The 51,757-nt window shown below is 69.6% G+C and carries 48 protein-coding genes and 4 pseudogenes (1 of these 52 running past the window's edge); 28 read left to right on the top strand and 24 right to left on the bottom strand.

Annotation, left to right across the window (positions count from 1 at the left end; genetic code table 11):
* Positions 1-261: 261 nt before the first annotated feature.
* On the bottom strand, positions 262-1,740 hold the full coding sequence (locus tag ACIBQX_RS48790; RefSeq protein ID WP_397017316.1) for an MFS transporter: 1,479 nt from the start codon (positions 1,738-1,740) through the stop codon (positions 262-264).
* A gap of 64 nt (positions 1,741-1,804) precedes the next feature.
* Between ACIBQX_RS48790 and ACIBQX_RS48785 the strand changes: the two genes are divergently transcribed.
* On the top strand, positions 1,805-2,809 hold the full coding sequence (locus ACIBQX_RS48785) for a helix-turn-helix transcriptional regulator (RefSeq protein WP_397017314.1): 1,005 nt from the start codon (positions 1,805-1,807) through the stop codon (positions 2,807-2,809).
* 119 nt (positions 2,810-2,928) lie between these two features.
* Positions 2,929-3,057: a hypothetical protein gene (locus tag ACIBQX_RS48780; protein ID WP_397017312.1), complete on the top strand. Its 129-nt coding sequence runs from the start codon at positions 2,929-2,931 to the stop codon at positions 3,055-3,057.
* A 193-nt stretch (positions 3,058-3,250) separates the two neighbouring features.
* Here ACIBQX_RS48780 and ACIBQX_RS48775 read toward each other — a convergent pair whose 3' ends face one another.
* Entirely contained in the window at positions 3,251-4,447 is a 1,197-nt protein-coding gene (locus ACIBQX_RS48775) for a LysR family transcriptional regulator (protein ID WP_397017310.1), read from the bottom strand.
* Between the two features lie 155 nt (positions 4,448-4,602).
* Positions 4,603-5,775 carry a DUF418 domain-containing protein gene (locus ACIBQX_RS48770; protein WP_397017308.1) on the bottom strand — a complete coding sequence of 391 codons (1,173 nt, stop codon included), beginning with the start codon at positions 5,773-5,775 and terminating at the stop codon, positions 4,603-4,605.
* A gap of 212 nt (positions 5,776-5,987) precedes the next feature.
* On the opposite strand from ACIBQX_RS48770, the gene ACIBQX_RS48765 reads away from it, so the two are divergent.
* From ACIBQX_RS48765 to ACIBQX_RS48755, 3 genes are all read left to right on the top strand, one after another.
* A complete protein-coding gene (locus tag ACIBQX_RS48765) occupies positions 5,988-7,466 on the top strand; it encodes a hypothetical protein (RefSeq protein WP_397017306.1) in 1,479 nt (492 codons plus the stop codon).
* A gap of 96 nt (positions 7,467-7,562) precedes the next feature.
* On the top strand, positions 7,563-8,183 hold the full coding sequence (locus ACIBQX_RS48760) for a TetR/AcrR family transcriptional regulator C-terminal ligand-binding domain-containing protein (protein ID WP_397017304.1): 621 nt from the start codon (positions 7,563-7,565) through the stop codon (positions 8,181-8,183).
* Between the two features lie 34 nt (positions 8,184-8,217).
* Complete coding sequence (locus ACIBQX_RS48755; protein WP_397017327.1) at positions 8,218-8,736, top strand: serine hydrolase; 519 nt, start codon at positions 8,218-8,220, stop codon at positions 8,734-8,736.
* Positions 8,737-9,304: 568 nt separating this feature from the next.
* Here ACIBQX_RS48755 and ACIBQX_RS48750 read toward each other — a convergent pair.
* The 4 genes and pseudogenes from ACIBQX_RS48750 to ACIBQX_RS48735 form a co-directional block, all read right to left on the bottom strand.
* Positions 9,305-9,703 carry a hypothetical protein gene (locus tag ACIBQX_RS48750; RefSeq protein ID WP_397017302.1) on the bottom strand — a complete coding sequence of 133 codons (399 nt, stop codon included), beginning with the start codon at positions 9,701-9,703 and terminating at the stop codon, positions 9,305-9,307.
* Positions 9,704-9,873: 170 nt separating this feature from the next.
* Positions 9,874-10,854, bottom strand: a complete 981-nt coding sequence (locus ACIBQX_RS48745) for a helix-turn-helix domain-containing protein (RefSeq protein WP_397017300.1) — start codon at positions 10,852-10,854, stop codon at positions 9,874-9,876.
* A gap of 203 nt (positions 10,855-11,057) precedes the next feature.
* A pseudogene (locus tag ACIBQX_RS48740) lies at positions 11,058-11,744 on the bottom strand (transposase).
* Between the two features lie 236 nt (positions 11,745-11,980).
* On the bottom strand, positions 11,981-12,988 hold the full coding sequence (locus ACIBQX_RS48735) for a sigma-70 family RNA polymerase sigma factor (protein WP_397017298.1): 1,008 nt from the start codon (positions 12,986-12,988) through the stop codon (positions 11,981-11,983).
* Positions 12,989-13,166: 178 nt separating this feature from the next.
* Here ACIBQX_RS48735 and ACIBQX_RS48730 point away from each other — a divergent pair, with 178 nt between their 5' ends.
* Complete coding sequence (locus ACIBQX_RS48730) at positions 13,167-13,892, top strand: SDR family NAD(P)-dependent oxidoreductase (RefSeq protein WP_397017296.1); 726 nt, start codon at positions 13,167-13,169, stop codon at positions 13,890-13,892.
* 534 nt (positions 13,893-14,426) lie between these two features.
* Entirely contained in the window at positions 14,427-15,218 is a 792-nt protein-coding gene (locus ACIBQX_RS48725; protein ID WP_397017294.1) for an SDR family NAD(P)-dependent oxidoreductase, read from the top strand.
* A gap of 406 nt (positions 15,219-15,624) precedes the next feature.
* Here the strand turns inward: ACIBQX_RS48725 and ACIBQX_RS48720 are convergent, their stop codons facing one another.
* Positions 15,625-15,894 (bottom strand): hypothetical protein, encoded by a 270-nt coding sequence (locus ACIBQX_RS48720; protein WP_397017292.1) that lies wholly within the window; start codon positions 15,892-15,894, stop codon positions 15,625-15,627.
* Here ACIBQX_RS48720 and ACIBQX_RS48715 point away from each other — a divergent pair.
* Positions 15,880-16,005, top strand: a pseudogene (locus ACIBQX_RS48715) (hypothetical protein); the annotation flags it as partial. The gene ACIBQX_RS48720 and the pseudogene ACIBQX_RS48715 overlap by 15 nt on opposite strands.
* A gap of 261 nt (positions 16,006-16,266) precedes the next feature.
* Here ACIBQX_RS48715 and ACIBQX_RS48710 read toward each other — a convergent pair.
* Positions 16,267-16,767, bottom strand: a complete 501-nt coding sequence (locus ACIBQX_RS48710) for a nuclear transport factor 2 family protein (protein WP_397017290.1) — start codon at positions 16,765-16,767, stop codon at positions 16,267-16,269.
* Between the two features lie 901 nt (positions 16,768-17,668).
* Between ACIBQX_RS48710 and ACIBQX_RS48705 the strand changes: the two genes are divergently transcribed.
* Both ACIBQX_RS48705 and ACIBQX_RS48700 read left to right on the top strand, forming a co-directional pair.
* The gene (locus ACIBQX_RS48705) at positions 17,669-18,154 is read left to right on the top strand and encodes a hypothetical protein (protein ID WP_397017288.1); all 486 of its coding nucleotides are present in this window, start codon (positions 17,669-17,671) and stop codon (positions 18,152-18,154) included.
* 50 nt (positions 18,155-18,204) lie between these two features.
* A pseudogene (locus ACIBQX_RS48700) lies at positions 18,205-18,489 on the top strand (UBP-type zinc finger domain-containing protein); the annotation flags it as partial.
* Between the two features lie 38 nt (positions 18,490-18,527).
* On the opposite strand, the gene ACIBQX_RS48695 reads toward ACIBQX_RS48700, so the two are convergent.
* The 3 genes from ACIBQX_RS48695 to ACIBQX_RS48685 form a co-directional block, all read right to left on the bottom strand.
* Positions 18,528-21,335 (bottom strand): AAA family ATPase, encoded by a 2,808-nt coding sequence (locus tag ACIBQX_RS48695; RefSeq protein WP_397017286.1) that lies wholly within the window; start codon positions 21,333-21,335, stop codon positions 18,528-18,530.
* Positions 21,336-21,396: 61 nt separating this feature from the next.
* Positions 21,397-22,200 (bottom strand): SDR family NAD(P)-dependent oxidoreductase, encoded by an 804-nt coding sequence (locus ACIBQX_RS48690; RefSeq protein WP_397017284.1) that lies wholly within the window; start codon positions 22,198-22,200, stop codon positions 21,397-21,399.
* Between the two features lie 108 nt (positions 22,201-22,308).
* Positions 22,309-24,603, bottom strand: a complete 2,295-nt coding sequence (locus ACIBQX_RS48685) for an ATP-binding protein (protein WP_397017282.1) — start codon at positions 24,601-24,603, stop codon at positions 22,309-22,311.
* Positions 24,604-24,861: 258 nt separating this feature from the next.
* Between ACIBQX_RS48685 and ACIBQX_RS48680 the strand changes: the two genes are divergently transcribed.
* Together ACIBQX_RS48680 and ACIBQX_RS48675 are read left to right on the top strand one after the other, a co-directional pair.
* Entirely contained in the window at positions 24,862-27,696 is a 2,835-nt protein-coding gene (locus tag ACIBQX_RS48680) for a helix-turn-helix transcriptional regulator (protein WP_397017280.1), read from the top strand.
* A gap of 34 nt (positions 27,697-27,730) precedes the next feature.
* Positions 27,731-28,555 carry an alpha/beta fold hydrolase gene (locus tag ACIBQX_RS48675; protein ID WP_397017278.1) on the top strand — a complete coding sequence of 275 codons (825 nt, stop codon included), beginning with the start codon at positions 27,731-27,733 and terminating at the stop codon, positions 28,553-28,555.
* A 7-nt stretch (positions 28,556-28,562) separates the two neighbouring features.
* Here the strand turns inward: ACIBQX_RS48675 and ACIBQX_RS48670 are convergent, their stop codons facing one another.
* Both ACIBQX_RS48670 and ACIBQX_RS48665 read right to left on the bottom strand, forming a co-directional pair.
* Positions 28,563-28,766 (bottom strand): SDR family NAD(P)-dependent oxidoreductase, encoded by a 204-nt coding sequence (locus tag ACIBQX_RS48670; protein ID WP_397017325.1) that lies wholly within the window; start codon positions 28,764-28,766, stop codon positions 28,563-28,565.
* A gap of 16 nt (positions 28,767-28,782) precedes the next feature.
* Entirely contained in the window at positions 28,783-29,418 is a 636-nt protein-coding gene (locus ACIBQX_RS48665; protein ID WP_397017276.1) for a sigma-70 family RNA polymerase sigma factor, read from the bottom strand.
* 288 nt (positions 29,419-29,706) lie between these two features.
* On the opposite strand from ACIBQX_RS48665, the gene ACIBQX_RS48660 reads away from it, so the two are divergent.
* The 3 genes from ACIBQX_RS48660 to ACIBQX_RS48650 are packed head-to-tail and all read left to right on the top strand — an operon-like array spanning position 29,707 to position 31,709.
* Positions 29,707-30,513 carry an alpha/beta fold hydrolase gene (locus ACIBQX_RS48660; protein WP_397017274.1) on the top strand — a complete coding sequence of 269 codons (807 nt, stop codon included), beginning with the start codon at positions 29,707-29,709 and terminating at the stop codon, positions 30,511-30,513.
* 48 nt (positions 30,514-30,561) lie between these two features.
* A complete protein-coding gene (locus ACIBQX_RS48655) occupies positions 30,562-30,864 on the top strand; it encodes a WhiB family transcriptional regulator (protein ID WP_397017272.1) in 303 nt (100 codons plus the stop codon).
* Positions 30,865-30,896: 32 nt separating this feature from the next.
* Complete coding sequence (locus tag ACIBQX_RS48650) at positions 30,897-31,709, top strand: alpha/beta fold hydrolase (RefSeq protein WP_397017270.1); 813 nt, start codon at positions 30,897-30,899, stop codon at positions 31,707-31,709.
* A gap of 93 nt (positions 31,710-31,802) precedes the next feature.
* On the opposite strand, the gene ACIBQX_RS48645 is transcribed toward ACIBQX_RS48650, so the two are convergent.
* Positions 31,803-32,030 carry a hypothetical protein gene (locus ACIBQX_RS48645; protein WP_397017269.1) on the bottom strand — a complete coding sequence of 76 codons (228 nt, stop codon included), beginning with the start codon at positions 32,028-32,030 and terminating at the stop codon, positions 31,803-31,805.
* The gene (locus ACIBQX_RS48640; RefSeq protein WP_397017267.1) at positions 32,014-32,271 is read right to left on the bottom strand and encodes a hypothetical protein; all 258 of its coding nucleotides are present in this window, start codon (positions 32,269-32,271) and stop codon (positions 32,014-32,016) included. Before ACIBQX_RS48640 ends, ACIBQX_RS48645 begins: the two co-directional genes overlap by 17 nt.
* Positions 32,272-32,568: 297 nt before the next feature.
* On the opposite strand from ACIBQX_RS48640, the gene ACIBQX_RS48635 reads away from it, so the two are divergent.
* Genes ACIBQX_RS48635 through ACIBQX_RS48620 form a run of 4 tightly spaced genes read left to right on the top strand, consistent with a single transcriptional unit; the run spans position 32,569 to position 35,975 of the window.
* Complete coding sequence (locus ACIBQX_RS48635) at positions 32,569-32,991, top strand: NAD-dependent epimerase/dehydratase family protein (RefSeq protein ID WP_397017265.1); 423 nt, start codon at positions 32,569-32,571, stop codon at positions 32,989-32,991.
* The gene (locus tag ACIBQX_RS48630; RefSeq protein ID WP_397017263.1) at positions 32,988-34,028 is read left to right on the top strand and encodes a ferritin-like protein; all 1,041 of its coding nucleotides are present in this window, start codon (positions 32,988-32,990) and stop codon (positions 34,026-34,028) included. The genes ACIBQX_RS48635 and ACIBQX_RS48630 overlap by 4 nt, the downstream gene beginning before the upstream one ends.
* Positions 34,025-35,683: a sodium:solute symporter family protein gene (locus ACIBQX_RS48625; RefSeq protein WP_397017261.1), complete on the top strand. Its 1,659-nt coding sequence runs from the start codon at positions 34,025-34,027 to the stop codon at positions 35,681-35,683. The genes ACIBQX_RS48630 and ACIBQX_RS48625 overlap by 4 nt, the downstream gene beginning before the upstream one ends.
* A 28-nt stretch (positions 35,684-35,711) precedes the next feature.
* Positions 35,712-35,975: a hypothetical protein gene (locus tag ACIBQX_RS48620; RefSeq protein ID WP_397017259.1), complete on the top strand. Its 264-nt coding sequence runs from the start codon at positions 35,712-35,714 to the stop codon at positions 35,973-35,975.
* A gap of 26 nt (positions 35,976-36,001) precedes the next feature.
* Here the strand turns inward: ACIBQX_RS48620 and ACIBQX_RS48615 are convergent, their stop codons facing one another.
* Complete coding sequence (locus ACIBQX_RS48615) at positions 36,002-38,776, bottom strand: AAA family ATPase (RefSeq protein ID WP_397017257.1); 2,775 nt, start codon at positions 38,774-38,776, stop codon at positions 36,002-36,004.
* A gap of 221 nt (positions 38,777-38,997) precedes the next feature.
* Here ACIBQX_RS48615 and ACIBQX_RS48610 point away from each other — a divergent pair, with 221 nt between their 5' ends.
* From ACIBQX_RS48610 to ACIBQX_RS48600, 3 genes are all read left to right on the top strand, one after another.
* Entirely contained in the window at positions 38,998-41,763 is a 2,766-nt protein-coding gene (locus ACIBQX_RS48610) for an AAA family ATPase (RefSeq protein ID WP_397017255.1), read from the top strand.
* Between the two features lie 176 nt (positions 41,764-41,939).
* The gene (locus tag ACIBQX_RS48605; RefSeq protein WP_397017253.1) at positions 41,940-42,839 is read left to right on the top strand and encodes an SDR family NAD(P)-dependent oxidoreductase; all 900 of its coding nucleotides are present in this window, start codon (positions 41,940-41,942) and stop codon (positions 42,837-42,839) included.
* 85 nt (positions 42,840-42,924) lie between these two features.
* Positions 42,925-45,183 carry an NB-ARC domain-containing protein gene (locus ACIBQX_RS48600; RefSeq protein WP_397017251.1) on the top strand — a complete coding sequence of 753 codons (2,259 nt, stop codon included), beginning with the start codon at positions 42,925-42,927 and terminating at the stop codon, positions 45,181-45,183.
* A gap of 306 nt (positions 45,184-45,489) precedes the next feature.
* On the opposite strand, the gene ACIBQX_RS48595 is transcribed toward ACIBQX_RS48600, so the two are convergent.
* Entirely contained in the window at positions 45,490-45,726 is a 237-nt protein-coding gene (locus ACIBQX_RS48595; protein ID WP_397017249.1) for a hypothetical protein, read from the bottom strand.
* Between the two features lie 155 nt (positions 45,727-45,881).
* Here ACIBQX_RS48595 and ACIBQX_RS48590 point away from each other — a divergent pair, with 155 nt between their 5' ends.
* Positions 45,882-46,094, top strand: a complete 213-nt coding sequence (locus ACIBQX_RS48590; protein WP_397017247.1) for a hypothetical protein — start codon at positions 45,882-45,884, stop codon at positions 46,092-46,094.
* A gap of 616 nt (positions 46,095-46,710) precedes the next feature.
* A pseudogene (locus ACIBQX_RS48585) lies at positions 46,711-46,876 on the top strand (transposase); the annotation flags it as partial.
* A gap of 55 nt (positions 46,877-46,931) precedes the next feature.
* On the opposite strand, the gene ACIBQX_RS48580 reads toward ACIBQX_RS48585, so the two are convergent.
* The 5 genes from ACIBQX_RS48580 to ACIBQX_RS48560 form a co-directional block, all read right to left on the bottom strand.
* Entirely contained in the window at positions 46,932-47,162 is a 231-nt protein-coding gene (locus ACIBQX_RS48580) for an integrase core domain-containing protein (RefSeq protein ID WP_397017323.1), read from the bottom strand.
* A complete protein-coding gene (locus ACIBQX_RS48575; protein WP_397017329.1) occupies positions 47,113-47,499 on the bottom strand; it encodes a hypothetical protein in 387 nt (128 codons plus the stop codon). Before ACIBQX_RS48575 ends, ACIBQX_RS48580 begins: the two co-directional genes overlap by 50 nt.
* Positions 47,450-47,683 (bottom strand): IS3 family transposase, encoded by a 234-nt coding sequence (locus tag ACIBQX_RS48570; RefSeq protein WP_397017245.1) that lies wholly within the window; start codon positions 47,681-47,683, stop codon positions 47,450-47,452. The genes ACIBQX_RS48575 and ACIBQX_RS48570 overlap by 50 nt, the downstream gene beginning before the upstream one ends.
* 263 nt (positions 47,684-47,946) lie before the next feature.
* Complete coding sequence (locus ACIBQX_RS48565) at positions 47,947-48,903, bottom strand: alpha/beta fold hydrolase (RefSeq protein ID WP_397017243.1); 957 nt, start codon at positions 48,901-48,903, stop codon at positions 47,947-47,949.
* A 55-nt stretch (positions 48,904-48,958) separates the two neighbouring features.
* Positions 48,959-49,606: a TetR/AcrR family transcriptional regulator gene (locus ACIBQX_RS48560; RefSeq protein ID WP_397017241.1), complete on the bottom strand. Its 648-nt coding sequence runs from the start codon at positions 49,604-49,606 to the stop codon at positions 48,959-48,961.
* A gap of 218 nt (positions 49,607-49,824) precedes the next feature.
* Between ACIBQX_RS48560 and ACIBQX_RS48555 the strand changes: the two genes are divergently transcribed.
* The 3 genes from ACIBQX_RS48555 (at position 49,825) to ACIBQX_RS48545 (ending at position 50,911) form a co-directional block, all read left to right on the top strand.
* Positions 49,825-50,094, top strand: a complete 270-nt coding sequence (locus tag ACIBQX_RS48555) for a hypothetical protein (protein WP_397017239.1) — start codon at positions 49,825-49,827, stop codon at positions 50,092-50,094.
* A 164-nt stretch (positions 50,095-50,258) separates the two neighbouring features.
* Positions 50,259-50,456: a hypothetical protein gene (locus ACIBQX_RS48550; protein WP_397017237.1), complete on the top strand. Its 198-nt coding sequence runs from the start codon at positions 50,259-50,261 to the stop codon at positions 50,454-50,456.
* The gene (locus tag ACIBQX_RS48545) at positions 50,453-50,911 is read left to right on the top strand and encodes an integrase core domain-containing protein (protein ID WP_397017235.1); all 459 of its coding nucleotides are present in this window, start codon (positions 50,453-50,455) and stop codon (positions 50,909-50,911) included. The genes ACIBQX_RS48550 and ACIBQX_RS48545 overlap by 4 nt, the downstream gene beginning before the upstream one ends.
* On the opposite strand, the gene ACIBQX_RS48540 is transcribed toward ACIBQX_RS48545, so the two are convergent.
* A complete protein-coding gene (locus tag ACIBQX_RS48540) occupies positions 50,908-51,054 on the bottom strand; it encodes a hypothetical protein (RefSeq protein ID WP_397017233.1) in 147 nt (48 codons plus the stop codon). The two genes, ACIBQX_RS48545 and ACIBQX_RS48540, sit on opposite strands and share 4 nt — an antisense overlap.
* Before the next feature lie 130 nt (positions 51,055-51,184).
* Between ACIBQX_RS48540 and ACIBQX_RS48535 the strand changes: the two genes are divergently transcribed.
* On the top strand, positions 51,185-51,757 hold the 5' end (the start) of the coding sequence (locus ACIBQX_RS48535; protein ID WP_397017231.1) for a serine hydrolase domain-containing protein. It continues 714 nt past the right edge of the window; only the first 573 of its 1,287 coding nucleotides appear in the window; it begins with the start codon at positions 51,185-51,187; the stop codon falls past the right edge of the window.

The following is a 51,757-nucleotide window of genomic DNA, read 5'->3' as shown; positions in this document are numbered from 1 at the left end:
CATGACCACCTCCTCATTAGGGAAGTAGCCAGCCTGCCGGGTCCACCGCCCAGAGATCAATTACCCGACCGACGTTGAGTGACAGGCCACTAGCAGCAGCCGCATGTCGGTGCCCAGCGCCCCGGACAGCGCCGCGCCCCTTCCTGGCCCCTTTCCTGGTCAGCCTGTCTCGATGTGCAGGCAGGGCGCCCCTTCGGCTGCGCCGTTGCCCTAGTGACAGGCAGCGCGCTCGAGATGCCGGTTGACAAGCGGCATGCTTCTCTACTCGGCGTGCTCGGCCGCGGCCTTCGGGAGCGCGAGCATCACGAGTGCCGTGATCAGGTAGAGCGCGGCTGAGACGATCAGGACGATGCCGAGCGCATGACCGTAGTCGGGCAGCGCCGGCGCCCCGGCGGCTGAACCGGTGACGGAGGTGAAGAAGACCGTGCCGAGCACGGCGATGCCGGCGGCGCCGCCGATCTGGCCGACAGTGGACAGTACCCCGCCCGCGGCGCCCGCGTTGCGCCCGGGGACGCCCGCCAGCACGACGTTGACGAGGATCGGCGCGGCGAGACCGAGTCCGAGGCCACCGATGAACAGCGCCAGGGCGAGCAGCCAGTATCCGGGATCGTCGCCGTCCTTGACGACGTACCACAGGACGAGGTGCGATGCCGCGATCGTGAGCGAGCCGGCGATCAGCAGTGTTCTGCCCGCCTTGGCGGCCAGCGCGACGCCGAGGCCGGAGGTGACGATCGAGCCGAGCGCGTACGGGAGGATCACCAGGCCGGTCTCCCACACGGTCCGGCCGGTCCCGTTCTGCAGGTAGATCGAGAGGGTGAGGAAGTACGACCCGAGGCCGCCGAAGAACAGTACCGAAGCGGCCAGGCCGACGGTGAAGGCCCGGATTCTCAGCAGAGCGGGATCGAAGACGGGCTCGTTCCCGCGTCCGGTGAGGCGGCGCTCGTAGGCGAGGAAGATCGCGAGCACGACGATCCCGGCCGCCAGAAGGGCGTAGCTGCCCCAGGTCCATCCCCAGGTCTCGGCCTGGATGATCGGCAGCAGCAGGAGCAGGATGCCCGTGGCCGCCAGGAGCGCGCCCGCCAGGTCCAGCCGCGCGGTCGAGGCGGAGCGGGACTCCGGCAGCACCTTCGCGCCGATGACGAGGGCCAGGACCGAGACGGGCACGTTGATCCAGAAGATCGTACGCCAGCCCAGGCCGAACAGGTCGGCCTCGACGAGCAGCCCGCCCAGCAGCGGACCCGCGACCGAGGCGAGACCCTGGACCGCTCCGTACGCGCCGAACGCCTTGGCCCGTTCACCCGGCGCGAAGGACGCCCGGATGATCCCGAACACCTGCGGCACCATGATGCCGCCGGTCAGTCCCTGCGCGGCCCGCATGCCGATGAGCATCGCCGGATCGGCGGCCAGCGCGCACAGCGCCGAGGTGAGCATGAACCCGGCCAGCCCGATCAGGAACAGCCGCTTGCGGCCGTACTGATCGCCGAGCCGTCCACCGGTGATCAGGCCCGCGCCCAGGGCGAGGGTGTAGGCGGCGATCATCCACTGGATCTGAGCGTCGCTGGCACCCAAGTCCCGGGCTATCGCCGGGGCCGCGACGGTCACGATCGTCGCATCGAGAAGGTCCATGAAGGACCCGAAGAGCACCACCAGCAGCGCCGCGGTCGCGCCGGCGCCGGCGATGGGTACGGGAGGAACCTCAGGGCTGAGGGTGCCCTTTCGGGGGCTTGGTGAAGCGGTCATGCCGGTCACCCTGTCGGGCATAGTTGCCATCGAGTGACCGCTATCGGCGAGAGAATCGAGAATCATGGCTGCCACCTCCGCGCGGACGCTCAAACTGCTGTCCATCTTCGGGATCGGCGCGACCCTGACCGCCGATGAACTCGCCACCCGGGTCGGCACGTCGGTGCGAACCGTGCGCCGCGACATCGACACGCTCCGAGATCTCGGGTACGAGATCGAGGCCGTCCGCGGCGCGGGTGGCGGTTATCGGCTCGGTCACGCCGCCCGCCTGCCGCCGGTCGTGTTCGACGAGGACCAGGCCGTCGCCACGGCCGTCGCGCTGCAGACCGTCCCGGCGGTCCTGTCCGGCATCCGCGAGAACGCGGCACGTGCTCTCGCCACGCTGCACCAGGCGATGCCCGCGCGCAGCCGCCTGCACGCCGAAGCGTTCTCCGTCTCCTCTGCCCGCAACTACTGGGAGTTCCCCGCCCCGCCGATCGACGCCGAGACCGTCCGCGCCGTCGGCGGCGCGATCAACCGGCAGCACCTCGTACGCGTCGGCTACACCGGTGACGGAGAACCCGTCACGCTAACGCTGGAACCGCACGACCTCGTGGTGTGGGCCGCACGCTGGTACCTGGTCGCCTTCGACCTGGACGGGGGCCGATGGCGCGCCATGCGCATGGATCGCATCCAGCCGCACCTGCCCACGCACACCCCCTTCGACCGGCGCGACATCCCGCACGGCGATCCCGTCACCTTCGTCATGACCGCACCCGACCGCGGAGACGCCGCTGCCGACTGGCCATGCCGCGGCTCGGTCACCCTCGCCCTGCCCGCCTCCACCGTCGCCCGGTTCGCTCCCGGCGGATCAACAGTCAAGTACGACACCGAAACCACCTGCCGCCTCACCCTTGGCGCCTGGTCATGGTCAGGACTCGCCGGCCTGCTCCTCACCTTCGGCGCCGACCTCACCGACATCGAACCAGCCGAACTCCGGCAAGCCCTGCGCTCCCTGCGCACCCGGATCAGCAGGGGACTCGGACCCGCCGACCTGTACACCTCATGTGGAGTGCGGAGGGGTGGATGAACTGGTGTTTCGTAAGGGGTTCCTCAACCGGAGCACCCGCGAGCCGAGACAGCGCCCCAGGTCACGGTGTTCCGTATAGGTGTTCCGGTGAAGGCGCCCTATCCGGAACACTTGAGCGCGTGAACGGAACCGGCGTCGGCCACGCCCGCTGCTCGACCGACGATCAAGACATCATCATCCAGACCGAGCAACTCCTGACCCTCGGCGTTCCCGAAGACCGGATCTACATCGACCGTGGCTTCAGCTGACTCTTCGAACGAGGCCAGTGAGTACGGCGGCGGGGTGCGAGCACCTCGGTGACCTTGGCGATGGCCCGCCCGCAACCCTCATGCCCGCCGCCGGGCGGGCATGAGGCCCGGCGTGGTGTACCGGATAAACGTGCCCGAGGTCGCGCACCGTCCCCGGAGACGGATCGCCTGATCGGCGGGCGGCCGTGATCGTTCATGTACGTGAATAGTCTGTTATCGCGTACATATTCGCGGTCTTTGCCAGCGATGTCAGCGCCGACAGTCCGGACATGGGGCCGAGCCCTCCCCGGGCGGTCCGCCCGCGATGTGAGTGACATGTGCGAGCGGCCCGTAGCCAGCTACGCCAACGGTGGGTACCCGTGCTCACGTTCGCTCGGACGACGCCGCCTCGCCGGTCCCCCTGTCGTCGATTGGCTGAAATGGGCTGCGGCTCTTCCAAGGGGTGCTGAACCTGATGACGTCCGGTCTGGCGAGGCGTTGCCGGGTTCACCGTGTTGTCGGCGATCGGCGTGAGGGGGCCGAGGTCGCGGACGACCTCGGCCAGGGCGCGGATGGGCTCGTTGTCCGTCTCGCTGAGCCACACCATCGCGTACGGCAGGGGCCCCATGTCGGTGACCGGCAGGTAGGTGATGTCCGGCCGTACCCAGTAGCGGGTCATGTGGGCGGGGAAGAGCACGACGATCTCGGCCATGCCGGCGAGGGTGATGGCCTCTTCGGTGTTCTGCACCACGGCGCCGCGCTCGATCGTGCGGCCGCGGCGGGTCTCGCGTGGAATGTAGGCGTCGTACCAGTAGCCGGGCTGGGTGTCGGACTGCGGGTGCTGGAAGTCGGCGGCGATCTCCAGGGAGATCGACGTGCGCTGGGTGAGCTCGTGGCCGGTGGCGACGGCCAGTACCCGGGGTTCGGAGAACAGCACCGGGCCCACGGCGAGGTCGGGCTCGTCGATGGGCAGCCAGGCGATCAGGACGTCGATGTCCCCGCGGCGCAGCGTGGCGAAGGCGTCGCTGAACTGGGTTTTCTGGACGCGCAGCTTCCACTGCGGGTGCCGGAGGCGGAAGACGTCCCAGTAAGGGCGCAGGTCGTAGGCGTTGGCGGGGAGCATGCCGACGCGCAGGGTGCCGGTGATGCCCTGACCGGCGAGCTGGGCGCGCTGCACGCTGTCCTTCAGCCCGGCGTAGAGAGGCCGCAGGTCGTCGCGGAGCTGCTGCCCGACCGGCGTCAGCCGTACGCTGCGGTTGGTCCGCTCGAACAGCGGGGCGCCGATCTGCCGTTCCTGCTTCTGGATCGCCTGGGTGACGCGGGCGGGTGACAGGCACAGCCGGGCGGCGGTGCGACCGAAATGCAGTTCCTCGGCCAGCGTCAGGAAGATCTCGATGTCACGTAGTTCCATGCTCGGCTGCTCCGTTTACTCCCACTGGAGATGATCTTTCGAGGTTCGTCATTGTTCCGGGTGTTCACCGTGCTTGATCCTCGAATCACACGAACCGTTCGTGGTTCTGGCAACGATCACTGACCGGTCAACCAGGAATCACCAGTTCGCGTGGGTCAGTTTCGCCTGTACGTCAGCCGTCGCAGTGCGGCCTCGGCAGGTCCCCTTCGCCCGCCCGAAGCCAGCAGCGCGGCGAGCGCCACGGTGGCCAGCCAGGTCACCACGGCGATGCCGGACGCCGCGGCGTCGCCGACGCGCGTGCCGAGCCCTCCCGCGTAGGGGGCGAACACCGCGACGAAGATCACCGACTGAAGCAGGTAGCAGGTCAGCGACCACTGGCCGCAGGCCGCGAGGGCCCTGACGAGCGGGCCGGGATAGCCGCGCCGCCCCCGGCCGACGATGAGTCCGATGATCGCCGCGTACGCGAGCCCGCCGGCGATGCCGGTCACGCTGTGCAGCGCGTACGCGGATACGGACACCAGATCCGACGGCGTCCAGATTCGTGTGTCGATCAGCATCAGCGGAACCGCGCCGACGACAGCCAGCATCGTACCCACGACGGCGACGCGGGAGAGCAGGTCCCGGTTCGACAGCGGGTCCTCCAGTACGCGGCGCCGGGCCGCCCAGATTCCGAACAGGAAGGCCGGCACCACGCTGGCGGCGAAGTAGGTGGGCGTCATTCCGGACCATCCGATGAGCCGCATCACGAGCGCCTCGATCGGATCCGCCATGGCGGCGGGCGTGTCGCCCTTGGGTGCGGAGATGGTGAGCAGCCCGAAGCCGAACAGCACCACGACATGCAGCGCCAATCCAACCGCCGCGGCCCGTAGCACGGCCCGGTCTTCGCGCCGGATGAAGCCGACGAGCACGAGCCCGACCAGCCCATATGCCCCGAGGATGTCACCGAAGAACAGCAGCAGCGCGTGGCAGAACCCGAATGCCAGCAGCCACAGACTCCGTCGACGCAGTACGGTGCGCACCTGCGGCCAGCTTCTGCCTGTGGCGAGTTGCCGGTTGGCGAGCTGGACCAGGCCGTAGCCGAACAGGGCTGCGAACATGGGCAGCGCTCGCCCATCCACGAGGAGAATCTGCGCCCCGGCGACCAGCTTGTCGAGAGCGGTGCCGTCCAAGGCATAGCCGCGGAAGCCCGCCTCGTGGCCGGACAGGTACATGTGCGCATGCGCCAACGCGATGAGCAGCAGCATCAGCCCACGCGCGAGGTCGGGGGCGAGCGCCCGCCGGGTGATGGGTGTGGCCTCGTGAACGGGGGCCGGGGGAGCGATGGACATGGTTGACCTCTCACATCAAAGGGACCCCCCTTTGGCTGCTCAGGCGTAATCCGCAGAGGGGGTGTCTAGTTGCTCCGGTCGTGCGAGTCCGACCGGAGGGGTCCACTGGAAACCAGACGTAGCTACGATACTGTAGCTACATGCTTATAGCTACAGTAGCGTAGCTTGTGTGCCAGGGGTACACCCCGCCGCGCAGCGAACAGGAGAGACCCATGACCATCGAACTTCCGGAGCCACCGCCCACCGAGGTGCACCTTGACTGGAACGCCAGGACCGGTGTGTCACGTACGACGTTGACCACGCACATGTGGACCGCCCCGCCGTTGCGCCGTGGTTCGCAGATCCACGACAAGGCGTTCGACGCGCTCCGCGATCTCAACGCCGACCTCGCGCGCTTCCTCCCCTGGTACTCCCACCCCCGGTTGGCGGTGCCCGCCCTGACTCCGCCCACCGCCGATGAGACGTCGTGGAACTTCCGGCTGCTCGACCCGTTCGTGGAGGACTTCATGAACGCGGCCCAGGGCCGGCCGGTCGTGGCGAACTTCGCCACGATCCCCGCCTGGATGTTCGTCACTCCCGAGCCGGTACCGGTCGCGGAGGATCCCTTTGAGACCCACTGGGACTACGAGCAGGGCACCGAACTGCGCGACCCCACGTTGCGGGAGGTCGCCGACTACTTCTACCGGATCGCGAGCTGGTACATCGCGGGCGGTTTCACCGACGAACTCGGCCGGTGGCACGAATCGGGCCACCGCTACCGCTTCGCGTACTGGGAGGTGCTGTGCGAGCCCGACATGGGGCACCGCATCCCGCCCGAGCTGTACACGCGGCTCTACGACACCATCGTGGAGCGCCTGCGTCCTCTCGACCCGGAGATGAAGTTCATCGGGTTGTCCCTGAGCCCGGTCGCCCGCGAGCCGGAATACTTCTGGCACTTCCTGAACGCGGCCAACCATGCCGACGGCATCCCCCTGGACGCGTTCTCCTATCACTTCTACGCCTTCCCCGAGATCGTCAACCCGATCTCCGAACATGGCAACGCCCCCTTCGAGCACTGGCGCGGGCTCTTCTTCGCCCAGGCCGAGGCGTTCCTCGACCAGGTACGCCACATCGACGCCATCCGCCGCCGGCTCGCACCCGGGACCCGGACCTTCATCAACGAACTGGGGTCATACCCGCCGGACCTGATGAACCCGGCCCCCACGATCCCGGAGGAGTACTGGGCGCTCAGCGCGTCGATGCAGTCCTACCTGTGGGCCCGGCTCGTCGAACTCGGAGTGGATCTCGTCGGCATCGCGGAGTTCATGGACTACCCGGGCATGATTCCCGGCACGACGCTCGTCGACTGGGAAAGCGGCGCCCCCAACGCCCGATACCGGGCACTTCAGCTGCTGCTGCGCCACTTCGCCCCCGGCGACTCGCTCGTCACCACGACCACCATGATGTTCGGCTATCCCGACAGCCGCATCCATGCTCAGGGCTTCGTCACGGCGGACGGTGATCGCAAACTCATGCTCGTGAACAAGACGGCCGACCCCATCACCATCGCGATCACCGCCGATGAGGCGCATCTCGGCCAGGTGGAGCAGACGGGCGTCAGCAGCGGGCCAGGAGAACCGGTGAACTCGCCGGCGCGACCCGGTGAACCTGTCGTCATCGACGCTTTCGCCACGGCCGTCATCTCGTTCTGACCGCTTCCACCGCGGCCGGGTGACCCCGGCCCGGTCGCGGTACGCCCGCCTCCTCCACAAGTAAGATGGGCCCTGGGGTCGATCAAGGGGCGACGAGTGGGAGATCACAGCGGCCGGACGCGGCGCAGTGCCGAAGAAGTGGCCAACGCCATCCACGCCGCCGTGCTGGAAGAGGTACTGGAGGTCGGCGTCGGCCGGCTGACCATGGAAGGCATCGGCAGGCGGGCGGCAACCGCCCGTACCACGCTGTACCGTCGCTGGTCAGACCCGATCGAGGTGCTACTGGACGCGCTCTACCACGCGCATCCGGTCGAGGAACCCACCCCAGGAGCCGACGATCTGCGCGGCGACCTGATCCGATCGCTCCAGCTCATGCGCGCCTGGATGCTCAGCCCGGCAGGCCGAGCGGTCGCGGCCATCCTCACCGATCCCCTGGGGGCCGGGCAGGTCTCCGAAGCGCTCTTCGAGAACGTCTTCTCCCGGCGGGGAGGCACGTTCACCAGCACGGTGCTGCACCACTACGCCGATCGCGGTCACTTCCCCGCCGCGTTGCTCACCCCCGTGGTCGCCGACATCGGCGAGGCACTGGTCACCAAGCGCCTGCTGGACGGCACGCCTCCCAGCGACGCGGACCTGGCCGACATCGTCGACCAGGCCATCCTTCCGGCCGTCGGCCTCGCCGCTCACCACGCGAAGGTCGACGCAGTAGGCGGTTGACCTTCGGTCTCGGCTTCACCATCGCGCATCCGCGCTGCAGCAGCGCGCCTCGCTGGCCGGACCCGCCGCGGATGGCCGGCTCGCTGAAGCACGCTCAGGCGACCGCTACAGCTACCGGTATGAGGACGCCGCCGGCCGGGAGCAGGTGGTCGACATCTCGCGCCAGAACCTCTCCTTGCTGGCCGGCGCCGGTGACCTGATCTCCACCACCCAGGACCTGCATACGTTCTTCTCCGCGCTGAACGGCGGCAAGCTCCTGCCGGCCAGGCTGCTGGCCGAGATGCGCACACCGCACCCGAAGTTGGGCTATGGCCTCGGAGTGTTCGTGCAGGACCTGGGCCCGGGCTGCGGCACCGTCTACCAGCACAAGGGCAGCCCCCCGCACGGCTACGGGGCGCTGATGTACAGCTCGCCCGACGGCAGGACGACCGTGACCGGCTCGGTGACCTGGGTGGACGAGGCCACCAGGGGCCCAGCGAAGGATTTCCAGAAGCTGGTGGACACGCTCGTCGAGGAGGTCTTCTGCGACGGGCAGGGCGGGCCGCCTCAGTAGACGCGGCCGAGCTCCCGATTTCGCCACCACCGAGGCTATCGCCGCCACCACCCGCATCACCAGCGGCAATTTCCGCCTCATCACCCGCCTCGTCGACCACATCGAACGCGTACTGGAAATCAACCAGCTCACCACCGTGACCAAGGAGGTCGTCGAAGCCGCTCGTGAGAATCTGATCATCGGCGTCATGTGAGGCTCCCGCCTCGAACCCGCGACCCACCACATCGGCGAACGTACGGCCCCGCCACACGGCGGGGGCGTACGTTTGCCGTCAAGGGATCCTGCCGGGCCACGTAGCTCCGGAGATTCCCGGCCATTTATCGCCGGAACTTACAGCGAACCTTGCGTCGCTCGCTGGCGTGCGGGGCCGCCTGGACGCAGGAACCGGATGCGGCCGCGTAGCGGGTGCCTTGAAACTCCACCACCTGCCCGGCCGCAGCCGGTTCGCCGGCTCGGCATCCCATTTGCCGGACCAAGGCGTCAACTGCACGTTGTGGGCTGTTAACCCCTGAATGGGGAGGCGTCCGGGGCCGGTTCGGTCGGTCCCGGACTCCCCGGCGTGAGACGTTCAGTCAACCCAGACGCAGGGAAGGCCCTTCGAGGCGTAGCGGCCTCCGCCCAGGGATTCCCAGCCCTGGGCGCACACACTGCCTACCCCCTTGCCAGTGCCGGTCGCCGTCGGGTTGCGGCCGTTTGGGCCGCTGTGTCTGGGGTGCCCGGGTCCCCAGAGATCTATGTGCCCGTACCAATCGCCTTCGCCATAGGCGGTGGCGGACCAGCGAACGGCACTGCCGAACACCTCGATGCAGGTATCGACGCTGCAGTTGTCGAACAGCGCGCCAGCGCCCTGCTCGACATGCCTCAGGCAGACCTCACCACTGCAGATCCAGCCGGTAGACCGGGACGCCGAATCTGCTGACACGGCCGACGCGCTACCCAGCAGAAGCAAGGGCACGGCCAGCACCATCGCGGCTAAGCGAGATCGAAACATCGTTCTCCCTTCGACGGAGGAAACCGCCGAGACAAGCGGTTCCTCCGGTTGTGTGGTGGGCCTCAGCGGAGGCTGAGGCTCATCCTTCAACCGAGATGGTGCACGCTGCGGCCGAGGCCTGTCGTTACGCGTGAGCGCACACGTCTTTAGCCTGTGCGCACGATCGCGCACTGCTGGCGGAACTGGCGCGGCGACAGATCGTAAGCGCTGCGGAAGGCCTGGCTGAAATGCGCGGGGCTGGTGAACCCCCACCGGGCCGCGATCGCGCTGATCGGGCGGGCCGCCAGCCGGGGGTCGGCCAGGTCACGTCGGCACTGCTGCAGGCGGCGCCGCCGGATCCAGCCGGCGACCGTGTGCCCTTCCTGGTGGAACAGTTTGTGCAGGTAGCGCCGGGAGATGTGATGGGCTGCGGCGATCGCGTCCGGGGTCAGGTGCGGATCACCGAGGTTCCGCAGGATGAAGGCATGGATTTCGGCCATCAGCGCGCGCTGCCTGGTGTGCGGCGGCACTGCGCTGTGGGCCTCCAGCGCACTGGCCAGCGCCGCAGTCAGCACGTCAAGCGTCAAGGTGGACAGCCGGGCAACGTCGGCCGGGCTGAACTCGTGCATGCGCCGGGCCATCTGCAACAGGAACTGCGAGGACAGCGCGCCGATGCCCCGATCGCCAGGAATACGGACGGCAACCAGGTCCCGCAGGTCCCGCTGCGATAACGGCAGTAACGACCGCGGGAACTGCAGGCACATCATCTGAGCCCCTCGCTCGCTCGGCGCAAGCCGCGTCAGATAGGGATGTGAGCTGTCACGTATGGACAGATCACCGACATGTAGATCCGCCTGCCGGCCGTCCTGCTCCCCCCACACACGACCGCGCACAGCGCAGGTCACCAAAAACGTCTCGGGATCAGACTGGCGGATCAGTTTGGGCGTGCGATGAATCGCAAGCGGCGTGGCAGTCAGCAAGACCGCCTGCACGGGACCGAGGCCGGTGAAGCCGGCCTGCGCCCGGAATGCGCTCTCCGTCCCCGGTTCACAGCGTGCGTCGAGGGGCACCCACAACTTCGCGCTCACCTCGCGCCAGAGGGCGAACCGCTCCTTCGCCGGGACCTCGGCGGTGCTGACTACCTCCATGACCCCACCTAGGTGTCGACAGTCGTGACAGCCATCCTCGGCAATCCCTTCCGCATGGTCGTCGTCCGCTCGACGCAGGTGCCGGTACCTCTGCCGGCGTAGGGACGCGATCTTGATTGGCCACCCAGCGCGACATCTCACGCCCTGCTGGGGTTGGCGCCGATCGCCGGGCGGCGTCGGTAGGCGGCTGATTCACTGGCGCATCAGAGCCACCGACAGGCGCGGACACCAGCGAAGAGGGCGGAGTCAGATGAGTCCAGGGCCGTTCGGCTTGTACGTGGAGGCTGGGAGAACCGCAGCGTGTGGAAGATCACCGGGTAGACCGCATCCAGCGGCCGGTTCTGCCACTCGGCCATCCCCTCCAGCGCCTTGTCGGTGATGGTCGAGATGGTCTGCTTGGACACCTGCGCACCGTAGACCTCCGCGAGGTGCGCGGAGATCTCGCCCGTGTCAAGCCCTTGGCGGCCAGTGAGATGACCATCTCATCGATGAGACAGGCGCCGCTGCCGCTTACGCACGATCTTCGGCTCGAAACTGCCGTCCCGATCACGCGGCACGGTGATCTCCACCGGACCGACATCGGTGATGACGGTCTTGGACCGGGCGCCGTTACGGCTGTTAGTCACCTCGCCGCCGGAGCGCTGGTGCTTGTCGTAGCCGAGATGGTCGGTGATCTCACCTTCCAGCGCGGACTCCAGCACCAGCTTGGTCAGCCGGCCGAGCAGCCCGTTCTCTCCCACCAGTTCCACACCCCCGGCGCGGGCCTGGTCGACCAGCCGGGCCACCAGCTCCCGATCCGACTCCCTGGCCTTGCTGTCCTCGGGCTGCTTGCGCGCCACTCCGACCTCCTCCAGGTCGATCTCCGTCGATGCCTGGATCACAGTACTCATCAGGTGCGTTCTCCTTGATCAGGAGTTACACCAGTGACCGTACAGTCCCCATGCTGAAGGAGTATCGGCATGCGGCTTGACCTGGCCGGATGATGAATCGGCACCCGCAGCGTTGATCTTGTTCGGCTGGTTGGGTGCTGGCTGGTCTGCTGCCGTCAATGGTTGGGCATGAGCGCCGGCCCTCGACCCTCGAATGCGCGTGGTATCCCCGTTGTGGAGCGCGGTCGGAGGGCTGCCTATCGGCTGGGGAGTGATCGCGGCAGTACGAACGATGGGAGGACGCTGGTGTCAAAGCGGGTGATGGCGCAGATCTGGTCGCCGGTGACGGTGAGGACGAGGAGGCCGGTTCCATGGCGGATGCCGCCGGTGGGGGTGCGAAGGTAGGCCCCGAATGCCAGTTGACCGTTGGCTCGCGTCGGTACGAGGTCGTATGTCCGGTCGTGGCGGATGATGCTGGCGAGGAGGCGGGCCACGACGTCGCGGCCTTGGTATTCGAGGGGGATCGGTGGCATGGAGACGTGGATGTCGTCGGTGAGCAGGGCGACCAGCGCGTCGACATCGCCGGTCTGGTAGGCGTGGACGAATTTTGCTACGAGCGCCTGTTCGGCGGGTGAGTCGGGTGCGGGAGGCAGTTGGCGTTCGCCGGTTGGTGGTAGGCGGTGCAGGCTGGCGCGGGCTCGTTTGAGGGCGCTGTTGACCGATTCGACGGTCGAGTCGAGCATGTCGGCGACTTCGTGGGCGTGGTATCCGAGTACGTCGCGCAGGATGAGGACGGCGCGTTGGCGGGCGGGCAGGATCTGCAGCGCGGTCACGAAGGCCAGGGAGATGGATTCGGTCTGTTCGTAGCGTGCCTCAGGGCCGAGCGGCACGTCGATCGCGCCTTCGAGGAGGGCGTCGGGGTATGGCTCGAGCCACACCACTTCGCCCAGCCGGGTCGGCTCGGGCGGTTCAACCTCGGGGATGTCCCACTCCTTGGCCGGGCGTCGGTTGGCCGAGCGAAGCGCGTTGAGGCACCGGGTGGTGGCGATCCGGTAGAGCCACGTGCGGAGCGAGGCGCGCCCCCGGAACCCTTGGAGGCCTTGCCAGGCAGCCAGCAGCGTGTCCTGGAGGGCGTCCTCGGCGTCCTGGAAGGATCCGAGCATCCGGTAGCAATGCGCCTGTAGCTCTCTTCGGTGCGGCTCGGTCAGCTCTCGGAACGCCTCGCCGTCCCCGGCCCGCGCCCTGGTGATCAGGTCGGTTGTCACCACTCCACCCTCGCCTCACTTCTCGCTCACCTTGTCGCGCTTCCAAGGTATAGACACCGGCGAAGGAGCGAACTGGGCGGTCGGTGGGCGCCCATTTTCCCGACGTCGCGGTGTCTACATCATTGACAGCTCGGATGATCCGGGCGTCGGGACGCAGAAACAAAAAGGAGCCGTATCCATGACAATCGTAGATAGAGCAGTTCTGGTGACTGGGGCCAATCGCGGTATCGGGCAGGCGCTGGTGGCGGAAGCCTTGAGGAGAGGCGCGAAGCGGGTATATGCCGGTACGCGCCAGCCCTTGGCCCACTCGGATGAGCGCGTTACACCGCTGACCCTGGACGTGACCGACGCTGCGCAGACTCAGGCGGCTGTCGAGAGAGTCGAGTCTCTCGATATCCTCATCAATAACGCTGGCCTGGCGCTCTACGGTGACCTCAGCGATCGTGCCGCGCTCGAACAGCACCTCGCCGTCAATCTCTTCGGCACATATGGCGTGACCCAGGCTTTTCTGCCGTTGCTGACTCGTTCTCAAGGAGCCATCGTCAACCTTGCGTCGTTGGCGGCCTGGGCCGCCGTGCCGGTCCTTCCGGCCTACTCGATCTCAAAGGCGGCCGTGTTCTCCCTGTCGCAATCGCTGCGTGCTCTTTTGGCCGGACAGGGCGTGCGGGTTCATACCGTCATGCCCGGCCCTGTGGACACCGACATGATCCGAGGCCTCGACATACCGAAGTTCTCCCCGGAGTCCGTCGCGCGAGCCATCTTCGACGGAGTGGAGAAAGAGGACGAGGACATCTTCCCCGATGCCATGTCAGAGTCCATGGCCGAGAGCTGGCGCAGCGGTGCGGTCAAGGCACTCGAACGCCAGAATGCGGCGCTCGTAGCAGCAGAGCCCGTCACGTCATAAGCAAAGGGCGGGACACGGTGCAACTTCGGCACGGGCGGAAGGCTGCGCCACCGACCTCACCGCAGCGTGCACCGGCCTGCTCGGATCGGTCGTCGCGCGGTGATCCCGTACGCCAGCATCACCAATACCATAACCGCTCCCGCAAGCCATGCTGCACCACCAGCGCCCCCAATGGCTGCGCTGAAACAGCAGATGGCAACCGAATACCAGCGGGTCAAACGCTAGAGCACCAGCGCGGCTAACTGGCGTCTCATCCGCCATGCCGGCCTATGTCGCGCACGGCATGGGCCGGCATGTTGTCAACGGCGGGCCTTCCCCCGGGGTGTGGACACCTTGAGTGCCAGGTCGTGAAGGTATGGGGATCAGGGGCTTCGTAGTGGCTATGAAGGCCTTCCTTTCAGGAGTTCAGGGCTGATGCCGTCGTGTTGTATCCACCGGACCCGGCGCTGAACAAAACCGGGCCGGTGGGTCGCGCTCAGCGAGGCGCCCACGCCGGCTCGGTTCTGCAGACAATCCAATGATCAGGAGCTAGCAGTGCTGCTTGAAAACAAGAACGCGATCGTCTACGGAGCGAGCGGATCCATCGGAAGCGCGGTCGCTCACGCCTTTGCCGCGGAGGGAGCACAGGTCTTCCTCGCCGGGCGCACCAGCGCCGCACTGGAGGTGGTCGCTGAAAAGATCCAGGCCTCGGGTGGCGTCGCCGACTTCGCCACGGTGGACGTGCTGGATGAGGACGCCGTCGAAGCACACGCCGATGCGGTGGTCCGGAACGCCGGATCCCTCGACATCTCTTTCAATGCCATCAGCCTCCCCCAGACAGGCATTCAGGGCACCCGGTTCGCCGACCTGTCGCCCGACGCCTTCGACCTGCCCATGGCCACCTACCCCAAGGCCAACTTCCTGACTGCCAAAGCTGCCGCACGGCGTATGACCGACCAGGGATCAGGGGTGATTTTGACGATCACTGCGTCTCCGTCACGGACGGCCGTCCCACTCATGGGAGGCATGGCACCGGCGTGGGCGGCGATCGAAGCGCTGTCCCGGGGTCTGGCCGCCGAGCTCGGACCGCATGGCGTCCGAGTCGTATGCCTGAACGCGGCAGGGATGCCGGAAACGCCGCAGCTGTCGGAGGTACATGGCCTGCACGCCGATGCCTACGGCATCAGCCGCGACGCATTCCATGCCCGCATTACGGACCTGACAGTGCGCAAGCAGTTGCCCGCAGTCGCTGAGATCGCCAACGTGGCCGCCTTCGTCGCCTCGGACCGCTCCAGTGCGATGACCGGGGCAATCGTCAACCTCACCGGCGGCCTGATCGTCGACTGACGCAGCCCAGGGAGGCGGGGTCCCGCCCGGCAGCCAGGACTTCAAGATCGCCCCTATGGCTCGGCTGAATAGTCCCGGGACCCGGTACTACATCGGTAGATCTTCAAGGCGTTCGCCAGCGTGACTGTGGGTGTATCAGGGCTGGTCTGTGAGTGACCTCGTGCCTCACCTACGATCTCGTCGTGTCCTGGGATGCCGAGCTCGCGGCGCTGGCCTCGCGGATCGCTGACCGCCTGTTCAAGCGGCCCGAGGTGTTGCGCGATGAGGTGCGCGCGTACGTGGTGAGGCATCTGGACGGCCTAGAACTATGTGCGAGCGCTTCGCGTGGTGTACGCGAGCTCCGGTCACCCGGGAGACGGAAGCGCGTACGGCAGGATGATCCGCTGTGCTCCTTCGCTTGGCCTACCTAACCGTCACGAACGCGTTCGCCGCGCTGCGGTTGCCGCCCCTGAGCGATCGGGACAAGGATGTGGAGATTCTCGTTCTGCGCCACCAGATCGCCGTCCTTGAACGCCAACTTGGCGCTGACACCAGAGTGAAATTCGCGCCAGAGGACCGGGCCTTCCTTACCGCGCTTCTGACCTCGCTGCCGCGTGATGTTCTGCGCCGACTGCGGCTTCTCGTCCGTCTGGACACCGTCCTGCGCTGGCACCGCGACCTGATGCGACGGCGCCATGCCCGTACCTGTCGCCCGAAGCGGCCTGGCCGCCCGCCTACCGTCCAGTCCATCCGCGCTCTCATTCTGCGCCTGGTTCGGGAGAACCCGAGCTGGGGCTACCGGCGGATCCACGGAGAGCTCACCACGCTCGGCATCAAGGTCGCACCGTCCACGGTCTGGGAGACCCTCAAGCAGGCTGGTCTTGACCCGGCGCCCGAACGGGCATCCAGCACGTGGGCCGACTTCCTCCGGAGATCGGGCGGGACGAGCTGGCCCGGCAGGCGTACGCCGGCGCCCGCTCGGGGGAGCAGGCAGGCCCGGCCGGCAGGCCATCGCCGCCCTCTCGACCGTCGTCGAGGCCCGGCCCCCGTAGCGGAACCGGTGGCGCAGTCAGACGCCGCGGGTCCAGAACTCCTGCGCCGACCCCGTGAACGACGTCGGGTCGCCGGCGAGGAAGAATTCGTCCCACATCGGTCCGTCGGAGAGCTCCCAGTGCTCCACGGCCAGACCGTCCCTGAAGCGCCACGCGCCCATGCCGACGCGCGTCCAGATCCATTCGCCACGCGTCGTGCGGAATGTCCCGTGGGTGATGCCGTAATGGTCGTCGGCGAGGATCTGGTCGATCTCGAGGGGTTCGACGTTGGCGTCGGCGAGACTCGCCCGCCGCTTGGCGTAGCGGCGCAGGAAGTCCATTCCCCCGGTCGTCGCCAGGCGCACGCCGCCGGTGTGGATCACCATGTCCGGAGACATCCGCTCCATCATTTTGCTGGTGTGCTCTTGTTGCCGCTGGAGCCGCTCGTCCTCAGTGAGGCTCGGATCGGTCGTGATCGCCGCGCCGCCTCGATAGAGCTCGGCCAGCCACAAGGCGTTCGGATGGGTGTCGGACAGCATGATGTCTCCTCTTGGTCGGGAAGTGTCCGCGGGGCCCTCGTCGGGTCGGAATGAGACATCGAGGACTCCATCAGATCGGGGGTGGGCGCGTCGAGCGGGTCAGCCGCGCGTCGAGTCCTTTGCCCATTGAATCATAGTTCTCATATGAGAAACATGTCTCACTCAGGAATGGGTAGCTCATCGTGTTCATCTCCGCAGCTGGCCCGTCGACAACCGATGACTGGGACCGCGCGTCGCCGGACGACATCCGCCGCCCTCGGCGAGGTGCCCGCCGCCGACGCTGGCGATGCTCCGGTGCGGATGACCATGCTTGAGCGATATGATCGTCTCATATGAGAGAGTGTTATGGTTTAATGAGCAAAGGCTTCGGCACACGGCTGACCCGCTCGGCGCGCCCTGTACCGCGTCAGAATGCAGCCACGACGGCTCTGACCTGTGGTTTGACGAGGTTCGTACCTGCGGGCAGGATCGCGTCTTGTGCTTGTCCGCCTGCTTTATCTGCTCGCGCTTCGGGTGTTCGGCTGGCTGATGTTGCTGGGCCGCGGTCAGGCGTCGAAGGACGTTGAGATCATGGTGTTGCGTCATGAGGTGGCGGTGCTGCGGCGTCAGGTTGGGCGCCCGAAGCCTGATTGGGCCGATCGGGCCGTTCTCGCGGCGCTGGCCCGATGGTTGCCGGCGGTGCTGCGCGCTCATCGTCTGGTCACCCCCGGCGACGTTGCTGACGTGGCATCGTCGCCTCGTGCGACGGACCTGGACCTACCCGCATCGGCCCGGGCGTCCAGGAACGACTCCGGAGCTTCGGGGCCTGATCGTGCGCCTGGCGCGGGAGAACCCCGGATGGGGCCATCGACGGGTGCACGGGGAGTTGGTGCGGCTTGGGTTCCAGGCCAGCGAGGCGACCGTGCGGCGCATCCTGCGCTCGCACCGTTTCGGTCCGGCACCCCGGCATCTCGACACGTCCTGGCGGTCCTTCTTACGATCGCAAGCCGAAGGGCTCCTGGCCTGTGATTTCTTCCATGTTGACACGGTTTTTCTGAAGCGCTTGTACGTGTTGTTCGTGATGGAGGTCCGCACGCGACGGGTGCACATTCTGGGCGTGACCAGCCACCCGACCGGCGTATGGACCGCTCAGCAGGCCCGCAACCTCCTGATCTACCTTGGCGAGCGAGCGGGGTCGGTTCGCTTCCTTATCCGCGATCGGGACGCTAAGTTCACTGCCGTCTTCGATGAGGTGTTCGCCGCCGCGGGTATCACGGTGTTAAAGACACCGTCGCGGACACCAAGGGCGAACTGCTACGCCGAGCGCTGGATCCGGACGGTACGCGCCGAGTGCACCGACCGCATGCTGATGCCGACCGGACGGCTCGTCCGCCCGATCGTCAGCTAGGACCGGCCAGCCCACCGGTTCCGTGACACCTGAACTCACGCTTTCGTGCGATGTGTACGGCGAAGCGGCAGGAGACAGTCGTCGGCATGAACCTCGAATGCCGCCATGTGGCCAGGACGCTTCCACCCATTCCGCCGAGCTACACCGACGGCTGCGAGTCCTGCGGGCGATCGGGCGGCCGATGGGTGGAACTGCGCGAATGCCTGACCTGCGGTCACGTCGGCTGCTGTGACACCTCCCCCGGCCGCCACGCCGCCGAGCACTGGGCCGCCACCGGCCATGCGGCGACCGCCTCGCTGGAGCCCGGCGACCGCTGGGGCTGGTGCTATGCCGACCGGCACCACCTCAGCTCGGTACGGCGGGCCGGCCGGGATCAGCGCCCGGCGGCGGAGTCGTGTTCGAGCACGAGCCGGGTGAGCTCCACGCGGGAACTGATCCCGAGCTTGGTGAAGGCGTGCCAGAGGTGGGTGCTGACCGTATGCGGCGAGAGGTAGAGCTGGTCGGCGACCTCCTTGTTGGTGGCGCTGCCGGCGACCAGCCGGACGATCTGGAGCTCGGACGCCGTGAGGCTGTCCCAGCCCTGGGTCGGCCGGCGGGGCACGTCCCGCGTGCGGCGTTCGCCCAGGTTCCTGAGGCGGTCGCGGACGCGGGCCGCGTCGTGTTCCGCCTCCGCCTGCGTGTAGAGCAGCAGGGCCGCGTCCAGGTGGTCGATCGTGCCTGCGTCTTCCAGGGCTCCAGCCAGCACAAGCGGGCGCGAGATGCCCTCGTACAGCTCGATGGCCCCGGCCAGCAGCGCGGCGTCGCCGTCCACCAGGCCGCGCGCGTGCAGGGCCGTGGCGTGGTAGATCGGGATGCCGGGGTTCTTGCGGTGCCGGGCCTCCGCGAACTCGGTGACCAGGGTCGCGCGGGCCTCGTCGCCGGCTCGCAGCGCCATCCTGACCAGGACCGGCTCGTCGGCCGGGTCGGCCGGGGAGGCCAGCGACGAGGTCGGCCGGTGGTAGGTCTCGATGGCCTCCGTGGTCAGCTCCATGGCCAGGGCGTGGTCGCCGCCGTCCGCGGCGATCTGGGCGGCCAGCCACGCCCCCGACCGCCGGACCTGCCCGGCCTCGACGCCCATGATGGACGCGGCGAACTCCCGGCCGCGCGCCATTTCGCCCGGATCGCCGGTGTACAGAGCGATACGGCCCAGCACGTAGCGAGCTGAGACGTCGTCGAAGTCGCCGGGACCGAACTCCTCGGACATCGTCAGCACCGCCTCCGCCTCGGCGCGTGCGTCGCTGAGCCGCCCGGCGTCGAGGTAGATGCGGCAACGGGCCGCGCTCAGCATCCTCAGCGTGCCCGCCTGGCCGTGATGCCGGGCCCTGCGCACGCCTTCGTCGGATTCCGCCAGCGCCTCCTCCAGCCGCCCCAGCGTGGTGAGCAGGAGAGTGCGCCAGACGCCGGGCAGCCACACCCCGCCGGAGCGGACGTCGCGCGCCACGGCCACCGCCTGGTCGATGTAGTCGACCGCGCGCCGGGCGTCGAGCCGCCGGTTGGCGATGATCGAGCCCACACCCAGCACCGTGGCCCGCGAGGCCAGGTCAGCGGCCTGATCCGCCGCAGCCAGCGCCACCGGGATCAGGTCTTCCGCCTCCGTGGCCTCGTCGGCGTCGATGAAGGCGAGGTTGAAGGCCAGCATGGTCATCAGCTGGGCCCGGACGCGCGGCGACAGACCGGGCAACGCCACTCCTGCGCGGCTCTGCCGTACGGCCTCGCTGAAGGAGTGCTGGTTGGCCACGATCGCGAGGCCCAGCCGCAGCCCCGCCTCGGTCTCGACCGGCAGCCGCCGGAGCAGCGCGGTCTCGGCCAGCGCGACGGCCTCGCCGGAGCGGCCCGCCTGGGCGAACAGCGGCAGGGCCTCGGCGATGAGGTCGGCCTGCCGCAGCGGGTCGAGGGCGGAGAGCTCGATCGCACGGCTGCTCATCTGCACGGCGGCCGACGGCGCGACGACCGCCAGGTCGCGGGCCGCCTGGCGGAGCAGGGTGATGGCGGTGTCGTCGCCGGACTCGGCGGTCTCGGCCAGGTCGGCGGCGATCCGCGCGACCGGCACGCCCTGGGCGAGCCGGAGGTCGACGGCCTGGCGGCGGAGCGCCTTGCGCAGGGTCGCGGGCAAGGCCGCCTGGACCGACTCGCGGATCAGGTCGTGGCTGAAGACGAGGGTGTCGCCGCTCTCGACCAGGAGGTCGGCCGACAGCAGTTCCTCCATCGGTTCCAGCAGGGTGACGGCGGATCGGCCGATGAGCTCGGCGAGCTGGTCGAGGGAGACCGTCCTGCCCAGCACCGAGGCGATCTGCGCGGCCTGCTTGGCCTGCGGTGAGATCTGCTCCAGGCGGTGCTGGATGGAGGCGTGGAAGCGTAGCGGCAGGCGCTGCCTGCTCAGCCGGGCGACGCCGTCGGTGACGGTGACCCCGCCTTCATCGAGCACGCCGTTGATCAGCTCGGTGAGCAGCAGCGGGCGGCCCTCGGCCTGTTGCGCCATCCGCAGGATGGCGGGGTCGGGCGTGGCCGCCAGCAGGTCGCCGGCCATCGCCGCGACCGCCTCGCCGGCCAGGGGCGCGAGCGTGAGCAGGTGGCCGCCGGGCAGGCTCAGCGCGGAGATCGTGGCACGGACGTCGGGGCTGAGCGGCCCGCTCCGTGCGGCGAGTATCCAGGCGATGGGGTGCAGTGACAGGCGCTGCGGGAGGGTGCGCAGGGCCAGCAGAGTGCCCTCGTCGCACCACTGCAGGTCGTCGATGGCGATCACCAGGGGCGCGAGCAGGGCGGCGCGCTCCAGGTGCTCGTGGAGCTCCTGGAGCAGCCAGTAGCGTTCGGCGGAGGTCGCCGGAGCCGCCTGGGCCGGGATGACCTGGCCGGGGCCGGAGTGCAGGGCGCTGAGCAGCGCGCCGAAGGGGATGGTCTGCCCGTCCGGGTCGCCACCGCCGTGGATGACGTGCAGCTCCGCCTCCTCGGCCATGTGCCGCGCCTCGGTGAGCAGGCGGGTCTTGCCGATGCCGGGACTGCCCTGGATGAGCACCGTCGTGCCCTGACCGCGGGTCAGCGCGGCCAGCTGGGCGCGCAAGGTGGCGACCTCCGCCTTGCGTCCGCGCAGCCGCTGCCGGCCGAATTCCGCCGCGGCACCGATCTCCCTCTCACGCGCGTTCAAGCTGCCCTCCGATCGGCACCGCTACCGTGGAATATGTGATGTTCAGGATAGTGAAGATCAGTCACATATCCGGCGACGGCCTGTGCCCGTTCTGCCGGTTGAAATCTTCTGGCTCGAATCCGGTGCCGAGCGAGACCGGACGCCACAGGTCGAGCTCCTGGGCCACCCGTTCCAGCTTGGCTTCGACGTGGGCGACGGCGTCGGCGCCGAGCTGCAGGCGCAGCGGCGGATCGTCGGTGACCAGCAGATCGACGATCGCGGCGGCGGCCTTGCGCGGATCTTCCGGCGGGTGCGGGGAGCGGTCGAAGGGCGTGGGCAAGGTGGCGAAGCGGCCGAGTTCGACGACGGTCACGTGGACGCCGGTCTCGGCCAGTTCGGCGCGCAGGGTCTCGCACAACGCCTCGACGGCCGCCATGGACGCGCTGTAAGGACCGGCGCCGGCCGGGGCCGAGAAGCCGGCGGCCGAGCCGACGACGATGATCCGCCCGGTCCGCTGCGCGCTCAGCACCGGCAGCACGGCGCTGGTCACGGCGAGCATTCCGGCCACGTTGACCTCGAACAGCTCCTTGATCCGCGCCTCGGTCGTCTCGTCCAGGGGACCGCGGGCGGTTCTGTGCGCGCCATGGACGAGCACGTCGATACGGCCGAAACGGCGCAGGGCCCGCTCGACCGCGGCCGAGGCCGTCTCAGGGCGGGACACCTCCAACTCCAGGGGGAGCACCTCGCCCGCGGCCCCGGCGAAGGTGTCCGTCACCGCGGTCAGGTCACGGCCGGTGGCGACCACCCGATGGCCACGCCGGAGCGCTTCGCGGGCGACGCGGTGCCCGATGCCCCGTGCCGCGCCAGTGACGAACCAGACAGCCATGCGTGTCCACCCGAGGTCGGCCTTCCCCGGTGGAAGGCGGTAGGGACACCCTGTCAACGGCCGGGGGCCCGGCACATCGCACGAACGTGGGATGGTCGGCGTCCGCGCTCATTCCCCGGCCAGCTCCTGGAGCTCCTTGGCCACCTCGGCGGCCTGCTCGGTGCGGCCGTCCGCTTCCAGCAGCCGCTGTCCCTCGGCCAGCGCCCTGCGGGCCTCCTCCACCCGGCCCAGGTGCCGCAGCGCGGTGCCCAGCCTGCGCTGTGCCCGCCCCACGACCTCGGCGTGCGGTCCTGAACGCTGCATCTCGGGCAGGGCCTGGTGGAGGGCGTCGGCCGCTTCCTCCCAGCGTTCGAGCGCGAGGTAGGCGGCGCCGAGCTGGCTCAGGGCGATGCCGAGGGCCTGGCTGACGTGGGCGGGCGAGCCACCGTAGGCGGGATCGCGCAGCGTGGCCACCAGGGCACGGCTGTGCTCCAGGGCCTCGTCCACCCGGCCCGCGATGCGCAGCAAGTTGATGTAGCGCGCCATGGCCTGGGGGTAGCCCTCCAAATCGCCCGCCTGCCGCAGGAGGCCGACAGCCCGGCGGCTGAAGTCCAGCGCGCGTTCCAGGTTCTGGCGCGGGCCGGCCGGATCGTTGAGGATGGTCTGCACGAGGGGCTGGGCGGCGTGGTAGAGCGCCCTGCCCTGCTGGCGGACGTCACCGGCCTCCGTGGCCAGCTCCAGCGCGCGTAACGCACAGGCCTCCTGCTCCTCGGCGCTGTTGTCACGACTCCACAGGGCCGAGGACAGGTGGATGAGATGCACCGCTTCCTGCAAGGGGTCGCCCATCGCCCGCGCCGCGCCGACCGACAGCTCGAACACCTCGTGCCAGTGCCCCCAGGGAAGCCACTGGTCGGAGAACCAGTCCATGGACGCGGCCACCTCGACCACGGTCGCGTGCTCGCCGCGCCGGGCCGCCGAGCGCAGCGCCTCCAGCCAGGAGTCGCCTTCGGCCCGCAGCCAGGCGCCGGCCTCCTCCCTGCTGGAGAGCGTGACCAGAGAGCGCCAGTCGGGTGGCGGCGCCCCGTATTCGGGCTCGAACCAGCGCCCGGCGATCATCGCGACCTCCAGCAGCCAGCTCTCCATCCGCTGCCGGGCGGCCTCCCTGGCCTCGGCGGTCTCCTCCTGCTCAAGGCGGGCGCGGGCGTACAGCCGGACCAGGTCGTGGAAGAGGTATCGGCCGGCGAAGGGCGAGCTGAGCAGGCCCAGGTCGACCAGCTCCTCCAGGGCGTCCTCGGCGGTGTCGAGATCGAGCCGGGCCAGGACCGCGGTCATGGCGATGCCGAATTCGGGTACCGCCGCCAGCGCGAGCCAGCGGAAGGTCTGCCGGGCGACCGGGGTGATCTGCTCGTAGGACAGCGCGAAGGCCGCCGCGACCCGCAGGTCACCGGCGGTCAGGGTGTCCAGGCGGCGTTCCTCGTCGTGGAGGCGCGCGGCGAGCTGCTTGATCGTCCAACCCGGGCGGCTCTGCAACCGGTTGCCCGCGATGCGCATGGCCAACGGCAGGTGACCGCACAGCCGGGCGAGTTCGCCGACCGCGTCGGGCTCGGCCGCCGCGCGGTTGTCGCCCACGATCGCCCGCAACAACGCGGCGGACTCCGCCGCCCCGAGCTGGTCCAGCGGGATCTGGTGCACACCCTCCAGGCCGGACAGCGGGCGACGGCTGGTGATGACGGCCATGCTCGACCCGCTGCCGGGCAACAAGAGGCGCACCTGGCTCTCGCTGACCGCGTTGTCGAGCACGAGGAGACAGCGCCGCTCGCGTAAGAGGGCCCGGAGGTGTCCCGCGCGCTCGCGCTCGTCGGCGGGGATGCGGCGCTCCGCCAGGCCCAGCGCCTTCAGCAGCCGGGCCAGCGCGCTCGCGCTGGTCATCGGCTCGGCGTCCATGCCGCGCAGGTCGACGAAGAAACATCCGTCGGGGAACAGGTCGGAGAGCCGTCCGGCGGCGTGGACGGCCAGGGCGGTCTTGCCCAGACCGGCCGGACCCCATACGGTCGCGATGGGCGCGGGGCCGTCCTCGTCCGCGTGCCGGGCGGCCAGCTCGCGCAGGAGAGCGATCTCGTGCTCGCGGCCGGTGAAGTCGCCGATCGCCGTCGGCAGCTCGCAGATCCCGGCCGTGGAGACGGCGGGGCGGGAGCGTCCGGCGCGGGCCGCGGCGATGAGGTCGTCGTGGTCGCCGGGAGCCAGGGACAACGCCTCGGCCAGCGCCTCCACGGTGCGGCGTTGCGGCCCGCGGCTGACGCCTCGCTCCATGTCGCCGATCGCCCGTATGCTCACCTCCGAGGCGTGCGAGAGCTCCTCGATCGTCAGCTCGGCCGCCAGCCGGTGCGACCTCAGCAGAGCGCCGAAGGACACCTCGTTTCTCACCCATGACCTCCCGGCTCGGGCGGCAGGCGGAAACCGCCGACTACTTCTGCCTGTTGTTCCGCCTCGTGCTCAGGCCGCCCTTGTTGCTTCCATTGTCCTATACGACATCCCCGGGGCACGCACTCGGCTCCACCGCCCCTCGCGCGTCATCTTCCGTCGCTCCGGCCGCCACCGGAGCACCGACAGACAGAGATGTGGAAGCACATGATTCACCAGCTCGCCGCCGACCGAGCGCCCCTCCACGCAACAGACGAGCCCATGAGCCGCGACGACGTGGCCACGGCGGGCTTCACCCTGCCTACCGGCGACATGCGTCGCCCTGTCTCCGACGCCTTCGCCACACCGCCGTTGCGTGGCCGGGAAGCCGAGCTGCTGATGCTGCGCGACCAGCTGCGCGTCCTGCGTCGAGGACAGGGCGGCGCCGTGCTGATCGAGGGCGCGCCGGGGGCGGGCAAGTCACGGCTGCTCGCCGAGGTCGCCAAGCTGGCCGCCGCGGACGGCCTGCGCGTCCAGACGGGCTCCGGTGCGCGTGAGGGGCATGCCGCGCCGTTCGCACCCCTGCTGGACGTGCTGCTGCACGGCCCCGAGCCGCTCGTGGCGCGCGAGCGGGTGCTGGCGCTCAGCGCGGCGGAGGACCAGCGGTTCTGGCTGCTGCGAGAGCTGCAGAACGAACTGGAGCGGGCCGCGTCGGCCGCGCCGCTGGTGATCAGCATGGACGACCTGCAGTGGTGCGACGCCGCCACCCGCAGCGCCCTGCGCACGCTGCCCGCCCGGCTGTCCGGGCACCCCATCCTGTGGGTGCTGGCCACCCGGGAGCAACACCAGTCCGGTACGGCGCGCGCCTGGCCTGCCAAGCGGATCGTGCTGCGGCCCCTTTCGAGGGAGGCTGTGGCGCTCCTGGCCCAGGATGTCCTGCGTGCCGTGGCCGAGCCCGCGCTGCTCGAACTCGCCCGCAAGGCGGACGGCCGCCCGTCGCTGCTGGTCGAACTGCTGAACGGGATCCGCGAGGAAGGCGCCGTCACCATCCGGGACGGAATGGCGCACCTGCGGGCCGCCGAAGCCATCCCCTTGCGGTTCCGCTCCTCGGTCAGGCACCGGCTGGACCAGCTCTCGGCGCCGGCTCGTGACAGCGTGCGCTTCGCGGCCATCCTCGGCCGCGACGTCGACGTCGGGGTGCTGGCCGAACTGCTGCGCTGCTCGCCCGCCGACCTGATGGGTCCCCTGCAGGAGGCCCTGCGCGCCGATCTGCTGACCGACGTCGACGGGCGGCTCACGCTGAGCAACGACCTGGTCCACGAAGCCGTACGGAACAGCGTGCCCGCGCCGTTCAAGGACCTCGTCCGGCGTCAGGCGGTCGACGTGCGGCTGCGGCGTGGCGCGGCCGTCATGGACATGGCCGCCGACCTCGCCGACGTGGCGCGGCCGGGCGACCACGAGGCCGTCTCGCTGCTGCGCCGGGCCGCCACCGACCTCGCGCCCGCCGCGCCCGCCACCGCTGCCGCCCTGAGCGGGCGCGCGCTGGAGCTGGCCCCGGCCGACCATCCCGACCGCCCGGCGCTGATCGCCGAGACGATCGTCCTGCTCTGGCTCAACGGCCACGACCAGGAGGCGCGCGCCATGGCCGACGAGGCGCTGGCCGGGCTGCTGGAGCCGGAGGCCGAGGCGCGGGTGCGGCTCAGCCTGGCCCGGGTCGCGGGCCAGGCCTCGTTCGCCGAGGCGGTACGGCAGTGCGATCTCGCGCTGGCCCTGCCGGGGGTGCCGGAGCTGATCCGCGCGCACCTGCTCACGTTGCGGGCGCTTGCGCTCATCACGGCCGGCGACGGGACGGAGACCGGGCACGCGGCCGAGGCCGCGCTGCTGGCCGGCGCCTCCTGCGGCAATCGCGCGATCGAGGCCACCGCGATGGCAGTGGAGGCGACGCTCCTGTTCCACCGCACCGACTGGCGCAGCGCCATCGACCGGCAGGACGAGGCGGTGCGGCTGGCGACCGACGCGGGCATCCTGCACTCGCCGTGGATCCCCGGCCCCTCGTGGCAGAGCTTCCTGTGGAGCTCGGCGGGTGAACCCCTGCGCGCGCTGGAGGAGATCGACGTCGCGCTGGCCGAGGCGCGGGCGCATCGGCAGGTGGCGGCGGCCCGCATGTGGTCGATGTACCGCGTCCGGATGCTGTTCGACGCCGGGCTGCTGACAGACGCCTGCGCCGAGGCGGAAGCCGTGCTCCAGGAGGAGAACGCGGCCGGGAACACCGCCGACGTCACCGCGCGATACGCCCTGGGACGGACGGCTCTGTTCACGGGCGACCAGCTCGGCATCGCCCGGCTGGCCGCCGACGGCCGGCGGATGACGGCGGACGAGGCGCCCTTCGTCGCCAGGGCGGGTGCCTGGATGCTCGCGCTGGCGGCCGACGCCGACAACGACCCGGCGGGCGCCATGGCCTACGCGTCGGCGGCGGTGACGTTGGGCGGCGCGTCCGGGTCCACTCCGATGGACTCGGCCGACGACGTGGTGTTCGTCCGCATGGCTCTGCGCGCCGGTGAGCGCGAGGCGGCCGTGCGCATGGTTAGCGAGGCCGAGAACCGGGCCGGGCGCAACCCCGGCTTCCCGTTCCTCACCGCGGTCGCGGAACACGCCCGCGGGCTGCTGAACGACGACGCGGCGCTGCTGGCGCGGGCCGCCGAGCGGTTGGCTGACCACCCCCGCCCGATCGTCCGCGCGTCGGCGCTGGAGGACACCGGTCGCGCCCTCGCGGCGACGGACCAGCAGGCGGCCGTCGCCTGCCTGAACACGGCGCTGGAGCTGTACGAGGAGGCCGGCGCCCTGAGGGATGCGGCCCGGGTACGGCGTCGCCTGCGCGAGGCCGGGATCCGGCGCCGCGGCCGCACGTCCGGCGCCACCCACGGCTGGGACGGCCTGACCGCCGCCGAGCTGCAGGTGGTCAGGCACGTCGCCCAGGGCGCCACCAACAGGCAGGTCGCCGAACGGCTGTTCCTGTCGCCGCACACCGTCAACACCCACCTCCGTCACGCCTACACCAAGCTGGACGTCAACTCACGCGTGGAGCTGACCCGCCTGGTCGTCGAGCATGACGGCTGACCCAGTCACCCATCGGAAAGGAAGCGACGACTTCATGGTCTACCTGCCTGTCGGCGTCGATCACGGCCGCACCCCGGTCGAGCTCTGCTACGAGGACCACGGAGACGGTCGTCCCGTGGTCCTGCTCCACGACTGGCCCTTGTCCAGGCACATGTGGGCGGCGCAGTTGCCCGCGTTGGTGGAGGCCGGGTATCGCGTGATCGCCTACGATCACCGGGGTTTCGGCGACTCCGCCCGTCCGTGGGGCGGCTACGACTACGACAGCCTGGCGGGCGATCTCCGCGCGGTGCTGGAGCGGTTGGAGCTGAGCGACGTGACGCTGGTGGGGGCGGGGATGGGCGCGGCGGAGATCGTGCACTACCTCACCCGGTACGGCTCCGCGGGGATCAGGGGGGTCGTGCTGGTGGGGGCGGCGTTGCCCTACCTCTATCGCTCCTACGACAACCCGCAGGGGCCTTGGACGCCCGAGCACCTCGACCACCTCAGGGCGCGGCTGAACACCGACCGGTTCACCATGCTCGACACGTACGTGACCCGGATGTTCCGGGCCGGTGAACGGGTGCTGCTGAGCGACCTGCACCGTGATCACTATCGGGCGCAGGGGGCAGCGGCGTCGCCGCAGGCGCTGGACGCGGGCCTGGCCACGCTGGCGCGCAGCGATCTGCGGGGTGAGCTCGCGCTGCCGGTGCCGAGTCTGGTCATCCACGGCGAGCAGGACGAGATCACCCCGTTCGCGGAGACCGGGGCGCGGATCGGGGGCGGTGACGTGGAGGTCATCCAGGGCGCGCCGCATGGGTGCCAGGCCACCCACCCCCTGCGCTTCAACCGCACGCTGCTCCGGTTCCTGGCGAACGGTTGACCGGCGGCTACCGGGCCTGGCCGGCCGGCCGGATGCGGTGGCCATGCTCTGCGCGGACGCCCAGCGCGGTCACCTCTTGGCGCAGCGCCTCCGCGAAGGCGTCTACGCCGAACTTCGTCGCGGCGTAGACGCCGTTGCCGGCCGACGCGATCCGCCCCGAGGTCGAGGAGACCTGCACGACCGCACCCTTGCGTTCCAGCAGGTACGGCAGGGCTGCGTGTCGCTCATCACGCGCTCCTCTTCATGGGCAGGTCGGCGGCGAGCAGGTCTTCCAGGCCGGCGAGGTCGCCGGTGCGCGCAGCGGCCAGGAACGCCTGGACGAGGCGCTGGTGCTCGGTGGGGTCCACCGGCCTGCGCCGCCCGCTCTCGATGCGCTCGTGACCCCGCCGTACGAGCTGGCGCGTGTGGGCGGCGTCCAGGTGGAGCACTTCCGAGATGCGGCGGTAGGGGTACTCGAACGCCTTGCGCAGCAGGTAGGCGGCCCGTTCGGCGGGCGAGAGCCGTTCCAGCAGCACCCGCATGACGAGGTCGACGGCCTCGTGCCGTTCCGCTTCCACGTCGATGCCGGCGCTGCCGTCGGCCCGCTCGGTGAGCCAGGTGTCGGCGAACGTCTCGCGGCGCATCCGCGCGGACTGGATGACGTTGAGTGCGAGCCTCGTGGTGGTCTTGGCGAGGAAGGCGGGCGGGTTGACGACGGCCGTGCGGTCGGCGCGTTCCCACCGCAGCCACGTCTCCTGCACCACGTCCTCGGCCTTGCCCGCGTCCCCGAGATAGCGGTAGGCGATCGCGAAGAGGCGTGGTCGGGTGGTGATGAACGCCGAATCGCGGTTGACGTTCTCGGTGGAATGGCAGACGGAAAGCATCGTGTCTCCAGCTGAGGGCCGGTAGCAGGCGGAGCCCCAGCCAACGCCGGACGGGTTCCGGCAACATCGCACGGATGCTTGAGATCCGGCCTCTGGGCGGCATCGGTCCCACGACACGGCCCCACCGGTTGATCTCAAGTCTTCGTGCGATGTCCGCCGCGAAGCGCGCTGGAACCGTTGATCACGCACCCGGTCGACGAGGCCATGCGTGCTCTGGTGCGGCCATGGGGGATCGCATCAGAGCACGACGCTCGACCGGGTTCTCATCCCGTATCGAAAGGGTTCGTCATGCGTTTTCGACCGTCCATCGCCGCCACCGCTCTCGGCTTGGCCGCTCTCACGCTTTCCACCACCCCGGCCATGGCCGGCGCCGACCGCGACAGGCCTACGGTGGTCCTGGTGCACGGCGCCTTCGCCGACGCCAGCAGCTGGGACAAGGTCACCGCCCACCTCCAGCGCCGCGGCTACCCAGTCGTCGCGGCGCCCAACCCGCTGCGCAGCCTGTCGGGCGACGCCGCCTACATCGCGAGCATCCTCAAGGGGATCAAGGGCAAGGTGATCCTGGTCGGCCACTCCTACGGCGGCAGCGTGATCACCAACGCCGCCCGCGACGCCGGCAACGTCAAGGCCCTGGTGTACGTGGCGGCGTTTCTGCTGGACCAGGGTGAGAGCACCCAGACCGTGCTGGACCCGGAGAAGTTCCCCGGCAGCCTGCTCGGCCCGGCCACGCTGGACGAGCGCCCCTACACCGACAACGCCGGCGAGGGGGTCGACCTCTACATCAAGGAGGCCAGCTTCCCCACGGTGTTCGCCGCCGACCTGCCCCTCAGCACGGCCCGCCGCATGGCCGTAGCGCAGCGTCCCTTCGGCGTGGGCGCCTTCACCGGCGTCTCGGGCGCCCCGGCCTGGAAGAAGATTCCGAGCTGGGCCGTCATCAGCACCGAGGACAAGGCCATCGCGCCCGCCGGGCAGCGGTGGATGGCCGAGCGGGCCAAGGCCAAGGCCGTCGAGGTGAAGTCCTCGCACGCCATGTCGGTCAGCCACCCGTCCGCCATCACCGACGTCATCGTCGACGCCGACCGCCGCACTCGCTGACGGTGGGCAGGACCGGCCCGCCCGCGGGGCGGGCCGGTCCCCGCGACCATGGACATCGAACCGAGACTGACCATGCACTGGGCGGACAGCGGGGCCTGCGGGAGCAGCGATCCCGATCTGTTCTTACCTCTCACCTGGGACGGCAGGCCCGCCCAGCACACCGCCTCGGCCCGGCGCATCTGCATGAGCTGCCCCGTCCGTCTGCCCTGCCTCACCTGGGCCGTCGAGACCGGCGAACCGGACGGCATGTGGGGTGGCACCACTCCGGACGAACGCCGCCGCCTGCGCTCCAGCCGGCTCAGCCATTCATGCGATGTCGACGAGGACGCGGATTGGCAGGTTTCGTCATGACCGCATCAACACCATCAGAAAAAGGAATCGACATGCCCTACATCAAGGTCGGCGAAGAGAACTCCGCGCCCATCGAGCTCTACTACGAGGACCACGGCAGTGGCCGTCCGGTCGTGCTCATCCACGGTTATCCGCTCAACGGGCACTCCTGGGAGAAGCAGGAGAGCGCGCTGCTGGAGACCGGACATCGCGTGATCACCTACGACCGGCGCGGCTTCGGCAAGTCCAGCCAGCCGGTCACCGGCTACGACTACGACACGTTCGCGGCCGACCTGAACACGTTGATGGAGACGCTGGACCTGCGTGACGTCGTGCTGGGCGGGTTCTCCATGGGCAGTGGCGAGGTGACCCGCTACCTGGGCACCTACGGGTCAGGCCGGGTGCGCAAGGCCGTGCTGATGGCGCCGCTGCAGCCGTACCTGCTTGAGGTGGTGGACCGTTCCGTCCTGGACGACACCATGAAGGCCGTCGTCGCCGACCGGTTCGCCTTCCTCAAGTCGTTCCTCGACAACTTCTACAACATGGATGTGCTCGGCGGCACCAAGGTCAGCGAGCAGGCGTGGCAGGCGAGCTTCCAGGTCGCGGCCGCCGCCTCGGCCACGGCGACGCTGAAGTGCGTGCCCACCTGGGGCAGCGACTTCCGCAAGGATGTGGCGTCGTTCGACGTGCCCACGCTCGTCATCCAGGGCGACAAGGACCGCATCCTGCCGATCGACGCCACCGGCAACCGCCTCACCGGGCTGATCCGGGATCTGCAGTACGTGGTCATCGAGGGCGGCCCGCACGCCATCGGCTGGACGCACCCGGAGCTGGTCAACGCCGCTCTGCTCGACTTCGTCAAGTAGGGGTCGAGTCACTCGTGGCGCCGTTCCGGGGGGGACGGCGCCACGAGCGTGTTCAGGAGGCGAGGCTGATGGTGGCGGGGATGCCCTGCCCGGTCATCTTCGCGTAGGGGCGCAGGGCGGTCGCCTGTGCGAGCAGCGGGCGGCCGTCTCGTCGGCCACTCCCGGCCAGGACACGACGAGGTCGGCGCGCAGCTCGTAGCCGCCGTCCGCCGGGTCACGACCGAAGGCCACGGTCGCCTCCGCCTTGATGGGCTCGGGGTCGAGCAGATGCCGCCGGGCCGGCAGGCTGAGGGCGTGAAGGGTGTCAATACTCCCGTTCACGGTCGTGAGTTGCGGGTTTGTCTTCGGTGTGGCGGTATTCGTTGATCGTGCCCGCAACGACGGGTTTTCGGCGGATGGATCGTGGGTCGTTGAGGTCGGTCACGTCGTGGGAGGGTCGCGTTGCGATGTCCGGGGGCGTTGATGAGAACCGCAGCTCGGCGATGCGGTCACCCAGGTCCATGGCCAGGTTGCGGGCCTGCTGCACGGTCCATTTCGGGATCAGGTCACGAGTCGAACTCACCCGGCTCGTTCTCGAACACGACGCCACTACGCCGTGATCCGGTGGCCGCGCCGTACGGACGGGCACGCCTCGCAGATCTCCGCGTAACCGGACGAAACGGGCGGACGTGTCCCATGAACGTGTGGGCAAGATTCTTCGGTCATGTGGCTGATTGTGCTCTTTCCGGGCTGCCATCCACATCGCACGAAGGCGGGAGCCACTGAATCTCGCGGTGGTTGTCACAAGCGCGGAAGGCTGATTTGTCATAGCTGGTGGCCGGGCCGCAACGGGCCGCCGGGCAGTCGGAAGGAGTACGCGATGAAGGTCGTGGTCGTCGGTGGGACGGGTCTGATCGGGTCGAAGCTGGTGGCGAGGCTCGGTGAGCACGGTCATGAGGCGGTGGCCGCCGCTCCGCAGACGGGCGTGAACACGCTCACGGGCGCGGGGCCGGCCGGCGCGCTGACCGTGCTGCAGGAGGCGGGGACCGGGGTGGCGGTGCGGCGGTGCGCCCGGGTCGCCGGGCGGGTATTCGATCACGACGGTCATCGCGTGGGCGCCCGCCGGGATGAACGGAGGGTGGCCTTCGGCGTCGTGCTGGAGGACGGCAACAACCGCGACGACGTCCCGCCGCGGTTCACCGTAACGATGTTGTGCGAGCCGGGACAGCCGATGTTCACGCTGGTGGACGAGGACGGGCTGCGCCGCCGCGCGGATCGCCGCACCTCGAGGACCGGGGCATGAGGCACGGGCGAATCGACACGCTTGACGGCCTGCGCGAGCACCTGCAGTGGGCGATCGAGCTGGAGCACGCGACGTTGCCGCCGTACCTGACCGCGCTGTACTCGCTGGACCCGGAGCGTAATCCCGAGGCCGTGCAGGTGGTGGGCAGTGTCTTCGTCGAGGAGATGCTGCACCTGGCGCTGGTCGCCAACCTGCTCAACGCGGTCGGCGGCCGGCCTGTGCTGGACCACCCGCGGATGCTGGCGCCGCATCCGCGGACGCTGCCGCACGGCGACCGCTCGCTGGAGATGTCGCTGGTCCCGTTCGGGCCGCAGGCGCTGGAGATGTTCCTGTGCCTCGAACGGCCCGCGCCGCCCAGCGCTCCGCCGGAGGGCGAGCGTTACGAGACGATCGGGCAGTTCTACGCCGCCATCGCCGAAGGGCTGCGCCGTCTGTGCGATCAGCTCGGCGAACAGGCCGTCTTCAGCGGCGACCCCGCCCGGCAGGTGAGCGGCACCCATTTCCGGCACACCGCCGGATGGCTGTTCGCGGTCGAGGATCTGGAGTCCGCCCTGGGCGCGCTGGCGGAGATCGTCGACCAGGGCGAGGGCACCACCCGCGGGGAGGTCTGGGACGGTGACAAGGACGTCTTCCACCCCGGACGCGACGAGGTCGCCCACTACTACCGCTTCCAGGAGCTCAAGCTCGGCCGCCGCTACCGGCGCGGCGACACCCCGCAGTCCGGGCCCACCGGCGAGAAGATCTCCGTGGACCCCGACGGCGTGCGCCCCATGCGCCACAACCCGCGCCCCGCCGCCCCTGGCAGCGAGACCCGGGCCGCGCAGGAGAGGTTCGACCGCACGTACTGCGATCTCCTGCAGTCGCTCGATCAGGCGTTCAACGGCGAGCCGAAGCAACTCGTGGACGCCACCCGCACGATGTTCACGCTGCGGGCCCAGGCGCAGGCGCTGATGGGGATGCCCGACGGCGAAGGCGGCACGGCCGGCCCGACCTTCGAGTACGTGCCTCGTGCATCGCGCCAGGAGCAGCGCCCATGATCGAGGCAGGTCTCGTCGACTACGCGCTGATCTTCGTCTACTTCGCCGTGGTCCTGCTGATCGGACTGGCCGCCCGCCGCAGAATCTCCAGCAGCCTGGACTTCCTCCTGTCGGGCCGTTCGCTGCCGGCCTGGATCACCGGGCTCGCATTCATCTCGGCCAACCTCGGGGCCGTCGAGATCATCGGGATGTCGGCCAACGGTGCCGAGTACGGCATGCCGACCATGCACTACTACTGGATCGGCGCCGTCCCGGCGATGCTGTTCCTCGGCGTCGTGATGATGCCCTTCTACTACGGGTCCAAGGTGCGCAGCGTCCCCGAGTTCATGCGCCGGCGCTTCGGCGCCGGCGCGCACCTGGTGAACGCGATCAGCTTTGCGCTCGCCCAGGTGCTCATCGCGGGAATCAACCTGTTCCTGCTGGCCACGGTCGTCAACGGCCTGCTCGGCTGGCCGCTGTGGGTGGCCCTGCTGCTGGCCGCCGCCGTCGTGCTCAGTTACATCACCCTCGGCGGGCTGTCGGCGGCCATCTACAACGAAGTCCTGCAGTTCTTCGTCATCGTCGCCGCGCTGCTGCCGCTCACCCTCATCGGGCTGCACCGCGTCGGCGGTGTCAGCGGGCTGATCGACAGGGTGCGGACGGCCACCGGCGGCGGCGCCGAGCAGCTCAACTCCTGGCCGGGCAACGAACTGGCCGGATTCGGCAACTCGGTCCTGTCCGTCGTCGGCATCGTCTTCGGCCTGGGCTTCGTGCTCTCCTTCGGCTACTGGACGACGAACTTCGTCGAGGTCCAGCGGGCGATGGCGACCAAGTCGATGACGGCGGCACGCAGCACGCCGATCATCGCCTCGTTCCCGAAGATGTTCATCCCCTTCATCGTGGTCATTCCCGGAATGATCGCCGGGGTGCTTGTGCCCGAGGTCGCCAGGCTCAAGGCCGGCGACCAGACGGCCGGGATCACCTACAACGACGCGATCCTGCTGCTCATCCGCGACGTGCTGCCCAACGGGCTGCTCGGCATCGCCTTGACGGGCCTGCTGGCCGCGTTCATGGCCGGCATGGCGGCCAACATCTCCGCCTTCAACACCGTCTTCAGCTACGACCTGTGGCAGCAGTACGTGAAGAAGGGGCGCTCCGACGGCTACTACCTGAAGGTCGGCCGGTGGGCCACGGTGGGCGCGACGGCCCTGGCCATCGGTACGGCGTTCATCGCCGCCGGCTATGCCAACCTGATGACCTACCTGCAGACCCTGTTCGGCTTCTTCAACGCCCCGCTGTTCGCCACCTTCATCCTCGGCATCTTCTGGAAGCGGATGACCCCGACCGCGGGCTGGGTGGGGCTGGTGTCGGGGACGCTGGGCGCGGTCGCCGTGTGGCTGCTCAACGAGTTGGGCGTGATCGACCTGCCCGGACAGGGGGCGGCGTTCGTGGCGGCCGGCGCGGCGTTCGTCGTCGACATCGCGGTCAGCGTCCTGGTCAGCCTGGCGACCACGGCGAAACCGGCGAGCGAGCTGGGCGGACTCGTCTTCGCCGAGACGCCCAGGGAACGGCGCACCGATCCGTTGGCGAGCCGGCTGCCCTGGTACCGGACGCCGGTGAAGCTGGCCGGCGTCTCCCTGGTGCTCGTCACCGCCCTCAACGTGATCTTCCGATGACCCTCTTCCCATGGACGGGAGCCGATACATGAAAGACGAACATCCTGCCGAGAGCCGCGCACCGCGCAGCGCCGGGGCCTTCGACGTGCGCGTGTTCATCGCCGGGCTGATCGGGTTCTACGGCGTTGTGCTGATCATCATGGGGCTGGTCGCCGACACGGCCGCGGACCGCGCCAAGACCGGTGACGTGAACGCCAACCTGTGGGCCGGGATCGGCATGGCGGTCGTCGCCGCGGGGTTCGCGCTGTCGGCGCGGCTGCGCCCGGTGACCATCGAGCCACCCGTCGATTGAGCCGCCGCCCGGCGCGGGGAGGCTGGTCAAGCCGTCGCCGCCGGGTCCTCGGCCGGCGTGGCGCGCAATTGCCTGCGGGAGGCGATGCCGAGCTTGGCGAAGACCTTGCGCAGGTGCCACTCGACGGTGTGCGGGCTGATGAACAACTGGGCGCCGATCTCGGCGTTCGTCAGCCCCGTACCGGCCAACCGGGCGATCTGGGTCTCCTGGGCGGTGAGCGTGGAGTCCGGCGCCGTCTCGGCCGGGCGCTTGCGTATCGTCTCCCCGGTGGCCTGCAGCTCACGGCGGGCGCGTTCGGCGAACGCCGCGGCACCCATCTGGCCGAGCATCTCGTGGGCGAGGCCCAACTGCTCGCGGGCGTCGACGCGGCGCTTCTCCCGGCGCAGCCACTCGCCGTACAGCAGCCGGGTGCGGGCGAGCGCCATCCGGACGCCGGCGCGGCCGAGCCGCTCGATCGCCTCACCGTACAGATCGTCGGCGTCCGATCCGCCGCCCGTCAGGGCGCGCATGCTCGCCGAGGTGCCCAGGGCCCAGTCGGCGCCGCTGGCCCGCGCCATCTCGTCGAGCCGCCGGGCGGCTTCGGCCGCGCGGGCCTGACGTCCGCTCCTGGCGGCGGCCTCGACGAGTTCGATCAGGGACCAGGTGGACAGTCCGAGTTCCATGGGGTACTCGGCGCCGAGCGCGGCCGCGGCGTAGGCCTCCTCGTAGCGGCCGAGGCCGTTGTAGAGCACAGAACAGGCCCACTGGGTGGCGGTGGCCACCTTTCCTTCGCCTTCCAGCGCCACGTCTCCCGTGATCGCCGCGATCGCCCGGCGAGTCTCGGCCTCGCCGCCACGCCACGGCGCCACCACCAGCGCTGCGTACTGGGCGAAGAAGCGGCTCCCCGTCACCTCGCCGATCGTGCTCGCCTCGGCGACCAGCGAGTCGGCCGCGGTGAGCTCGCCGGCCAGCACCAGGGCCGACAGGTGGAGCAGGAGAGCCGACGGCAGCGCCGACAGCGCACCTGCCTCCCTGACGATCTCGACCAGCTTCGCCGAGAGCGTCAGGTAGCTGTCGAAGTCCCAGACGTTGTGCGCCATGCGGGCGGCGAGCGGGAGCCAGCCCAGGGCCTCTTCCCTGGAGAGTTCCGCGGTGCGGAAGGCTTCCATGGCCTGGCGCACCATCGGCATGCCCGCCGCGTACCCGTCGACGGTCGCCACTGCCAGACCGTTCAGCAGCAGGTCGTTGCGCTCCGGCGGTGGCCCGGGCGGCGCGGCGAGGGCCGCCTTGGCCACGTCCGCCATCTGCGCGCCGTCCGCCAGCCGGCCAGCGGTGAGAGCCGCGTACAGCGCGTCGCGGTAGGTCTCGCGGGCCAGCCCGGCGTCCAAGGGCTCCAGGCGTTTGGCCGCGTCGAGCAGCAAGGGCAGGGCGGCGCGCGCACTCGTGGAGGTGAAGACGATCTGACCTCGAAGCAGGCTGGACTGGGCGAGCCGGTGTGCGTCCAGGGGGCTGAGCTCGGCCGCGTCCAGCAGTTCGAGCGCGGCGTCGTATCCGCCGGCCTGATACTTGGCCCGGGCCGCCGCCAGCGCCCTGGCGCCCCGGCGGGCCGGATCGGGCGTCAGCTCGGCCGCCCGCTCCAGGAACGCGGCCGCCGCCGCGACCCCGCCGCGTGCTCGCGCCCGCTCGGCCGAACGCGCCAGCTCGGCGGACACCGTCTCGTCGGGGCCGGCCGACGCGTTGGCCAGATGCCAGGCCCGCCGATCGGGGTCGGCCCGCGGATCGGTCGCGTCGGCCAACGCCCGGTGCACCCGCTGCCGCTCCTCCGGCGCCGCCAGCCGGTAGGCTGCGGAACGCACGAGCGGGTGACGGAACCGCACCCGGGTCACGATAGTGATCAGCCCGGCCGCTTCGGCCGGTGCCGCTGCGGCCGCGCCGATGCCCAGCAGCTCCGCCGCCCGGCTCAGCAATCCCACGTCGCCCAGCGGCTCGGCCGCGGCGGTGAGCAGCAGCCGCTGCGTCTGTCCCGGCAGTGACCGTACCCGCCGCAGGAAACTCTCCTCGATCTGACCCGCAAGCGGCCGCGCGTCCGGCCGGGCGTACCCGCCCGCCAGTTCGGCCGGCGTCAACCCTCGTGGCAGCTCGACCAGCGCCAGCGGGTTGCCCTGCGTCTCAGCGACGATCCGATCCCGCACCTGGTCATCCAGCCGCCCGGTGATCACGGAGTCCAGCAGAGCGCGGGCGTCGCCGTCGCCCAGCCGTCCCACGTCCAGCCGCGGCAGCCCGGCCAGCTCGGCGTCGAGACCGGGTTCGCGCACCGCGAGCACCAGCCCGATCGGCTCGGCGAGCAGGCGCCGCGCGACGAAGGCGAGGGTCTGCGCGGATACCTGATCGAACCACTGGACATCGTCGACCAGGCACAGCAGCGGCTCGTTCCCGGCTGCGGCGGCGAGCAGGCCGAGCACCGCGAGCCCGACCAGGAAGCGGTCCGGGGGAGTCCCCGCGCTCAGGCCGAACGCGGTCTCCAGCGCGTCACGCTGCGGCGGGGGAAGGCTCTTCACGCGATCCAGGAACGGGGCGCACACCTGGTGCAGCCCGCCGAAGGCCAGCTCCATCTCCGACTCGGCGCCCCCCGCCCTGACCACCCGGCAGCCGGACGCGCTGTCGCGCGCGTACTCCAGCAGGGCCGTCTTGCCGATGCCGGCCTCGCCGCGCAACACCAGCACCGAGCTGCGGCCGCCCCGAACGGTGGCCGCGAGCCGATCCAGTGCTTCGCACTCGGCCTGCCGGCCACGCAACGACGACCTGGGACGCTGACCCTGCAACACCCACCCCCGATCCGCCGGCGCGCCGCGACCGGGGGTCCCCGCTCGCCGTGGTCGGGAGGGCAGGCGAATCGGCGAGACGTCGTGCGATAGGCGGACAGCCTAGCTCGCTGGTAGGGATCAGGGCAAAAGTCAGCCGCGTGGGCCCGGGCAGCACTTGGCCTGGCACGGGTCTTGGGTGTATTCAGATTCGTGCGATCGGGCTGAAGGCGGGGGAAAACGTGCACCAACGCAAGCAGGGTGCCGGGCTGCTCGGGCGGGGGACTGAGTGCGCCGTACTCGACGAGCTGATCACGGCCGTCCGCACGGGGGAGAGCCGCGTGCTCGTGGTGCACGGTGCGCCTGGAGTGGGGAAGTCGGCGCTGCTGCAGTACGCGGAGCGCGCGGCGAGAGGTCTGCGGGTGCTGCGCGCGGCCGGTGTCGAGTCCGAGATGGAGCTGGCCTTCGCCACCCTGCACCAGTTATGCGCCCCGCTGCTGGACCGGCTGGAGAGCCTGCCCACGCCGCAGCGCCACGCTCTGGAGACCGTGTTCGGGATGCGTGGGGGGACTCCGCCCGAGCGCTTCCTGGTCGGCCTGGCCGTGCTGAGCCTGCTGTCGGACGCCTCCCAGAGCGCTCCCTTGCTGTGCGTGGTCGATGACGCCCAGTGGATGGACCGAGCCTCGGCGCAGGTTCTCGGCTTCGTGGCCCGGCGGCTGCTGGCCGAGTCGGTCGCCCTCGTCTTCGGCTCGCGCCAGTGGCCCCAGGACCTGCGCGGACTACCGGGGATGGAGGTCACCGGGCTGAAGGCCGCGGACGCGCACGCGCTGCTCGACTCGGTGACGCCCGGCAGGATCGATCGCCACATCCGCGACCGGTTCGTGGCCGAGACCAGGGGCAACCCGCTCGCCCTGCTGGAACTGCCACGCGAGCTGACCATGACCCAGGTGGCGGGTGGATTCGGCCTCCTGGACGCCGACAGGCTGCCCGGCAGGATCGAGCAGAGCTTCCTCGACCGGATCGAGGCCCTGCCCGAGCAGGCCCGGCTGCTCCTGGTGGTCGCCGCCGCCGAGCCGGTCGGCGATCCGTCGTTGGTGTGGCGTGCCGCCGAACGGCTCGGTGTCGAACCGGCGACGGTCCTGGCAAGCGGGACGGGCGGGCTGCTGGAGTTCGACGTCCGGGTGACCTTCCGTCACCCGCTGGTGCGCTCGGCCGTGTACAGGTCGGCGAAGCCGGCGGACCGCCAGGCGGTGCATTTCGCGCTGGCGGAGGTCACGGACGCCCACACCGACCCCGACCGCCGCGCCTGGCACCTCGCGGCCGCGACGACCGTGCCCGACGAGAACGTCGCCGCTGAGCTCGAACTCTCCGCCGGCCGGGCGCAGGCACGCGGGGGGCTGGCCGCCGCGGCCGCCTTCCTGCAGCGGTCCATGGCGCTGACCATCGACACCTCGCGGCGCGCGGAACGCGCCCTGATGGCCGCCGACGCCGGCCTGCGGGCCGGGGACATCACCGCCGCGCTCGAGTTCGCCGACCTCGCCGACCGCGACGCCCAGAACGAGTTCCAGCGCGCGCGAGCCCACCTGGTACGCAGTCACATCACGTTCGCGACCGGGTTCAACAACGAGGCGCCGGTGATGCTGCTGACGGCCGCGCAGCGGCTGGAGCCCTTCGACATGGACCTGGCGCGGGAGACGTACTTCATCGCCTGGGCTTCGGCGTCGTTCGGTGCCGCGAACCGGGACAGCCTCCTGGCCATCTCCCGGGCGATGCGGGACCTGGCCGCGCCGGAAGGTCCTCCGGGCGCCCTCGACCTCGTGCTGGAGGGCTACGCGCTGCTCATCACCGACGGCCGGAGCGCCGCGCTTCCCACGTTGCGGCGGGCGAAGACCGCGATCGCGGACCATCCCGTGCAGGACCTGCTGAAATGGGGCTGGGCGGCCTGCGGCGTGAGCGCGCTCCTGTGGGAGGACCAGATCATGACCGACACGCCCACCAGGGCACTGGAGGCGGTGCGCGCGGCCGGCGCACTGTCCGAGCTTCCCCTCTATCTCCACTCGTTGGGGGTACCGATCTCGCTGAGCGGTGACTTCGCCGCCGCGGCCGCGCTCGTCGCCGAGTCCGAAGCCGTCGCCGAAGTGACGGGCGTGCCGATGACGCAGCACACCCAGCTCCTGCTGACGGCGATGCAGGGTAGAGAGGCCGAGGCCGCGGCGCTGATCGACGCCACGATCGAAGAGGCCGGCGCCAGCGGCCAGCTGAACGGCGTCGCGTCGGCGCACTGGGCGACCGCGATCCTCCACAACGGCCTCGCCAGCCATGGGCTCGCGCTGTCGGCCGCTCAGGCCACCACCCAGAGCGCCAATCTGATCGTCTCCCAATGGGCGCTGCCCGAGCTCGTCGAGGCGGCGTCCCGTGTCGGGGACACCATCGCCGCCCGCGGGGCGCTCGAAGGTCTGGCGGACGCGGCGGAACCGTGCGACACCGACTGGGCCCAGGGAATCCTGGCTCGCTGCCGCGCGCTGGTGAGCGACGACGACGCGGCCGCCGGCGACCTGTACCGCGAGGCGATCGAGCGCTTGGGACGCACCGTCCTGCGTCCCGAACTCGCCCGCGCCCACCTGCTGTATGGCGAGTGGCTGCGCCGTGGCGGCCGGCGCGCCGAGGCACGCGTCCACCTGCTGACGGCCTACGAGATGTTCGAGTCGATCGGCATGGGGGCCTTCGCCGAGCGCGCCCGCCGCGAGCTCCAGGCCGCAGGCGAGAACATCCGGCGCGCGCGCAGAAGCGAGGAGCCGGCCAGTGCGGAGCTGACGGCGCAGGAGAGGCAGATCGCCCTGCTCGTGCGCGACGGCCTGTCCAACCCGGAGATCGCGGCCCGTCTCTTCCTGAGCCCGCGCACGGTCGAATGGCACCTTCGCAAGATCTTCGCCAAACTCGAGGTCACCTCCCGAAGGCAGGTCGGCGACGCGCTGTCCAGCGGCGCGTACGAACCCGGTACGCGGTGAACCCGCGGGCATGAGTTGCCCGCCGCCGTCGACGCGGTAGCTCGCCCGCTGCCCGGGCGAGCGGCCGTCCCCGACACCCTGGTCTCGTCAGACCAGTGACTTTCCGTGGTGCGATACGGCAACCCACCACGCGAGCATCGGCGTGTCGTCCGAGTACGGGAGGGGCGGTCACGGGCATGCACCTCGAAGTCGTCATGGCGTCGCCCTCGGACGTCAGCCGGGCCGGGGGCGGAACGCGGCTCATCGACAAGCGAGCTGCGGCGACGCTCGTTTTCGCGTCGCCCTCGACCGAGGGGAATGAGGCAGTCATGCACAATCAGCCGTTGGCCGGAGCCGTCGCGCTCGTCACCGGTGCCGGCAGCGGAATCGGCGCCGCGACCGCGCGCCGCCTCGCAGGTGAAGGCGCGGCGGTCACCCTGGTCGCCCACCGGCGCGACCGCGTGACGCAGGTCGCGAGCGACATCGCACGGCAGGGCGGAGAGGCGGTCGCGCTGGAGGCCGACATCACCGAAGCCGACCGTGCCGACGACATGGTGCAGGACACGCTGGATCGATTCGGGCGCCTGGACATCCTGGTCAACAACGCTGAAATCATGCTGTTCGGCTCAGCACTGCACGCCACCGTCGAGGAGTGGGATCGGATGATCTCGCTCAACGTGGCGGGTCTGGTACACGTCACGCACGCCGCTGTGCCGCACCTGATCTACGCGGCGACGACGTCCCCCCGGCAGGTGGCGGATCTGGTGAACGTCGGCTCGGTGGCCGGGCGCGTCGCCCGGGCGGAGAGCAGCGTCTACGGCCTGACCAAGTCCGGCCTGAACGTGTTCACCGAGTCGCTTCGCCAGGAGCTGCTCCGCGAACGCGTCCGGGTCAGCTTGGTGGAGCCAGGCGCGGTGGACGACGCACAGGAGAACCGTCTCGGGGACTCCGCCGGGGATGCGACCCGGAGGCCGATCGACGGCATCGAAGGGTTACGGCCGGAGGACGTCGCGGACGCGATCAGCTATATCGTCACGCGGGAGCGGCGGGTCGCCGTCAACGGGATGCTGGTCCGCGCCCGCGATCAGATCTGGTAGCCGCACCGGTGCGCGTCCGCCGAGCCCCGTGCCGCGACCTACCCCGTCTCGCCGCCCGATCGCGGGCGGTTTTCAAGGAGGATGAATGAGCAGCTCGTTCGGCCTGCTTTTACGAAGCTCGCGGCAAGCCGCGCAGTTGACGATCGAGGAACTGTCGCACGCGTCCGGTGTGAGCGTGCGGGCCATCGGTGACATGGAGCGTGGTGTCAGCCGCGGTCCGCAACGGCGCACGGTGGAGGCGCTGGCCGAAGCGTTGCGGCTGGACGACGGCCGGCGGGCGGAGCTGGTCGAGGCCGCGCGGGCGGGCCGGCCGCGACCGAGCGGCCCGCTGCCCGGAGCGTGTGAGCTGCCGCGTGAAGCGGGTGATTTCACCGGCCGGACGCGGGAGCTGGAGCTGTTGCGGCAGCTGGCTGGGCAGGCCGAGGCCGGGGCGGCCGCGGTGGTGGCCACCATTTCCGGCACCGCCGGGATCGGGAAGACCGCCTTGGCCGTGCACGCCGCCCGGCTCCTGGCCGAGTCGTTCCCGGACGGTCGTTTCTACGTGGACCTGCGGGGCATGGACAGCGCTCCGCCGGCCCCGGGCTTGGTGCTGTCGCGGCTGTTGAAGGCCTTGGGCGTGGCCGAGCAGCGGATTCCGGGCGACGAGGAGGAGCGGGCCGGGCTGTACCGGGCGCTGCTGAATGATCGCCGATGTCTGATCGTGCTGGACAACGCCGCCGATGAGGGGCAGGTGCGGCCGTTGCTGCCGGCGTCCGGCCCGGGGATGACGATCATCACGAGCCGGCGATCGCTGGCCGGGCTGGAAGGAGTGCGGCAGGTCCCGTTGACGGAGCTTTCCGACCGGGAGGCCGCCGCGCTGCTGGAAGCCATCGTGGGGAAACAGCGGACCGCGGCGGACCCGGACGGCACGGCCGAGCTGGTCCGGCTGTGCGGGAATCTGCCGCTGGCGGTGCGGATCGCCGGGAACCGGTTGCAGAGCCGGCCGGGCCGGACGATCGGCCAGCTCGCCGGGCGCCTGCAGGACGAGGGACGCCGGTTGGAGGCCCTGGCGGTAGGTGACCTGGCTGTCGCCGCGGCGTTCGCGTTGTCGTATCAGCAGGTGTCCGGGATGGCGCGGGTCGCGTTCCAGCGGCTGGCGCTGGCGGCCGGATCGGACTTCGGCATACCGCTGGCCGCGGTTGTGGTTCAGGCGGATCTGTTCGAGGCCGAGGACGCGTTGGAAGAGCTGGTCGAGCTGGGGCTGCTGACCTCGCCGTACGTCGGCCGCTACGTCTTCCACGACCTGGTCCGGTTGTATGCCCGTGCCCAGTTGGAGCAGGAGGAGCCGGTCGATGCGCGGGAGCGGACGCGCCGCCGCATGGAGGACTGGCTGCTGGAGGTCGCGGTGGTCGCCGGGCGCTGGTTCGAGCCCGAGTACGGCGCGCCGCCGTCGGAGTGGCGTTCCCTGGTCACGCTCGACAGCCGGAAGGCGGCGAGCGATTGGTTGCAGGCGGAGGGCACGGCCTGGCTGGAGGCGCTGCGCTCGGCGGCCCGGCGTCACGAGCACGCGACGGTGGTCGAGGTGGCCGAGTCCATGCACTGGTTCTCCGACCAGTGGAGGAGGTGGGGGCATTGGCGCGAGGTGTTCGAGCTGTCCTCCGACGCGGCACGGGCCATGGGGGACCGGCTGCAGGAGGCGGTGCATCTCAACTATCTGTCCTGGGCTCTGTCGGTATGCGATGGGCGGATGGAGGAGGGGGAGGCGACCGCGTTGCGGGCGTTCGAACTGGCCGGCGAGGTCGGTGACCTTCGCCAGCAGGGGTGGGCGCTGTTCTACGCCGGCTGGCCTGACTATGGCGATCCGGCGAAACTCGAGCGCGAGCTGGACTACAACCAGCGAGCGCCCGACCTCCTCCTGCAGGCCGGGGACCTGGAAGGCTATCCCCAGGCCATGATGGTCCACATCCTCACCCTGCGACGGGCGGGCCAGGCGGAGGAAGCCTTGCGGCGCAATCTGGCGCTGGTGACCACGCTGCGTGACCCCTCCTACGGCGGTTCCCCGGCCATCGTCAACTTCAGTATCGGGGCCGCCCTGGGCCATCTCGGCCTCACCTACGTCGCGCTCGAACGCTGGGCGGAGGCGGTCGACGCCTTCCAGCAGGCGGTGCCCGTGCTACGCACCCACTCCGTTCCCCCTGCCCTGGCCTACACCCAGCGCGGCCTGGGCATCGCGCTGCTGGAGCTGGGCCGGGTCGAGGAGGCTCGCCAGGCGTTGGTGGAGGCGGTACAACTGTTCGAGGAGGACGGTGACGGCGCGCAGGCGGCTGAGGTGGTCAAGAAACTGGAGGAAATAGGCGAACACTGAGCCCCGCGTTCCGCGGCCAATTCGTGATCCAGGGCATGTTCGGGCCTGAACTCGCAGGTCAGCGCGGTGCGGCCTGGTGGAAACGGCGGAAAGCCCTGGTGGCAGGGCTTCGCCGATAGACCCGTCACGACATGCACACACGCTGCTACGGTCTGGTGACATGTTCGTCAAGGACAGCGACCCGGAAAAACAAAGACGGCACCACAGTGCCTCGCGTTCCGCGTAATTCAGCGGCCTGGAGGTCCGAATCCGGGGTGTGAGCTGGGCGGACATGGGTGTGGCCGCCTGGAGGGCGTTTCTCTAGTGTCATCCGCCTGAAATTCGTCGCCAATATTGGGCGAGGGATCGGAGGATCTCGTCGGCGGTCTTGGTCCAGACGAAGGGCTTGGGATCGGCGCTCCAGCGGTCCATCCAGGCGCGGATGTCGTCCTCCAGCGAGTGGACGCTCTTGTGCGCTCCTCGGCGGATGAGCTGGTCGATCAGGTAGCCGAACCAGCGCTCGACCTGGTTGATCCAGGAGGAGCCGGTCGGGGTGAAGTGCATTTCGAGAACGACGTCGGGAACCTCGCGGAGCCCCTGATACTCCTTGAGCCGGCTACTCGTTTTACCCGATTCGCCCGTTACCGCGATCGGCACGGCCAGCCGTATCGGCCTGCTGGACGGCACCGTCCTTGGACCATCAGGCCCACCCGCAACCAGTGGTGCTTCTCAACTCGGGCCTCATCGTCCATGTTGACCCGCCCGATGGCATCGATCGGCCGGACGGCCTCACCTACCTGTCACGCGCACCATGGCGCCGCTGGGATTCCGAGGATGATGACACGTGGCCCGCCAAGGTTCTTCCGGCCGAGGATTACCTTCGGGCGTATCTCGAGGAAGCACTGGACCGCTACCGGGCCTTCCGCGAGTGACACGTCGGTCACCGAGCCCGAGGCGTCGATCACCACGCTCACGGCGGGCAGCGGCCGGTGCAGGCTGGGCAGCACGACGCCGGGCAGGGGCGGCGGCCCTGCGCGACGGCCTGCGGTAGGTGTAGTCGACCCGCCTGGCGGTGTGGGCGAGTCCATGGCGGATCTTGGCGGCCAGCAGCCGTCGCCACCCGCCTCCACCTCGAACCGACCGGCCTCGCCGACGCGCGCACGGCGCTCGCGATCATCCTGCCCTGAACCGGCGGCCTCGGGGTCATGGGGCTTCGTCGCCGGTGTCGGCACCGTCGTCGTCGGCCTCGTGGAGCAGGTGTGCTCGACGGAGCACGTCGACCTGCGCGGGGTTGTAGAGCGCCCTGAGGGCGTGACCGACGGCGCGCCGCGCCGCCTCGGCCTGGCCTGGCGTGGTGGCCGCGGCTCCAGCGTCACGCCGTGCTCGGTGGCGCCCGGGACGATGAAGGGTCGGCGTCTTCGGGCATACTATGTCTCGTAAGCCCGCAGCGACACGCGTTTCTGCAGGTCAAAGCCATGATCAAAGCGCGCCCTGCAGGATTCGAACCTGCGACCGTCGGATTAGAAGCACATGTACGCGCCGGTCAACGGACGTCCGTCAGTGCCGCCGGGGCTGCTGGCCACGGTAGTGGTGCTGCAAGCGCTGCACGGTCTGTCGGATGAGGAGGCGGTCGCAGCTGCGGTTCGATCTGCGGTGGAAGGCCGCCTGCGGGCTCGGCCTGTATGACCAGGGGTTCGATCCGTCGTTGCTGACCTTGTAGCGCGTCAAAACTCGCGCGTAGGGTCTGATCTGGGGTTTCACCAGTCGAGCTAGGCGGCTCGGTGGTACTCGCTGATCGCTCCTCCGAGTATCTTGTGACGTTCGATCCGGCCTTCCATCGGCACCACGACATGCTCATCTTGATCGGGCGGCAGTTGTCCACGAGCCTGATGCGGCCGATGACCGTTGTAGTGATCGAGATATTCGTTCAGGACCGAGCGCAGATGATGTTCACCGTAGATCAGCATGCGGTCGGTGCACTCGGCGCGTAATGTCCGGATCCAGCGCTCGGCATAGCAGTTCGCCCTTGGTGTACCGCGGCGGTGTCTTCAGCACCGTGATGCCAACGGCGGCGAACACCTCGTCGAAAACGGTCGTGAACTTGGCGTCCCGATCGCGGATGAGGAAGCGGAATGACCCTGCCCGCTCGCCGAGGTAGATCAGGAGATTGCGGGCCTGCTGCGCGGTCCACACTCTGTCCGGGTGGAAGGTGACGCCCAGAACATGCACGTGTCGCGTGCGAACCTCCATCACGAAGAACACGTACAAGCGCTTCAGAAAGATCGTGTCAGCATGGAAGAAGTCGCAGGCCAGGAGGCCTTTGGCTTGTGAGCGCAAGAAGGTCCGCCAGGAGATGCCGGGATGCCGGTCCGAAGCGATGCGAGCGCAGGATGCGCCGCACGGTCGCCTCGCTGACCTGAAAGCCGAGCCGCACCAACTCGCCGTGTACCCGCCGATGACCCCATCCGGGGTTCTCTCGCGCCAGGCTAATGATCAGGTTCCGAAGCTCCCGGACAAGCACAAGACGCGATCTTGTCTGCGGAGACGGGCCCCATCAAACCACAGCTCAGAGCCGTCGTGACTCGTTTTGACGCGGTACAGGTCTGCTGGCGGCCGTAGGAGGTTCCAGGCTCGGGTCCTGTTCGACGGCCACCGTCACCCTGCACCCCGCCGATCTCGGCACCAAGGACAAGTTCCGCCAGGGCTCGCACTACCTGACCCCGACGTTGCCGTGGTGGCCGGACCGGCGATGGTTCGAGGGCCGGGACGGTAGCGGCCAGGGGCTCATGCCGGGCAGACATCCTCGACGAGCCACTGGTTGACCGCGGTGACGTAGGCATGCGGCATTTCCAGCGGCAAAAGATGCCCGACCGCGTCGAAGACGCGTAGCCGCCAGTCGGGGCGGCGTGCGGCGAGGTCGTCGATCGTGCTCTTGGTGACCACACCGTCCTGGCCGCCCCAGAGCAGGAGCACGGGGGCCCGCACGTCGGCGATCGCCCGGTACACGTGGCCGCGGTCGACGAACAAGTGCGACAGCACCGAGGCGAAGGCCGTGACAGCGCCGCCGAGGCGCCGCGGATCGGCGCTGCGCAGTTCCTCGGTCACCAGCGCGGCCATCTCGGGCGACAACCGCGCCAGGTCACCGCCCACCAGGCCCTCTGCCCTCCGGTTGGTGGAGGCTCTGAGCTTCATCTCCAGCAGCCGCCGACCGGTCATGCGCAGCACGACCCGCACGAGGGGTGGCCCGGCCGTCAGCAGCATCGGGCCTGCGGTACGCCAGAACCGCACCTCGTCGGAGGGCAGTGGGCCGGGCAACGCGGGAGCCGCGAGCACCAGCCGTCCGACCCGGTCCGGTACCGAGGCAGCGAACAGCACCGCCACCAGCCCTCCCATGGACCAGCCGTGGACGATCGCGTCCCGCAGGCCCAGCCGGGCGGTGAAGGCCCGCAGAAAACGCGCGTTCACCTCGGCCTTGGCCGCCCTTGGGTGCGGCGAGCCGGTGTGGCCGAAGAACGTGCCCGGCAGGTCGGGGACGATGACCGGCCCCAGCCTGCTCAGCGGCGCGATGAGGTCCAGCAACATCGAGGCGCTGCCCGCCATCGGATGGATCAGCAGGTGGGTGGGGCCGTCGCAGCCGACATCGGCAGTGAGATAGTGCACGCTGGTGCCGCAGACGTCGATCTCCTCGCTGCGGATCCCGGCCCACCGTGGGGACAGCACGCCCCAGTCGGTATGACGCATCCTTCCTCCTTCCGCCCGCCACGGGCAGGCCATCTGCCTTGGATGGGCCGCGGGTCTAGGGCCCCGGCGATCGTCCGTCGTCCCCGGAGCCGGCCTCCCGGCTCCGGTCGAAGCCGGCCAGGGCACGCCGGCAAGCGCACCGGCCGGCCTCCAGCGCCTCCTCGTCGGTCCGCTCCTCGCCCAGAGCGGCCCCGACCGCGGCGCTCACCGCGCCGATCGCGGCCCCGACCATGGCGTACGAACCTACGCGGTCCACCTCCTCCGGGCAGACCTCCACCAGGGCCGCGGCGAGCCGCTCCAGTCTGGCGTTGGACCGTTCGATGGATGCCTTGGGCGAGGCGATGGGCAGCGTCAAGGCGTGACCGATGAGGCCGGCGTACATGCCCATCTCCCAGCTGTCCTGGAGTAGACGGTTGAAGGCGCGGGCGAGCAACTGGGGCGGAGACTCGTCTGGTGCGCGGGAGGCGATCACCCGCAAGGCTGCCTCGACGCTCTCGGTGCTGTTGTGGTAGAGCACGTCGGCCTTGTGGCGGAAGTAGGTGAAGAACGTACGTGTGGAGACGTTCGCCGCGGCGGCGATCTGCTCCACGGTGGTGCCCTCGTAGCCCTGCTCGTCGAACAGCCGTTCAGCCGCAGCTATCAGCGCCTGCCGGGTTTGTTCCTTCTTCCGTTCGCGCAGCAACACGTCCCAACTATACTGCATGTCTGCAATTTTGCAGGCATGCATTTTCCTTGACGGCTGGCTCACCGGCGATCCGCTGTGCCGCATCCGCCGCCGCGCCCGCCCCGCCGACCGCACCCGCGCCATCGACCGCGTGCACATCGAGACCCTGCTGACCCTGTCCCGCTCGAAAACACAGTTTCGCACTGTGAGCTGGTGTTTTGCGGCGCGATCGGGACGGTGGCTGCGACCATCTCGAGGTGTTGTTGTCGCTGGCTTACCGGTTGGTGAGCGGCTTGTTCGGCCTGTTGGCCGTGCTGGTCCGCTCTGATCTGTCCAAGGGCGTTGAGCTGCTGGTGCTCCGTCAGGAGAACCAGGTCCTTCGCCGTCGACTCGACGGTCGACCGCGGTGGGATCACGCCGACCGGCTCTGGCTTGCGGCATTGTCGCGATTGGTCCACCGCCGCCGATGGGCGGAGGTGTTCCCGATCACCCAGCGACGATCTTGCGCTGGCACCGTGACCTGGTAGCGCGCAAGTGGACCTTCACCGACCGGCGACGCCCAGGACGCCCTTGCACTCGCCGGCCGGTCAAGGCACTGATCGTGCGAATGGCCCGGGAGAACCCGACCTGAGGGCATCGGAGAATCCAGGGCGAGCTGGCTCGGCTGAGGTACTCGATCACGGCCTCCACGGTGTGGGAGATCCTGCACGCCGCCGGCATCGATCCCGCGCCCCGCCGGTCCCGGCCGACCTGGCGGCAGTTCCTGACCGCCCAAGCCCACGCGATCATCGCCTGCGACTTCCTCGTGGTCGAGACGGTGCTGCTCAAGCGGCTGTACGTGCTGGTCTTCATCGAGCACGGCACCCGCGACTGCACCTGGCCGGAGTGACCGCGCGCCCGACCGGAGCGTGGACGGCGCAGCAGGCTCGCAACCTGGTCATGGACCTGGGGGAGCGCACCGCCGGGCTGCGGTTCGTGATCCACGATCGAGACCCGTTCTTCACCTCCGCCTTTCGTGAGGTCTTCACAGCTGAGGGGTTACGGGACATCACCACGTTGCCGCGGGCGCCGAGGATGAACGCCATCTGCGAGCGGGTCATCGGCACCCTGCGCCGTGAACTCCTGAACCGCATCCTGATCCTCAACGAACGCCACCTGGCCCGCGTGCTCCACGAGTACCTGATCCACTACAACCGGCGTCGGCCGCACCAGTCCCGGCAACAACGACCTCCGGACACTGCAATGCAGCCCTCCCGCGACGTGACCGACCTCGACGACCTGCGATCCATCCGCCGAAAACCCGTCGTTGCAGGCCTGACCAACGAATACCACGACGCCGCTTAACCGCAGCTCAGGTCACGTAACTCAATATTCGAGCGGCACACGGCGCCTGCCGCCAGGTGCCCGTCCGCGATGGCTTCCACCATGCGGTCGCGGATCTGCCGGTAGATCGGCGTCTCGCTGTCGAGGTCATGTAGCAGCTGCACGCTAGCTATTATATCTGCTATACATCTTATAGAACAGCAGGCTCAACCACGACGCTTCGCGGGAGAGGCTTGCCCCCCACCAGCGGCGAGGCGTTCCGGGCCTCGCGCCGTCAATCAAGGAGACAAGACCATGAGCCCCACCTACCCGACCGCCTCAACGACGAGGCACCACAGCAATCGGCGCACCGTGGGTGTCGCCATAACCGCGGCGGCGATGCTGGCCAGTTCGGGAATTGCCGTCGCCGCTTCCGCTGCCGCCACCCCCCACCCGGCCCCACCGACCACCGCCGCGTCCGCGCCGGCCGACGGCTCCATGCGTGACGTCGCACAGCAGATGCTGGCCATCGGCAACCCTGGTCACCTGGCACGGATCAACGATGGTCGGCGCGTTTCCACCACCGTCGTCGGAGTCGCCGACATCGCCACGGGCCGCGCGCTGCGCGCGGACGACCAGTTCGAGATCGGCAGCAACACCAAGACATTCACCGCGACGCTGATCCTGCAACTGGTCGACAAGAAGGCGGTCACACTCGACTCACCGGTCTCGACGTACCTGCCCGGCGTCGTCCCCGACGGCGACAACATCACCGTGCGCATGCTGCTCAACCACACCAGCGGCCTGTTCAGCTACACCGGCGACCCCGAGGTGTTGTCCATCATGCAGAACGACCCGCAGCACAACTGGACCGAGCGAGAGCTGCTC

This window comes from Nonomuraea sp. NPDC049714, assembly GCF_044465295.1.
Lineage (GTDB): Bacteria > Actinomycetota > Actinomycetes > Streptosporangiales > Streptosporangiaceae > Nonomuraea.
Note: the sequence above shows the minus strand (reverse complement) of the source record. Positions and strands in the feature narration are given on the sequence as shown.

Excerpts from the sequence above, each read along its gene's own strand:
- ACIBQX_RS48790 (WP_397017316.1), bottom strand. The coding sequence starts at position 1,740 with ATGACCGCTTCACCAAGCCCCCGAAAGGGCACCCTCAGCCCTGAGGTT.
- ACIBQX_RS48785 (WP_397017314.1), top strand. The coding sequence starts at position 1,805 with ATGGCTGCCACCTCCGCGCGGACGCTCAAACTGCTGTCCATCTTCGGG.
- ACIBQX_RS48775 (WP_397017310.1), bottom strand. The coding sequence starts at position 4,447 with ATGGAACTACGTGACATCGAGATCTTCCTGACGCTGGCCGAGGAACTG.
- ACIBQX_RS48770 (WP_397017308.1), bottom strand. The coding sequence starts at position 5,775 with ATGTCCATCGCTCCCCCGGCCCCCGTTCACGAGGCCACACCCATCACC.
- ACIBQX_RS48765 (WP_397017306.1), top strand. The coding sequence starts at position 5,988 with ATGACCATCGAACTTCCGGAGCCACCGCCCACCGAGGTGCACCTTGAC.
- ACIBQX_RS48750 (WP_397017302.1), bottom strand. The coding sequence starts at position 9,703 with ATGGTGCTGGCCGTGCCCTTGCTTCTGCTGGGTAGCGCGTCGGCCGTG.
- ACIBQX_RS48745 (WP_397017300.1), bottom strand. The coding sequence starts at position 10,854 with ATGGAGGTAGTCAGCACCGCCGAGGTCCCGGCGAAGGAGCGGTTCGCC.
- ACIBQX_RS48730 (WP_397017296.1), top strand. The coding sequence starts at position 13,167 with ATGACAATCGTAGATAGAGCAGTTCTGGTGACTGGGGCCAATCGCGGT.
- ACIBQX_RS48720 (WP_397017292.1), bottom strand. The coding sequence starts at position 15,894 with ATGGCGCCGTCGCATCAGGTCGCGGTGCCAGCGCAGGACGGTGTCCAG.
- ACIBQX_RS48710 (WP_397017290.1), bottom strand. The coding sequence starts at position 16,767 with ATGCTGTCCGACACCCATCCGAACGCCTTGTGGCTGGCCGAGCTCTAT.
- ACIBQX_RS48690 (WP_397017284.1), bottom strand. The coding sequence starts at position 22,200 with ATGGCTGTCTGGTTCGTCACTGGCGCGGCACGGGGCATCGGGCACCGC.
- ACIBQX_RS48680 (WP_397017280.1), top strand. The coding sequence starts at position 24,862 with ATGAGCCGCGACGACGTGGCCACGGCGGGCTTCACCCTGCCTACCGGC.
- ACIBQX_RS48675 (WP_397017278.1), top strand. The coding sequence starts at position 27,731 with ATGGTCTACCTGCCTGTCGGCGTCGATCACGGCCGCACCCCGGTCGAG.
- ACIBQX_RS48665 (WP_397017276.1), bottom strand. The coding sequence starts at position 29,418 with ATGCTTTCCGTCTGCCATTCCACCGAGAACGTCAACCGCGATTCGGCG.
- ACIBQX_RS48660 (WP_397017274.1), top strand. The coding sequence starts at position 29,707 with ATGCGTTTTCGACCGTCCATCGCCGCCACCGCTCTCGGCTTGGCCGCT.
- ACIBQX_RS48655 (WP_397017272.1), top strand. The coding sequence starts at position 30,562 with ATGGACATCGAACCGAGACTGACCATGCACTGGGCGGACAGCGGGGCC.
- ACIBQX_RS48650 (WP_397017270.1), top strand. The coding sequence starts at position 30,897 with ATGCCCTACATCAAGGTCGGCGAAGAGAACTCCGCGCCCATCGAGCTC.
- ACIBQX_RS48635 (WP_397017265.1), top strand. The coding sequence starts at position 32,569 with ATGAAGGTCGTGGTCGTCGGTGGGACGGGTCTGATCGGGTCGAAGCTG.
- ACIBQX_RS48630 (WP_397017263.1), top strand. The coding sequence starts at position 32,988 with ATGAGGCACGGGCGAATCGACACGCTTGACGGCCTGCGCGAGCACCTG.
- ACIBQX_RS48625 (WP_397017261.1), top strand. The coding sequence starts at position 34,025 with ATGATCGAGGCAGGTCTCGTCGACTACGCGCTGATCTTCGTCTACTTC.
- ACIBQX_RS48620 (WP_397017259.1), top strand. The coding sequence starts at position 35,712 with ATGAAAGACGAACATCCTGCCGAGAGCCGCGCACCGCGCAGCGCCGGG.
- ACIBQX_RS48605 (WP_397017253.1), top strand. The coding sequence starts at position 41,940 with ATGCACCTCGAAGTCGTCATGGCGTCGCCCTCGGACGTCAGCCGGGCC.
- ACIBQX_RS48600 (WP_397017251.1), top strand. The coding sequence starts at position 42,925 with ATGAGCAGCTCGTTCGGCCTGCTTTTACGAAGCTCGCGGCAAGCCGCG.
- ACIBQX_RS48595 (WP_397017249.1), bottom strand. The coding sequence starts at position 45,726 with ATGCACTTCACCCCGACCGGCTCCTCCTGGATCAACCAGGTCGAGCGC.
- ACIBQX_RS48565 (WP_397017243.1), bottom strand. The coding sequence starts at position 48,903 with ATGCGTCATACCGACTGGGGCGTGCTGTCCCCACGGTGGGCCGGGATC.
- ACIBQX_RS48560 (WP_397017241.1), bottom strand. The coding sequence starts at position 49,606 with ATGCAGTATAGTTGGGACGTGTTGCTGCGCGAACGGAAGAAGGAACAA.